Source organism: Candidatus Clostridium helianthi (assembly GCF_045310795.1).
GTDB classification, from domain to species: Bacteria; Bacillota; Clostridia; order Clostridiales; family Clostridiaceae; genus Clostridium; species Clostridium helianthi.
In genome coordinates, this window is the sequence record NZ_JBJIAB010000002.1 from 1 (window position 1) to 57,671 (window position 57,671).

General features: G+C 30.2%; 36 protein-coding genes (1 of these 36 running past the window's edge). 5 read left to right on the plus strand and 31 right to left on the minus strand.

The window, feature by feature from the left end:
* Positions 1-184: 184 nt before the first annotated feature.
* The 4 genes from ACJDTP_RS01800 to ACJDTP_RS01815 all read right to left on the minus strand — a co-directional run bounded on the left by ACJDTP_RS01800 (position 185) and on the right by ACJDTP_RS01815 (position 6,461).
* On the minus strand, positions 185-583 hold the full coding sequence (locus ACJDTP_RS01800; protein WP_103698914.1) for a hypothetical protein: 399 nt from the start codon (positions 581-583) through the stop codon (positions 185-187).
* Between the two features lie 498 nt (positions 584-1,081).
* On the minus strand, positions 1,082-3,067 hold the full coding sequence (locus ACJDTP_RS01805) for an N-acetylmuramoyl-L-alanine amidase (protein WP_406760309.1): 1,986 nt from the start codon (positions 3,065-3,067) through the stop codon (positions 1,082-1,084).
* A 465-nt stretch (positions 3,068-3,532) separates the two neighbouring features.
* Positions 3,533-5,803, minus strand: coding sequence for an N-acetylmuramoyl-L-alanine amidase (locus tag ACJDTP_RS01810; protein ID WP_406760310.1), 2,271 nt, complete (start codon positions 5,801-5,803; stop codon positions 3,533-3,535).
* A 331-nt stretch (positions 5,804-6,134) separates the two neighbouring features.
* Complete coding sequence (locus ACJDTP_RS01815) at positions 6,135-6,461, minus strand: hypothetical protein (protein WP_012060854.1); 327 nt, start codon at positions 6,459-6,461, stop codon at positions 6,135-6,137.
* Between the two features lie 179 nt (positions 6,462-6,640).
* Between ACJDTP_RS01815 and ACJDTP_RS01820 the strand changes: the two genes are divergently transcribed.
* The gene (locus ACJDTP_RS01820) at positions 6,641-7,711 is read left to right on the plus strand and encodes a diguanylate cyclase (protein ID WP_406760311.1); all 1,071 of its coding nucleotides are present in this window, start codon (positions 6,641-6,643) and stop codon (positions 7,709-7,711) included.
* 86 nt (positions 7,712-7,797) lie between these two features.
* On the opposite strand, the gene ACJDTP_RS01825 is transcribed toward ACJDTP_RS01820, so the two are convergent.
* From ACJDTP_RS01825 to ACJDTP_RS01840, 4 genes are all read right to left on the minus strand, one after another.
* On the minus strand, positions 7,798-8,544 hold the full coding sequence (locus tag ACJDTP_RS01825; protein ID WP_406760312.1) for a MurR/RpiR family transcriptional regulator: 747 nt from the start codon (positions 8,542-8,544) through the stop codon (positions 7,798-7,800).
* Positions 8,522-9,313 carry a MurR/RpiR family transcriptional regulator gene (locus tag ACJDTP_RS01830; protein ID WP_406760313.1) on the minus strand — a complete coding sequence of 264 codons (792 nt, stop codon included), beginning with the start codon at positions 9,311-9,313 and terminating at the stop codon, positions 8,522-8,524. Before ACJDTP_RS01830 ends, ACJDTP_RS01825 begins: the two co-directional genes overlap by 23 nt.
* A gap of 254 nt (positions 9,314-9,567) precedes the next feature.
* Positions 9,568-10,902, minus strand: coding sequence for a 6-phospho-alpha-glucosidase (locus tag ACJDTP_RS01835; RefSeq protein ID WP_406760314.1), 1,335 nt, complete (start codon positions 10,900-10,902; stop codon positions 9,568-9,570).
* 514 nt (positions 10,903-11,416) lie between these two features.
* Positions 11,417-12,979: an alpha-glucoside-specific PTS transporter subunit IIBC gene (locus ACJDTP_RS01840; protein ID WP_406760315.1), complete on the minus strand. Its 1,563-nt coding sequence runs from the start codon at positions 12,977-12,979 to the stop codon at positions 11,417-11,419.
* A gap of 442 nt (positions 12,980-13,421) precedes the next feature.
* Between ACJDTP_RS01840 and ACJDTP_RS01845 the strand changes: the two genes are divergently transcribed.
* A complete protein-coding gene (locus tag ACJDTP_RS01845) occupies positions 13,422-13,898 on the plus strand; it encodes a PTS sugar transporter subunit IIA (protein WP_406760316.1) in 477 nt (158 codons plus the stop codon).
* Between the two features lie 118 nt (positions 13,899-14,016).
* Here the strand turns inward: ACJDTP_RS01845 and ACJDTP_RS01850 are convergent, their stop codons facing one another.
* Complete coding sequence (locus tag ACJDTP_RS01850; protein WP_406760317.1) at positions 14,017-15,612, minus strand: peptide chain release factor 3; 1,596 nt, start codon at positions 15,610-15,612, stop codon at positions 14,017-14,019.
* 505 nt (positions 15,613-16,117) lie between these two features.
* Here ACJDTP_RS01850 and ACJDTP_RS01855 point away from each other — a divergent pair.
* The 3 genes from ACJDTP_RS01855 to ACJDTP_RS01865 all read left to right on the plus strand — a co-directional run bounded on the left by ACJDTP_RS01855 (position 16,118) and on the right by ACJDTP_RS01865 (position 22,528).
* Entirely contained in the window at positions 16,118-17,947 is a 1,830-nt protein-coding gene (locus tag ACJDTP_RS01855) for an N-acetylmuramoyl-L-alanine amidase family protein (RefSeq protein ID WP_406760318.1), read from the plus strand.
* A gap of 525 nt (positions 17,948-18,472) precedes the next feature.
* On the plus strand, positions 18,473-20,263 hold the full coding sequence (locus tag ACJDTP_RS01860; RefSeq protein ID WP_039770711.1) for an N-acetylmuramoyl-L-alanine amidase family protein: 1,791 nt from the start codon (positions 18,473-18,475) through the stop codon (positions 20,261-20,263).
* Positions 20,264-20,578: 315 nt separating this feature from the next.
* Positions 20,579-22,528 carry a PspC-like choline-binding domain-containing protein gene (locus ACJDTP_RS01865; RefSeq protein WP_039770709.1) on the plus strand — a complete coding sequence of 650 codons (1,950 nt, stop codon included), beginning with the start codon at positions 20,579-20,581 and terminating at the stop codon, positions 22,526-22,528.
* 271 nt (positions 22,529-22,799) lie between these two features.
* Here ACJDTP_RS01865 and ACJDTP_RS01870 read toward each other — a convergent pair whose 3' ends face one another.
* The 22 genes from ACJDTP_RS01870 to ACJDTP_RS01975 form a co-directional block, all read right to left on the minus strand.
* Positions 22,800-23,672, minus strand: a complete 873-nt coding sequence (locus ACJDTP_RS01870; protein ID WP_039770707.1) for a glycerophosphodiester phosphodiesterase — start codon at positions 23,670-23,672, stop codon at positions 22,800-22,802.
* A gap of 291 nt (positions 23,673-23,963) precedes the next feature.
* Entirely contained in the window at positions 23,964-25,031 is a 1,068-nt protein-coding gene (locus ACJDTP_RS01875) for an InlB B-repeat-containing protein (RefSeq protein WP_023974301.1), read from the minus strand.
* 90 nt (positions 25,032-25,121) lie between these two features.
* Complete coding sequence (locus tag ACJDTP_RS01880; RefSeq protein WP_406760319.1) at positions 25,122-28,439, minus strand: Ig-like domain-containing protein; 3,318 nt, start codon at positions 28,437-28,439, stop codon at positions 25,122-25,124.
* Between the two features lie 315 nt (positions 28,440-28,754).
* The gene (locus ACJDTP_RS01885) at positions 28,755-30,860 is read right to left on the minus strand and encodes a cell wall-binding protein (RefSeq protein ID WP_406760320.1); all 2,106 of its coding nucleotides are present in this window, start codon (positions 30,858-30,860) and stop codon (positions 28,755-28,757) included.
* A 274-nt stretch (positions 30,861-31,134) separates the two neighbouring features.
* On the minus strand, positions 31,135-32,442 hold the full coding sequence (locus ACJDTP_RS01890; RefSeq protein WP_406760321.1) for a methyl-accepting chemotaxis protein: 1,308 nt from the start codon (positions 32,440-32,442) through the stop codon (positions 31,135-31,137).
* A gap of 256 nt (positions 32,443-32,698) precedes the next feature.
* The gene (locus tag ACJDTP_RS01895; protein WP_039770697.1) at positions 32,699-34,930 is read right to left on the minus strand and encodes a cadherin-like beta sandwich domain-containing protein; all 2,232 of its coding nucleotides are present in this window, start codon (positions 34,928-34,930) and stop codon (positions 32,699-32,701) included.
* Between the two features lie 323 nt (positions 34,931-35,253).
* Positions 35,254-36,675: a cadherin-like beta sandwich domain-containing protein gene (locus ACJDTP_RS01900; protein ID WP_039770696.1), complete on the minus strand. Its 1,422-nt coding sequence runs from the start codon at positions 36,673-36,675 to the stop codon at positions 35,254-35,256.
* A 433-nt stretch (positions 36,676-37,108) separates the two neighbouring features.
* Entirely contained in the window at positions 37,109-38,923 is a 1,815-nt protein-coding gene (locus ACJDTP_RS01905; protein WP_406760322.1) for an N-acetylmuramoyl-L-alanine amidase family protein, read from the minus strand.
* Between the two features lie 1,028 nt (positions 38,924-39,951).
* Positions 39,952-41,919, minus strand: coding sequence for an ABC transporter ATP-binding protein/permease (locus tag ACJDTP_RS01910; protein ID WP_017212091.1), 1,968 nt, complete (start codon positions 41,917-41,919; stop codon positions 39,952-39,954).
* Between the two features lie 40 nt (positions 41,920-41,959).
* A complete protein-coding gene (locus tag ACJDTP_RS01915; protein WP_406760323.1) occupies positions 41,960-43,390 on the minus strand; it encodes a lipopolysaccharide biosynthesis protein in 1,431 nt (476 codons plus the stop codon).
* A gap of 37 nt (positions 43,391-43,427) precedes the next feature.
* The gene (locus ACJDTP_RS01920; RefSeq protein ID WP_017212089.1) at positions 43,428-44,606 is read right to left on the minus strand and encodes a glycosyltransferase family 4 protein; all 1,179 of its coding nucleotides are present in this window, start codon (positions 44,604-44,606) and stop codon (positions 43,428-43,430) included.
* 231 nt (positions 44,607-44,837) lie between these two features.
* On the minus strand, positions 44,838-45,806 hold the full coding sequence (locus tag ACJDTP_RS01925; RefSeq protein WP_017212088.1) for a glycosyltransferase family 2 protein: 969 nt from the start codon (positions 45,804-45,806) through the stop codon (positions 44,838-44,840).
* Between the two features lie 41 nt (positions 45,807-45,847).
* A complete protein-coding gene (locus tag ACJDTP_RS01930) occupies positions 45,848-47,008 on the minus strand; it encodes a glycosyltransferase family 1 protein (RefSeq protein WP_406760324.1) in 1,161 nt (386 codons plus the stop codon).
* Between the two features lie 134 nt (positions 47,009-47,142).
* Positions 47,143-48,144, minus strand: a complete 1,002-nt coding sequence (locus ACJDTP_RS01935; RefSeq protein WP_406760325.1) for a hypothetical protein — start codon at positions 48,142-48,144, stop codon at positions 47,143-47,145.
* Positions 48,145-48,673: 529 nt separating this feature from the next.
* Positions 48,674-49,228 carry an acyltransferase gene (locus tag ACJDTP_RS01940; protein WP_406760326.1) on the minus strand — a complete coding sequence of 185 codons (555 nt, stop codon included), beginning with the start codon at positions 49,226-49,228 and terminating at the stop codon, positions 48,674-48,676.
* A 228-nt stretch (positions 49,229-49,456) separates the two neighbouring features.
* Positions 49,457-50,545, minus strand: coding sequence for a glycosyltransferase (locus ACJDTP_RS01945; protein ID WP_406760327.1), 1,089 nt, complete (start codon positions 50,543-50,545; stop codon positions 49,457-49,459).
* A 31-nt stretch (positions 50,546-50,576) separates the two neighbouring features.
* Positions 50,577-51,065 carry a PssE/Cps14G family polysaccharide biosynthesis glycosyltransferase gene (gene pssE, locus ACJDTP_RS01950; RefSeq protein WP_077838328.1) on the minus strand — a complete coding sequence of 163 codons (489 nt, stop codon included), beginning with the start codon at positions 51,063-51,065 and terminating at the stop codon, positions 50,577-50,579.
* The gene (gene pssD / locus ACJDTP_RS01955) at positions 51,062-51,511 is read right to left on the minus strand and encodes a PssD/Cps14F family polysaccharide biosynthesis glycosyltransferase (RefSeq protein WP_023974317.1); all 450 of its coding nucleotides are present in this window, start codon (positions 51,509-51,511) and stop codon (positions 51,062-51,064) included. Before pssD ends, pssE begins: the two co-directional genes overlap by 4 nt.
* Positions 51,512-51,627: 116 nt before the next feature.
* Positions 51,628-52,980: a UDP-glucose dehydrogenase family protein gene (locus tag ACJDTP_RS01960; protein ID WP_406760328.1), complete on the minus strand. Its 1,353-nt coding sequence runs from the start codon at positions 52,978-52,980 to the stop codon at positions 51,628-51,630.
* A gap of 157 nt (positions 52,981-53,137) precedes the next feature.
* The gene (locus ACJDTP_RS01965; protein WP_406760329.1) at positions 53,138-53,800 is read right to left on the minus strand and encodes a sugar transferase; all 663 of its coding nucleotides are present in this window, start codon (positions 53,798-53,800) and stop codon (positions 53,138-53,140) included.
* Positions 53,801-54,205: 405 nt separating this feature from the next.
* Positions 54,206-55,879, minus strand: coding sequence for a glycoside hydrolase family 13 protein (locus tag ACJDTP_RS01970; protein WP_103698827.1), 1,674 nt, complete (start codon positions 55,877-55,879; stop codon positions 54,206-54,208).
* 232 nt (positions 55,880-56,111) lie between these two features.
* Positions 56,112-57,671, minus strand: the 3' portion of a protein-coding gene (locus ACJDTP_RS01975) for a glycoside hydrolase family 66 protein (protein ID WP_406760330.1). The gene runs 1,287 nt beyond the window's last position; 1,560 of the gene's 2,847 nt are visible here — the last part of the coding sequence; its start codon lies beyond the right edge, outside the window — the gene reads right to left on this strand; it ends in the stop codon at positions 56,112-56,114.

Consider the following 57,671-nt stretch of genomic DNA (forward strand, 5'->3'; position numbering starts at 1 on the left):
ACACTTGGGGTGATTTTCCTTTTTTAAATAACTTAAAACTAGAAAATTAGCTATTTAGCAAATATGAAATTTGCTCATCTAAATAAAAAATAGCCTTCCATAATATAATACAGCAGTTATATATTATGAAAGGTACTTTTATTAAACTTCTATAATCTTATTTATATTCCCTAAGTGAAACACTTTATGATTTTCCTTTAAACGAACTTTTGCATTTTGGACATGTAATAGACATTTTTCCTTTTCCTCTTGGTACTCTTAATTTTTGCTTACAATTTGAGCAAGTATAGTATTTATAGGTCTTTAATGTTTTTATTCTATTTATATTATTCTTGAACCACATTACTATTTTATTTTTAATTTTTAAATACTTATAATTCTCATTTCTCCTCTTATATATATTTCTTGAAAATATCCTAAACATACATATCATTGCAGGAGTATATGCTAATATTACTAGAAATCTTAAATTATTTGGTACGAAATTCATTACCAACAACAGTATAAAAGATAAAACAAGTAATGCTTTGGATAATTCATCTCCACCATATCTTCCAAACATAAATCTTCTTAACCTATCCATGGACTTCACCTCTCTTGAATTCTATTAATATAAAATATAGTATAATTAATAAGATCTATCAATATTTATATTATTAATAATCCATTAATTTTTTAGTATATACATTCGTAATCAAATCCCTCAAAATTTTACAACCTATTAGTTTAAATATAAACTCACTTTTTTACTGGAAAATATAATCAATTCATTAAGTTATAAATCATTTCATCTATAGCACATAAAATAAAGTAACAGTCTAAAAGCTATATTAATACTTCTTATAAAACACGAAACAAAATAATGCTATGTTAGGTATATCGCAAACATTTTACTAATGCAGGATAATGAAAAATATGCTTACGAACATTTTTTATTCTTTACTGTTAGTATTATTATAAAAAAATAATACAATATACCGATTATTATTTTCAAATAATATATCAGTATATTGTATTAAAACTTTTCTCACCATATTTTTATAGCTATTAAATTGCCCATTCTGTTCAGTAGTAAAATCATTTAAATTATTGTTGAAACTGCATTAGCAATTGCTGTTGCTTCTACATCTTGATATGATGAATCTGCACATTTTTTAGCTTCATTTGTATTTGTTATAAATCCTAATTCAACTAAAACAGCTGGCATTGTAGTATTTCTACATACAAATAAATTACCATCTTTAGCACCTCTATTTATAGCCCCTGTGCTATTTGTAAGAGATGATGCTATGGATGAAGCTATATTCATGCTTTTAGAAAGCCTATCGTAACTATATCCGCCACCAAAACTTTCATCTTGTGATCTTGAGCTGTAATAAACTTCAACTCCTCTTGCTGATTCTGCATCAGCTGAATTGTGATGCAAACTTATGAATAAATCAGCCCTTGAATTATTTGCTATATTAACTCTATTAGTAAGGCTTTGAGTAACTCCTAAGACTTCTCTATCAGATGATTTCCTAGTCATGATTATTGTATATCCATTTGCCTCAAGCTTTTCTTTCAACTTATCCGCAACCTGCATATTTAAATCTCTTTCAGAATATGTAATGCCATTATTAGTTGAATATGCGCCATCATCACCGCCAAAGTTATGCCCCGGATCTATAACTATGACTTTACCGTTTGTACTTCCAGGCATTCTATCTCCTCTTTTTCCATCTTCACCTATCTGCCATCCATTTATAACTGTATTCTTAGCCATTGCTCCTGAAACAGGCAATAAATAGTAATAGGCATTTCCAGATAAAATCCAGCCTGTTGCCATAGTGCCATTACTTCTTAAATAGTACCATGTTCCATTAAGCTGAAGCCAATTTGTCGCCATAACTCCATTGGAATACAAATAGTACCAACTTCCATCTGGTTTAATCCATCCAGTCAGCATACTTCCATCACTATTGAAATAATACCATTGTCCACTAATTGAAACCCATCCAGTCTTCATTGCTCCACTTGAATCTAAAAAATATTTCCTACCATCAATCAAGTTAAATCCAGTAATCATACTTCCATCTCCTTGAAGATAGTACCACTTATTGCTATCTTTTATCCATCCAAGCTGCATTACTCCACTTGATTTAAAGTAATACCATTTTCCTCTTAAAAGACTCCAGCCTTTTGCCATACTTCCATCACTATATAAGTAATACCAGTTACCATCAGGCTTAATCCACCCAGTAACTTTAGACCCATCTGAGTTGTAGTAGTACCAATTTCCATTTTCAAATCTCCAACCTATTGATGAAGAAATACCTTTACTACCATCCGGCGATGCTGGGATTGGCTTGGTTGCTTCCATTCCAGTTGGAACTGTTGTATTTGTTTGAGGCTTATCAGTTCCTACAGTTTTGCCTGAGTCGTTATCACTACCAGAATTTTTAGAAGTGTCATTATCTGATTTTGATACAATTCCTGCTGAGACTAATAAATCATTATATAATTGATTAACCTCTTCTCCATATGTAAGACTTGGAGCCCACTTTCCACCTAAAGCATTTACCGTTACTACTGTACCTTTTATGGTAATAAAATCCCTTGGGTCATATGAATCACTCCTTGGATATCCATCTACACCTGCATAAAGTGCTAGATGGTCTAAATGTGCTTGAACACCTTCATCCCATGTGTTGAATTTTTGATGAGCATTTGGATCATTATCCAATCCACCAGCACTTATTTTCAATCCACATGGATTATGGTAGCTTTCATTTATAACTCCTCCAAATTTGCCATAGCCTGTTTCCTTTGCAGCTTGCACATATGCTACAGCTGGATTAACATTTCCATGCTCTGGCGAATACTTCCAATATAACTTTGCCAGATTAATAAACGCATCTGTTGCACCTTTTGATTTAGCCCATTGTTCAGCCTGTTTTGCTGTTACTTTCGTCTCTGATACTATCTTAATATCAGTGATAGCAGCTTTTACGCTAGTAATAGGAATTAATATTAAAACTATCACAAAAGCAAAAAATAATGTAGTCGATCTCTTAATAGCCTTCAAAACAGCTTTCCCCCGTTCTATTTAGTTCTAAAGAACAAAAATTATATAGACAAAATTTCCCTAAAAGTAGTTTGTCCATTATATAGTACAAGCTTTTATTCTATTTTAGGTACTAATATATCCAAATATATGGCACTATCTTAAGGAAAATTATCGAATACAATCATAAACTTAGCAACAAGGCTACATAAATTTACATTTTTTATATTCTTTAAATATAAAATTCGCTAAATATTAGTCTTACTAATAATAAATGCTTTTACTAAAACCAACGACTTTGCTAATACATACTCCGATAAATAGATAAAAGCCTTGAAATGTTATTGAATAACACTTCAAAGCTTTTATTTAATACTTATCTACTGTAAATTTTGTAATTATACTATACATATTGATGGTATGAACTCAACTATATCAAACTTTAGTTTTCTCCCTGGATCTTAGTTAATTTAATATAATTACATTTTAAATATTACCAGCAATAACTTCTGCTATTGCTTGAGCTACCTTTTTTTGACTAGCTGGATCAGCGCATCTTGCTGCTTCTTCTTTATTTGTTATAAATCCAACTTCAACTAAAACTGCTGGTATATTGGTATTTCTACATACAAATAAATTTTGTTCCTGTCCACCTCTATTATTTAAGCCAAGCTTATTAGCAATATTATTATTTATAAGAGTTGCCATTTGCTTACTTCTTTCTATTCTATTGCTATCTAGTTTTCCCCCAAACTTAGAGTCTTGGGCTTCTGAACTATAAAGAGTCAGAACGCCTTTCGCTGTCTCCCCAGCTGAATTGTGATGTACGCTTATAAAGAAATCTGCATTAGCATTATTTGCAACATCAACCCTATGAGTAAGACTCGCAACTAATGAGCCATATGAAGGCTGCTCACCAAGATTTCTCGTCATTATGACATTATATCCTCTATTTTGAAGTTCTGTCTTTAACTTATCTGCAACTTGCATATTTAGAACTGTTTCACTGTAAGTAACTCCATCAATAGTACTTTCAGCACCATAATCTTTGCCATAATCATGTCCTGGATCTATTACTATAGTCTTTTTACCATTTGAAGAATTACTTCCTGCTGAAGGGCTATTTCCTGAATTATCTTCATCGTCTTGATCTGTTGGAGTATTGTTTCCTGAACTATCTTCATCATTTTGATTAGATGAAGATTGCTTTTTCCCATCAGAGCCAATCTTAAATCCATCTATTGTTGTATTAGTAACCATTCTTCCTGTTGAAGTATCTAGATAATACGAATCTCCATTAGATGTAACCCATCCTGTCGCCATTGTACCACTGTCTTTTAAATAATACCATGCTCCACCAAGATTAATCCATCCTTTCGCCATAGCTCCGGTTTCATACAAATAATAGTAAGTTCCATTATCAATAATCCATCCTGTTGCCATACTACCATCTGTATTAAAGTAATACCAGTAATTGTTTAATTTCATCCAACCACTAGTCATGGTTCCGTTATCATTAAACATATACTTCTTATTGTCTATATTTTTAAGACCAGTTACCATGCTTCCATCGCCTTGAAGATAATACCACTTAGCATTTTCCTTGAACCATCCAGTTTTTATCTTTCCACTTTTCTCAAAGTAATACCACTTATTATTTATCTTTGTCCAACCATTATAAGTAGCCATAGCTCCAGAATCATTTAGATAATATAATCCTGATCCATCAAATTGAAATCCAGTTTCCATGGCACCTGAATCCTTTAGTAAATACCAGTTATTATCTACTTGCCTCCAACCTTTTGCCATAGCACCTGATTTATCTATATAGTACCATGTTCCATTATCTTTTATCCAGCCAGTTGTCATTTTACCATCTTCATCATTTAAGTAATACCAATTTTTATCTGGTTTAATCCAACCGACTGCTTTGGTAGTATCTGATTTGTAGTAATACCAAGCTCCATTCTCATACTTCCAACCAATATTTGATGTTATACTAACACTATTGTCTACAGTATCATTTGCACTTTGAGGTTTATTCTCTGTAATAATATCAGATGCATTTGGTGCGCTAGGCTTACTTTCAGGAGTTGCTGGATTTGGTGACGCATTTGATGGTTGATTATCTGGAGTTTTACCATTATCTTTTGGATAATCTATTCCAGCATAATCCATTAAATTTTTGTATAATGCATTAACTTCTTCTCCATATGTAGCACTAGGTGCCCACTTTCCACCCAAAGAATTTACCGTAGTTGCTTTACCCTTAATTGTCACAAAATGTCTTGGATCATACGTATCTTTTCTTGGATATCCATCTGCTCCTGCATATAGAGCCAAATGATCCAAATGTGCTTGTACACCTTCATCCCAACTTTCAAATTTTTGATGTGCATTTTTATCAGTATCGCCTCCACCAGATGGATTTTTAAGTCCACATGGATTGTGATAACTTTCATCTAGAACACCACCAAAATTACCATATCCAGTCTCTTTTGCTGCTTGTACATATGCGATTGCTGGATTTACATCACCATGTTCTGATGCGTATTTGAAGTAGAGATCTGCTAAATCAGCAAAAGTATCTGTTGCTCCTTTAGATTTAGCCCAACTTTTTGCTTGCTTTGCAGTAACCTTACTTTCTGAAATTATTTTAAAATCAGTAGTTGCAGCTTGTGCACTTAATCCTGGAATTAAACTTAATACAACTGCAAATGCCAAAGCAAATGTTGTAAATTTCTTTTTAATATTCAAAACAGTGTGCCACCTCCTTACATTTGATTTTAACAAAAAACGTCATGGCATTAAAGGCAAATTTGAAAAAATGTGGACTTTTTTAGAATAAAACCACAGTTATTGTTTTTTATCAATAAATTTCATAGCTTTAATCAATTTTTAATATGTAAATGTGTTAATTAATTACAATCATATATCTGTTTTATAGTAAAACTATATCTAGAGTTCTAATAAAACACATTATCAGATATGCTTAGAATATATAAGCTGAATTATAATGTATATATATCTTCAAACAAAAATATTTTATTGCACATAATTAAAAGAGAGCCTGTTTTAGTGCTCTCTTTTAGTGACTATGGTGTCTCCTACAACCTGCAAGATCGCTCTTACAGTCATTTAGGTTGTCTATTAAATTGTCTACTAATTTATCTGTAAGACACATTTGGTTACATAACAGCTTTTCGTTAGTATTGATTAAATGACAAATAAAATTTTGGTTAGTAAATGCATATAGAAATAATAGTACCGTTACTAAACGACTTAACACGGCTTCTTGATTTCCTACAACCATTGTAGACAAAGTTAGGTCACTAATTGGTTCATTACAATTTGCTCCAAGAGTGTTTGCTCCGGGACTTTCAAAGCCAGGATCACAATAGTTACAGTTACTCATTCTCTTCCTCTCCATGTACAAAGATTTTATATAATAATAATATGAGTAATCTTGTCGTTTTGTTACTTTATAAATAAAAGTATTATTATTTAATAAATACATAATAATAATTTGAACAATATATTTTATCAGAAGTATAGATTATAACTGCTAGATATGTTAGATCGAAAGGAGAATTTATGCTTAAATTATTATTTGCGAACGCTGCAATTCTTATATCTTTTTTATATTTAGGGAGCCACATACTAAATGATGAATTTATAAAATCAAATTCTAAAGTAAAATTCAAATTATGCTTTGGCATGCTATCTGGTTTATCTGGATGTGTACTTATATTTTATGGAATTAATTTGACTCACAATACAATAATAGATTTTAGAATTATTCCTGTTATAATCACTTCAATTTATGGAGGATTTATATCAACTTTTATAAGTGTATTTATAATAATACTATTTAGACTTACTTTCTTTGGAATAAATTATTCTTCTTTAATTACTTCTGGAAATTTATTTATATTACTAATAATTTTTACTATTATATCAAGATATAAGATAAACTTTTCAAAGAAATATTTTTTGATGACTATAGTTAACATAATATCAACAATAATTTGGATTTCATTAGTTTTAAAAGATATGAATCTTATACTCCCTGCTCTAGGAAGCTTTGTTATTTCTATAATAATGGTTTCTACTGTAGTTTATTACGAATTAAACTACATTTCCAAAACTAATAAAATGTATAAAAAACTCAAAGTAGACTCGAGAAAAGATTTTCTTACAGGGCTTAATAATGTAAGAGCATTTAATGGACTATTAGATAAAACAATTAGAAACACCTTACAAAAGAAAGAAAACTTGTCAATTCTCATGATAGATATTGATTTTTTCAAACATATTAATGATACCTATGGACACCATTCTGGAGATTTAGTATTAAAACAACTTAGCAAACTTTTAATTAATTCTTGTAGAACTTTCGATATTGTCTCAAGAAATGGTGGTGAAGAATTCACTGCAGTTTTACTAGATTGCAATTACAAACATGCAGTTGATATTGCAGAAAAGATAAGAAAAAATGTAGAATGCAATACTTTTAAACTTGACAATAATGCCACAGCAAAAATAACAGTTTCCATTGGAATTAGTTCTTATCCTGATATAACAAAAAATATAAATACTCTCTTAAGCAAAGCTGATAATGCATTATATTTAGCAAAGCGCACAGGAAGAAATAAAGTATGCTAAAATGAAACTGAGATTCAGGTGTAGATTAAATTCACCTGAATCTCAGTTTTATTTAAGTAATAAATCTGCCGTTAGATTTAAAAGCATCATCTATATTCTAAGTATTTTAAAAGCAATATTTGATTTATCAGAAAAAATTGTGTAGTTGAATAAAGTTTTGTTTTATTTTCTCCTACTGAAATTGGATGTGTATAGAATTGAAGGCTAATATCGCTGATAGAAGCTAATTCATTATTTCCAACCTGAGTAATAGAAATAATTTTCACATCTTTTTCCTTTAACTTTTGCGCAAACTCATTCATAAATAAATTGTTTCCGGATAAAGATAATAAGAAAAAAATATCTTTTGAAGATAAAGCATCTAAAATAATGTTAGTTTCTTCCTTTCCCTCTATGACATAGATTAGCTTATTGCCAAAAATCATACTACGCTTTAAATCTTTTGCTGCATTTTTTTGTACTGCTCCAGATCCATAAACATAAATTTTATCTGCCTTCTCAACTAATTCAAATACATCGTAGAAATCTCTTTCTTTCATAATTTCCATGGTCTTCTCAATATCTTTATATGTTTTTTCAATTTCTTTATTATCGAATGAATTTCGCTGCTTGTCTTCCCATTTTAAATGAATTTTCATTTCACTATATCCTTGTAATCCTAATTTATGTGTAAAACGTAAAATAGTTGTATGAGAAACATTACATTTAGAAGCTAATTCTTGTATTGACATGGTTTGGCACTCTTTTTTATGGTGTAAAATATACTTCCATATATACAAATCACTTTCATTTAATTTTTCATAATTTTCATCAATCAACGTTTCCAATTTCATGCTTTTCTTCCTTCTTATTTTTTTGTGTTTTATATTCCATATATTTCAAAAATAATATTTCAATTAAAATAAAGTATGATGTTAAAGATTCAAAATCTATGTCATTATAGATACTTGGTATAAGAGCTGTAGATGTATATAGATTATAATCACTTAATTTAGCTAAAGAATTATCTTTTAACTTTGTTATTGATATAATAGGAATATTTTTAATTTTCAAATTTTTAGCAAAATCCATAATAAATTGATTCTCACCTGATACTGAAATAATTACGAAAACATCTTCATCCGTAGCCAAATCTACTATAGCATTTGCTTCAGTATAACCGCTTAAGTCATAAAATATTTTTCCAGCAGTTAAAAAAGTACGCTTAAATTCTTTCTTTATGGACGACTGTACCATTCCAATTCCATACACATAGAGTGTTCTGGATTTATCAATCAATTCAAAAATATCTGTGCAATCCTTTTCCTTTATATTTTTTATTACTTCACTATAGGCATCGCAAACAGCCTCTACATTATTAACATTCTCTTTTGACTTTTCATTATCAAGCTTTAAATAAACCTTTAATTCCCCATATCCCTTTAGTGATAATTTTTGTGCAAATCTAAGAATAGTCGTTCTAGAAACATTACATTTATGTGCTAATTGATCTATTGCAAGAGTTTCACACTCTTTTCGGTGCTTAGAAATATAATTCCAAATATATAAATCATTTTCATTTAATTGCTTATGGTACTTGTTTATAAGTTCATCTAGTTTCATAATATTCCCCACCACTATTTTCTACTTTGTTTCATGTTTCTTTAAATTCTACTCTATAATTTATCTTTTGTCTATTATTGTAAACACTTAACGAATTAATTCTCGAATTTAGTTAGAATAAAAACTAAAGGTTAATATATCTTTTCTGAAAAAAAGAGAAACAAGTCCTCTTGAACTCATTTCTCTTTTTTACATAATATAAATAAAGTTTTATAAGCTATTGTTTTTTTATTGATATCTCTAATATATTTTAATTATTTTAATTCTGGCCAATAACCTTTATTTGCCTCAATTAAATCATCCAATATTAATTTTGCAACTCTTGCACTTGGTACTGTCTTTGAAAGAGTAAGTGATTGCCATAACTTTTGATAACTTCCTTCTATCCATGCTTCTACTGCTAATTTCTCTACACTTACTTGTTGTTCCATCAATCCCTTTTGGAACTGAGGAATATTCCCTTGACATATCCTTTCATAACCATTGCTTCCAACTATACATGGTATTTCAACCATTGCAGTTCTATCGAAGTTTTCTACGGCCCCTTCATTTGGAACTATAAGTAAGAATCTTTCCCTTGTATTTTCAGCTATTGCACATGCTAAATCTACAATATATGTTGCATGGGCATCCACTTCAAAACCTCCGTCTTTGCTTGTACCACTTTCAATAATTTTCTTACATATTCCAAATACATGTTTTTCTCTTCCATCCATTACTTCATTTGCACGAGTATATTCTCGATTCGAAGTTTCAACCACATAATCTGGGAATAAATAATATTTTAAATATGTGTTTGGAATTGTTGTTGGATCTACTGCAAATATATCTCTTGCCTTTTGGAAAGTGTGTACCCAGCTTTCATCTACATGTTGATTTGTATCTGATAATGCATCTGCAAATCCATTTGCTGCCATATGTTCTTTAATTTGCGGCATTAAGTCATTTCCATCTTTATCATAAATCTTTGACCACCATCCAAAATGATTTAATCCATAATAAGATACTTGCATTTCTTTTCTTGATTTAAGGCCACACATACTTGCCATTTTTTCTTCTAAATCAATTGGCATATCGCAAATATTTAATATTTTTGAGTTTGGTCTTAATCTTCTTGTTGCTTCTGCCACTATAGCTGCTGGATTTGAATAATTTAACATCCATGCATTTGGTGAATACTTTTCCATATAATCTAGTATTTCGATAACTCCTCCAATAGAACGCATTCCATATGCAATCCCTCCTGGTCCACAAGTTTCTTGTCCTACCACTCCATATTTTAGTGGAATCTTCTCATCTTTCTCACGCATTGCATATTTTCCAACACGGATATGAGCTAATACGAAATCTATATCACTAAATGCTGTTTCTGGATCAGTTGTATATGCAAATTCAATTTCTGGAGCATGTTCTTTTAAGTGAATTTCACATGCCTTTGCCACAATTTCTTGTCTACTTGCATCATTGTCATAAAATTTAATAGATCTAATTGGAAATCTGTCCATGTGTTCTAATAGCATAAGTACAATTCCTGGTGTAAACGTACTTCCTCCACCTGCTACTGTAATTGAATACTTCTTCTTTGCCATTTTTCTTCCTCCAAAACCTGCTTATTTTTTGCTTTTTTCTCTTTTCTGAGTACATAATACACCTGAGAAAGGCGCCTTACAATATAGATGAAGCCTTTAGGGAAATAAGCATTTCAAGTGTATTTCTTAACATTTTCTGTGACTTTTCACAGGAAATTTCTGTTATAAAATTATATTTTTTAACTAGTTGAAATTTAAAACTAGATTTTACATAACGCTGAATCCTTCAATGATATATGATTTATAAAATAAAAAGCCGACCTCTGCTACGCAGAAATCAGCTTTTAATTTATTTAAAAATATTGTTTGTTGCACGTTAATTCTAAAATTAGCAGATAAGCAAATGCATACTAATTTATCACTATAATTACACTGAAATAGTGCTAAAAGCTTTATTCCGTTTAGTTTTAAGACATTCTTTAACCAAGAATTATATGCTTTCAATGTTTAATCAATAAAAATACAAGTGAAATTATATACCATACATTTTTAAGCTTAACTTCTCCACCTATCTTTACAGTAACGCTTCAAAGTCTTCTCTTACTCGTGCAACTTTCAATCCAACAATAACTTGATAGGATTTTCCATTTACAGAACATCCATGAGCTCCAATAGATTTAAAATAAAGATCATCCTTACAAAGAGCTGGATCCTTTACATTTACTCTCAAACGAGTTGCACAATTTGTAACATCAACAATGTTATCTCTTCCGCCTAATCCAACTAAGATATTTTCTGCAAATACTGCCTTACTACTATCTTTTAAATCACTTTTTTTCTCTCTATACTCTGCTTTTGAATGAAATTTTATATCTTCTTCTTCATCTTCCCTACCAGGAGTTTTAAAGTTAAATTTCAAAATTAAGGTCCTAAATACTATGAACCAAATTCCTGTAAAACAAAGTCCTATAGCAAACTGGAGTAAATATTGGACCCAATGATTTCCCATTAGAGGAATCCAATTTAAAGAAGCCATTTCAATAGCTCCACCAGAGAATATTCCTACAATCCCCACAAGATACATAGTTGTTGAAATTGTTGCTGCAAGTAGTGCATGTACTACAAATAGCACTGGTGAAATAAATAAAAATGTAAATTCAATTGGTTCTGTTACACCACACAAAATTGCAGTTAATGTAATAGGTATTAGTAACGCCAATACCTTTTTTCTCTTTTCAGGTTTTGCTGTTGCATAAAATGCTAATGCAATACCTGGACATCCAAAAATTTTAGAGTATCCTGTAGCTGTAAATCCTGCTTCTGGTAATAACGATTTCAAAGAGGCTTTGGAAGCCGCTATTTCTGGTAACTTTGTTGCCCAGTAAGAATAAAGACCTCCTGGTACTACAACATTATCATAATAAAACGGAGAATACAGTATATGATGTAATCCAAATGGAATTAAAGCACGTTCTAAGAAAATGAACACCCATACACCTAATGCCCCTGCACCTTTTACAAAACCTTGAAAACTATGCATTCCAAGTTGAATTTTAGGCCATATAAATGCTGCAAGAACTGCTACTGGAATCATAACAAAGAATCCAATCATAAATACAAATGTAGATCCGCTAAACGTTCCCAACCATTCTGGTAATTCAGTATCAAAAAAACGGTTATGTAAATAAATTACAAGTCCTGAAATGAGTAATGCACCAATCATTCCCATGTCCAATGTCTTAATATTGGCTATCATGGTAAGACCGCTAGTTCCTCCTACTTGAGCAGAGAAATCAACTCCAAAAAATTCGCCCCATTGTGAAATGATAGTACTTAGAAAATAATGAAATGTTAAATATAATACGAATGCCTCCATACAACATCTTGCATTTTGCTTTTTTGCCATTCCGATTGGAAGTCCTACTACAAATAATAATGGTAATTGATTAAATACAGTCCAGCCACCCTGTAAAACTACATTCCAGCATTTAAACCACAAGTTGCTTGGATCTGCTAATCCTCCCATAATTGTCTGTGTAGTAAATAATGTTCCTATACCAATTATAATACCTGCAAATGAAAAAAGTAGAACAGGTGTAAACATCGCTCCACCGAATTTTTGAATTTTCTGCATCATTTTTTTCTTCATCCTTTCTCTGTTTTCTACAATTTCATGTTAACATTATCATTTTTCATTATCAATATTCTGTAGTACTTTAGGAATTAAACTAATCTTTATGAAATTTTTCACTTTTTACGTGAATTTTCACACTATTATGTAATACTATTGCTTTTAAATAAAATATAAGTAAAATTAACCTATATTATACTTAATACACCTTAGTTGAATCTTGTGATTTTATTTTACGCATTCTACTTAAGAATACACATATCAATAAGAAAGTTGACTAGTATAATTCATTGTAATTATGTTAACATTATATAATTATATAATAATTAGAATACACGAAAGAGAGGTGAATGACTTTTTGAAGATTATCGTTTAGAAACATGTTCTTTCTATATATCCCAATAAAGTAGAATATATCTAAAAATATCTTTAATATAGTCATATATTTATGTTTAATTTTTTTAAGAAACCATTAACTATAATTGCTCCTATTTCAGGAAGAACTATAGATCTAAGCGAAGTTCCTGATCCAGTATTTGCAGACAAAATGGCAGGTGATGGAATCGCAATTAATTCCACTGGTGATATAGTTGTTGCACCTTGTGACGGTACTATATCATTAATAATGGATAGTGGACACGCTTTCGCAATAACAACTAGCAGTGGAATTGAATTATTAGTTCATGTAGGCTTAGAAACTGTTTCATTAAACGGTGAAGGATTTGAAATCCTAAAGTCTGTTAACACTAAAGTAACTGCTGGCACACCTATTTTAAAACTGAACAGATCGTTTATTGAGTCCAAAGGTATATCATTAATAACACCAGTTTTAGTAGCTAACCATGATAAATTAAAAGAATTAAATCCAATTCTTAATAAAGAAGTTTGTCACGGCAAAGATATAGTTATGGAATGCAAATTGTAAAAAACATCAAATTAAAACACTTTATATTATGGTTATAAATCAGCTATAAATAAAAAAATCCCTATTGGGATTTTTTTATTTATAATTTATTTTTTATTAGATTCTATTCATCTAATTATTATTCTTCACTTTTTCCTACACCAGATAAGATTAATCCCTTATTATGTTCTAGTGCCCAGCTTATACCCCAGTCATTTTGGAATATAAGAAGATTTCTATCCTTAAAATCTTTAACCTTCTTAGTATCAGAAGTTAAGTTCAATGAATCCATGTTAACATCTTTATTTTCAATCCATCTTACATATCTGTAGTCTAATCTATCCATTTTAACATCAACATTATATTCGCTATTTAATCTGTATTCTAATACTTCAAATTGAAGCACACCAACAACTCCAACTATTATTTCTTCCATACCAATGTGAATTTCCTTAAATACTTGAATTGCTCCTTCTTGGGCGATTTGAGAAACACCTTTTATAAATTGCTTTCTCTTCATAGTATCTACTGGTCTTACTCTTGCAAAATGTTCTGGTGCAAAAGTTGGAATTCCTTCAAATTTAAATTTCTTTGATGGTGCACATAGTGTATCTCCAATTGAAAATATACCTGGATCAAATACACCAATTATATCTCCTGCATAAGCTTCTTCAACAATTTCTCTATCTTGAGCCATAAATTGTTGTGGTTGAGCTAATTTAATCTTCTTTCCACCTTGCATGTGGTATACATCTTCACCTTTATTAAATTTACCTGAACAAATTCTCATAAATGCGATTCTATCTCTATGAGCCTTATTCATATTTGCTTGAATTTTAAATACAAAAGCAGAGAACTTATCATCAAATGGATCAATAGTTCCACCACTTGAATTTCTAGCAAGTGGTGATGTAGTCATTTCTAAGAAATGTTCCAAGAATGGTTCCACACCAAAGTTAGTTAATGCTGATCCAAAAAATACTGGTGTTAATTCTCCACGACGTACAACATCTAAATCTAATTCATCTCCAGCAATATCTAAAAGCTCAATATCTTCCATCAATTTATCGTGAAGAGCATCTCCCAATATTTCTCTAAACTTAGGATCATCTGGTGAACCTTCTATTGCTTCAACCTCATTTTGACCGTGATTTCCACCATTGAAAGCTATAATCCTGTTATTGTCTCTTTCGTATACTCCTTTGAATTCCTTACCAGAACCAATTGGCCAATTCATTGGATAAGTTTTAATTCCAAGTTCATTTTCAATATCATCTAATAATTGGAATGGATCTTTAGCTTCTCTATCCATCTTATTTATAAATGTAAAGATTGGCATTTCTCTTAAAGAAGCAACATGGAATAACTTTCTTGTTTGATCTTCTATACCCTTAGCAGCATCTACAACCATAACTGCTGAGTCTGCAGCCATAAGAGTTCTATATGTATCTTCTGAGAAATCTTGGTGACCTGGGGTATCTAATATGTTAATACAGTGATTATTATAGTTAAATTGCATAACTGAAGAAGTAACTGAGATACCTCTTTGCTTTTCGATTTCCATCCAGTCAGAAACTGCATGCTTAGATGCCTTTCTGGCTTTAACGGAACCTGCAAGTCTAATAGCTCCTCCATATAATAAAAACTTTTCTGTAAGTGTAGTTTTACCTGCATCAGGGTGAGATATAATTGCAAAGGTTCTTCTTTTCTCTATTTCTTTTATATAATCAGCCAACGCTAAATCCTCCTAAATTTTATATATCATTATTTTAAAATGATAAAACCTATATAGCTTTATTTAAAATTTATAACTTCATTTATATATACTTATACGACTTCATTATTAACTAAATTATTATATCATATGAAATATATTATGTACACTTTATTCAGTATATTTACTTGAGCCTATCCTTTATTAATGCCAGATAAACTAATCTATTAAATAAGATTGATTATAAAAACAAAAAGTAAATAGTAACAAAAATTTAATTATTTGTTTAGATTAAATTTATATTTTCATAACATTTTTGTCACTTTTTTACTATATAATGATTTAATGGAACATAAACTAAATCATATTATATTAGTTTCTGTTAGTTTCAAAACTTTTAGATTAAATTATAAGTTTTGTTAACAAATTTTATTTTTATATTAAATTTTTAATTATTAGGGAGGAAAAAATTATGTTTAAAAGAGCAAACAAAATTACATCTTTATTAATAGCAGCTGCTTAAGTTATGTCTTTAGTTCCTGCTTATGCCGCAGATGTAAAGAAAATTGATTCAGACGATGGTACTGTATACAATGCAGTAGCTTATAAGGACGGTAAGTTCTTTGTTGATGGAGAAATTAACGATGACGAAGAAGCTTATTATGTATCTGATGGAAAATTTAACAAATTAGAAGATATTGATTCAGGAGATGACGCTGATCTATTCGGAGAAAAATATCTTGATATAAATGATGGAGATTACACTGTAGATTTAGATAAAGGTAGTATAACTGATGATGATACTAAGGGCGATACTGCAGACGATGCTGCAGAAGATTTAAGAAAGAAAGTTAAAGATGATACTGATGACAGATATGATGAAGATTTTGCTAAAACTATAGTTGATGAAAATGAAAGTGATACTGAAGATTTGACCAAAATGAATATAGTTCCAGGCGCTAAATATAAAGCCCCATGGTACTACACACAGTATAAAGCAGCAGATAAAGCTGTGAATGATAATGTTAATGGACTAAAAGGAACAGATGCATCAAAACAATTTTTTAATGTTTATACTGATACAAAAGGTGGTTACATTGATGCTGACTATAACTTAGGAAAAGTTAAGGTTACAACCACTGCTAATGGTGCATCAACTAAAACAGAAACAATAGAAAATACTAATGATAACTACGATGCTGCTGGTAAGGATGATGCACTAACTGCAAGTGTATCCCAAGATAAAATATTAACACAAGATGATGATTATATTTATAGACTTGCAACTATAAAAGTAAATGTAACTACTGATGCTGCTGCTACAGCTAGAATAAGTGAAATAAATGGTGTTGAACTTAACCCAGAAAATGCAAACGACAAACCACAAATATTTAAAGTTGAAAATGATGGAAGAACTGTATCATTCAAGGCTATTCAAAAGATATCTAAAGCTCAAGACTCTGATGATGTTGATGGAGCTAAATATGCAAAAACTGTAACTACTTATGCACTTTCTGATGAAGACGGTAAAAACCTAGATGCTAAAGACTTATTCCTAAATACTGATGGCACTATCAATGAAGATACTAAATTTACTGTAGCTAACGGAAAACTTATAGCCTACAATACAGAAATGAATGAGTATAAAAAAGTTGTTGTCAGAGCATATTCATTAAAAACAAAAGGCGGATACTACTATGCTGACGAAGAAGATGAAAGCAAAGAAGATTGCGAAGTAAGTTCTCAAGATGATAAGACATCAGCTGTTCAAACAGACGTTGATGGAAACCTATGGAGATTAGATGGTGGATATATCTATAAATTTGATAATACAGATGATTGGGACAAGGTTTACAAAGTTGATGGATCTTTCGATGAACTTTCAGTTTATGATAAAGACAATATAGCTGCTTGGAGCGAAGATGATGATGTTTACTCATTAATAGGTGGAAAATCTTCTGATGATGATAATAACACTAATCCTCCAACTACAACTTCAGGATGGGTACAAGCTGCTGATGGAACTTGGACTTATAATAAAGAAGATGGAACTAAGGCTACTGGCTGGTTAAACTTAAATGGAGTTTGGTATTATTTAAACACTGATGGCGTTATGGCTACTGGTTGGTTAAACTTAAATGGAGTTTGGTATTACTTAAATCCATCAGGAGCTATGGCTACTAGCTGGTTAAACTTAAATGGAACTTGGTACTATTTAAATTCATCAGGAGCTATGGCTACTGGTTGGTTAAATGATAATGGAACTTGGTATTATTTAAATACATCAGGGGCTATGTTATCTAACACAACTGTTGATGGTTATGTATTAGGCTCTAATGGAGCTTGGATTAGATAGTTTTAATCTAATTATTCCTTTATAAAAGGACAAGGTTTTCTATACTGTCGTTTATATACATCCTTATCTAAACGATGGTATAGCTTACCTTGTTATTTTTTATGCTATAAACAATAACATTTCTACATCTAAATTGATCCCTAACTGCATATATTTCATACTTCTCTAATTTTCCACTCCTATATAACACTATTTTTATCTTAAATTCTTTATAGATATCAGAAATTCATAACCTATTCCTATATTTCTAATTGATTATCCTTTATAAACTCACACCAAATTTTATATAAAAATATCACGTCAAGCTGCTGTAAAAGGTACCTAATGATACTTAAATGGATGTATATTATATTAAAACACAAATCATTATCCCCCTTAATTTTCTTACAATTCTAATATTTTTCCAAAAAAGGTACCATTTTTTTCACATTCAATCTGTATAATATAGCGAAAAAGTTAAATATCACTTTTAATTTATAAAAAATATTATTTAAATAAAATATTATATAAAACGGAGGACGAATTATGCTAAAAAGATTAACTAATGCAACATCATTACTAGTAGCTGCAGCTGCTATTATTTCAATAGTACCTGCTCATGCAGCTGATTATAAAAAAATCGACTCACAAGAAGGTACTATATACAGTGCAATAGCGTACAAAGATGGTAAATTTTATATTGATGGAGAAATTAATAACAAGGATGAAGCTGCTTACTACTTAGCAAACGGTAAATACAATAATCTATCAGATATTGATAGTGGATCCTCTTCTGAAATCTATGGTTCTAAATATGTAAATGTAGAAAATGGGGATTATTTTATTAATTTGGATAACGGTTCTGTAACTGATGAATCTATAAAAGAAAATGCAGAAGATGATGCCGCTTCAACCCTAAGAAAGAATCTGAAAAAAGATAACGATGGAAGATTCAATAAAGCTGAAGCCGAAACAATCCAAAAATTAACGAATGCAGAGCTTCCAGGGAATAAATTTTCAGATCCATGGTATAAATTTGAATATTCAAAAGACAATTCAACAAATGGGGCAATTACTAAATTAAATGTATATACTGATACTCAAGGGAACTACATTGATGCTGATTATAATTTAGGATCACTAAAAGTAACTACAGTTGCATCTTCATCTACATCCAAAACAATAACTGTAGCTAACACAGACGATACTTATGATGCTGATGGCACTAATTCTATTACAGGAAAAGATAAAATATCAGCAAGCGTTGATACTTCTACAGGAAAAATCATTGGACAAGATAGTAGCTATATTTATAGAACAGCCAAAATTACTGTGAATGCTGCTAATGGAGCTAAAATAACTAAAATAAATGGAATGGATGTTACTGTTGATAACGGGCATACATTTACTGTAAACAATAGCACATTGGGTTCTGGCACTAGTACAGTAAGTTTCAATGTAATTCAAAAGATATCAAAATCACAAGCTTCAGGTAACATTGATGGAGCTAAGTACGCTAAATCAGTAACAACTTATGTTATTTCTGATAAGGACGGAAAAAATGAGTCTTTTTCCTATGATAAGTATACTATTGCTAACGGGAAATTAGTCGGATATACAGCTAATAGTTCAAATTTAAAAGTTAGAACAGCAACATTAACGTCAAAAAATGGATATTATTATGTTGATTTAGCTGATGAATCAAGTGAAGATGTTAAAGTAAATGGTTCTAAAAGTGCTGTTGATACAGATGTAAGCGGAAACCTTTGGAGATTAGACGCCGGATATATCTATAAGTGGGATAATAATGAAGACTGGACAAAAGTGTATAAGGTAGATGGTTCTTTTGATCAAATGTCAGTTTACGATGATAATAATATCGTAACTTGGAATAAGAATAATGAAGTTTATTCGGTAATAGGTGGAAAAGAGACAATTCCAACAACCCCAGCTGAACCAACAACTCCTGTAGTAAACAAAGGATGGGTTAAGACTGATGCAGGATGGACTTTCTACAACACTAATGGAACTCAATTAAAAGGACAATGGGTTAATGATTCCGGAACTTGGTACTATATTAAAGCAGATGGTATCATGGCTACTGGCTGGCTCAAAGATGGATCAACTTGGTATTTCTTAACTGGGTCAGGTGCCATGAAAACTGGCTGGTTGAATGATAATGGAACTTGGTATTACTTACAATCATCAGGTGCTATAAAGACTGGTTGGTTAAATGATAATGGAACTTGGTACTATCTAAGCGCATCAGGTTCAATGTTATCTAACACAATTGTTGATGGATATAAATTAAATGCTTCAGGCGCTTGGATTAGATAGAGGATATCTTAATAATTGGGCTATATCAAAATCTATTTGGTATAGCTCTTCTTTCATTCGATATTCAGATCTTATTTATAAAATCAACCTCCTTAAGATTTTCTTAAGACACGTTAAGAAAATCTTAAGAAAATTTACCACTTAAAAAAGTACCAAGTACTGTTTAAAGAGTTGTATATTATAGTGAATGACAAAATCTTACCTGTATATTAATAATATTACATTTAATTGATTATTCATTCATAACTATTAGCTAAATATTTTAATTAGCTTAAATACTATTAAATTTTATTTTCATAAGAGGAGGACAATATTATGATAAGAGGAATGGGAAAGGTAACATCACTATTAGTAGCAGCAGCAACAGTTGCTTCATTAGTACCTTTTAGTGGCGTTAATGCTGCTGAGATAAAAAGAATTAGCGCTGATGATGGGACTATCTATAATGCAATAGCATATAAGGATGGTAGAGCTTATATTGATGGGGAAATCAATGATGATGAAGAAGCTTACTATTTAGCTAACGGTAAATTTAATAAATTGGAAGATGTTGATTCAGGAGATGACGCAGTTCTATTTGGAGAAAAATATTTAGATATATCAGACGGAGACTACACTGTTGATTTAGATAAGGGTACTGTAACTGATGACGACATTAAAGGTGATACCGAAGATGATGCAGCTGCTGCTTTAAGAAAAAAAATAAAAGATGATACAGATGATAGATATAACGAAACTGAAGCAAATACTATTAAAGATTCAAATCATGGTGACCTATTCGATTTAATTCCAGGAGCAAAGTATAATAAAGTTTGGTATTATACACAATATAAAGCCGCTCAAAAATCTATAGATAAAAATGTTAATGGATTAAATGGATTGGATGCAGCCCATCAAATATTTAATGTATTTACTGACGAAAAAGGTAATTACATTGATGCGGACTATAACTTAGGTAAAGTTAAGGTTACAACAACTGCTTCAAGTGCTTCAGGTACTACATTAACAAAGACAGATACAATAGAGAACACAAACGACGCTTACGATGCAGCTGATGGAATTATTAATGGAACTAATATTAGTGGATCTGATAAATTAAGTGCAAGTGTTGTTCAAGATAGAGTATTGGCACAAGATAAAGATTATATATATAGACTTGCAACTGTAAAGGTAACTATTACTACTGGTGCGGCTGCCACAATTAGTGAAATAAATGGTGTTAAAATTGATCCAAATAATAGCAATGATATATTTAAAGTTGAAAACAACGGACAAGTTGTATCTTTCAAAGCTATTCAAAAAATTTCAAAAACTCAAGCTTCTGGTGATGTTGATGACGCTAAATATGCTAAAACTGTAACTACTTACGCACTTTCTGATAAAGATGGTAAAAAGTTAGATGCTGAGGAATTATTTATAAATACTTCAGGTAATATAGTTACTACAACTAACTATACTGTAGCTGGAGGAAAACTTATAGCTTACAATTCTGAAATTAATAATAATGATAAAGTTACTGTTAGAGCTTATACATTAAAATCAAGCAGCGGATTCTATTACGCTGATGAGGAAGATCAAAGCAAAGAAGATTGTGAAAACAGCAAAAACCAAGGTGCTGCTGTTCAAACAGATGTTGACGGAAATCTTTGGAGATTAGATGGTGGATATATCTACAAATTTGATAATACTGATGATTGGGACAAAGTATACAGAGTAGACGGATCATTTGATGAATTCTCAGTTTATGATAAAGATAATATCGTTGCTTGGAGCCAAGACGATGATGTATATTCAGTAATTGGTGGAAAACAGTCTAATAGTGATCCTGATGATACTCCAGTAGTAAAAACAGGATGGGTGCAAGCTACTGATGGAACTTGGACTTATAATAAAGAAGATGGAACTAAAGCTACTGGTTGGTTAAACCTAAACGGAACTTGGTACTATTTAAAAGCTGATGGTGTTATGGCTACTGGCTGGTTAAACTTAAATGGAACTTGGTATTACTTGAATTCGTCAGGTGCTATGGCTACTGGTTGGTTGAATTTAAATGGAACTTGGTACTATTTAAATCAATCGGGTGCTATGGCCACTGGCTGGGCTAACGTTAATGGTACTTGGTATTTCTTAAACGGTTCTGGTGCTATGCAAACTGGTTGGTTAAATGATAATGGAACTTGGTACTATCTATATTCAAATGGTGCTATGGCTGCTAATACAGTAATTAACGGATATAGATTATCTGCAAGCGGTGCTTGGGTATAAATTATCAGATATAAACTATACGCTTAATAATATACGTAATATATTAACCTAAATAATATGCTCTTTTAAACCTCTCCTAGGTTTACTATAACAAGGCTGTCTCAAAAGAAATAGATACTTTTGGAGACAGCCTTACATTTTAATATAACAGGATTCAAATTCTAAATCTAATATAATTTCGTTTACATAAAAGTAAATATAATCTTTAAATTATTGATCATAGTTATTTTGGAGGTTACCCTAAATTATAATTTCCTAATATTAAAAACTTTTATAATAATGTATTTAAAAGTTCAACTTCATTCGTAATTATACTATCTACTCCAACCATTATCACCTTTTTCATATCAACTAAACTATTAACCGTATATGGATTTACTTTTATTCCTGCATCTTTAATTTCTTTAATATATTCTTCGTTTAATATACTTGAAAAATGAGGATGATAACAATCAACGGAAATGGCTTTCAAATATTTAGGTACATTAACTAGTATAGTTTCTGTCAGAGCACCTAAAGTGATCTTTTTATTATTCTCAAGTTTTCTTACTTTTACTAAACTAGTATGATTAAAGCTTGATATTATAACCTTATCTCTTAAATTATATTCATCAATCATAGACAAAACTTTTTTCTCTAGTCCTTTATATTCTATGACACTATTCTTAAGTTCCAAATTTAATACTTTCAAATCAGAGTCTGCAACAAGCTCTAATAGTTCTCGCAGAGTTGGTATTTCCTCTCCACCTCTGTTTTGAAAATATTCTGCTTCTTCCATAGTATATTTCCCAACCTTATAGCTACCGACTTGTTTACCTTCCTCATAGTTTCTTTCTGTTGTCATATTTAACTTTAAATGTGCCATTTCCTGCAAAGAATCATTCTTTAAAAGTTGAATTTCCGGTACACTTTTAGTTCTAAATATCTTTAGTTCATCTAGAGTATAATCTTTAACAAAACCATGGCCATTTGTAGTTCTATCTAAAGTCTCATCATGAAGTATAATTGGAACTCCATCCTTAGAAAGCTGAACATCTGCCTCTATTCCATCAGCATTATACTCAATCGCTTTTTTAAATGCCAACATTGTATTCTCATCAAACTTTCCACTATAACCTCTATGCGCAATATTTAAAATCTTCAAGTTATTCCCCCCTTGTTAAAATATAATTTATCTTACACAATTCCCCTAATATACATATCTTACACTAAACATAACTATATTACCATAATGAATATTAGTTTCATGATTCTTAATTAAAAATAATTTATAATAACACACTCTATATTTATTATATTTTAAATATATTTATAGTTTAATTTCTGCATTTTATTCTGATTAAATACTTAGATAAGTAAAATTTTAAATATAAAAAATACCTGCCAAGAATAAGTTTGTTCCAAGCATATTCTTGTGCAGGTCTATACATACTTTTTATTGACCACTTATTTTTATTTCTTTAGTTCCTATAACTCCTGAGCCATCAGTTGCAACTGCTTTTACAATAACTTTTCCATTTGATACCGCTATTAGCTTGCCAGTATCACTTATTGTTGCTGATCCATCCTCGTTTACAACTAGCCACTTTACTTTTTGATTATCTGAATTGGTAGGATATACCTTTTTACTCATTTGTAAACTTCCACCCTTAGTGGTTATTGAACTCATCTCTGTAGTTCCAGAAACTGGTCCTAAAACTACTATATTGTCTACTTTTATAGTAGTTTCATCACTTGTGTTTTCATTTTTCTTCCACTGAGAATATAATGTAATATCTTTAGTTATTTTTATTCTATCATCATACTCGTAGCTTGTACCATCCCCATCACTTTTTGTATTCCATTCAATAAAGGTATATCCATTCTTAACTGGTTTATACAAAGTAAGCATTGTATCTTCATCAACAGTTTTTGTCCTAAGTAACTCATCATCATCGTCCTCAGCCTCAGGATCTTTAAACTTAACTTTATATTGTTTTTTTACTTCCTTTGAAGGGTCTGTAGGAATATCCTTTGACATTTTTGAGTCCTCATCAATTATTTGATTTGGTACATATGGAAGTGTATTATTTCCATAATAATCAAAACTTTTAGTCGGTGTCGGATAATCACTTCCTATACAAGCTCCACTATCATCAAGGTTATAGATCCTTCCATTTATAATAGAAGTTCCCTTCTGCATTGCACCGTTTTCTGAAAATATATAAATCTTTCCTTCTATTTGAATTACACCTGTTTGCATTACTCCACTTAGATCAGTATAATACCACTCTCCGTTGTCAAGAATCCATCCAGTTCTCATTAATCCATAAGAATCAAAGTAATACCAAATTCCGTTTATTTGCTTCCATCCTCCATTAGCATAACCATACATATCTGCATAACTCCAACTCCCATCATAGTTTTCAATCCATGCAGCTAAAGACTTTACTGGAACTACAGTAATTAATGATGAAATAGCAAGACTTACTGCAATAGATTTCCTTAAATATTCATACTTCACAATTAAGTTCTCCCCCTATCTTTCCTAATTATTTGGTCAAGTCATAAAACTACAACTTGACCATTTTTCCTTTAGTATTTTATACACTCTTTAACTATTTGGATTTATTATTATTGTTTTTGTAACTGATATTCCTGATCCATCATCAAGAGTTGCTTTTATATTAACGCTGCCTTGTTTTAAAGCTGTTAAATCTGCTGTTAAATCTCCAGTTGAATTAATAGTCGCAAGATCCGTATTTGTTCCGTCTATATTACTTATAGACCATATCACTTTTTTACCTGTTACACTAGTTGGGCTTATAACTGAAGTCAATTTCGCTGTATTTCCAACAGCTACTGTATTACTTGATTGATTTATTGTAATTCCAGATGCTGCATTTATTGTTACAACTGACTGTCCAACAATTCCAGACCCGTCTGTCGCAGCTGCGTTTACAGTAACTGTTCCATTTGATACTGCAGTTAAAATTCCATTACTATCAATTGTTGCTTTTCCTGTTACAGGCGTTACTGACCAAGTTATTGCTTTATTAACTGCATCTGTTGGCCCCACCGTTGCTAGCATTTGTAATATACCATTTGGAATAACTATTGTAGAAATATTTCCTGTTCCTGCCACAGTTATTGTCCCTACTTTACCACTTATAGTTATAGGCAGGCTTCCTACAACTTTTGATCCATCTGTTGCAGTTGCATTTACAGTAACTGTTCCATTTGATACTGAGGTTACTAGCCCATTGCTATCAATTGTTGCTTTTCCTGTTCCAGGTGTTACTGACCAAGTCACACTTTTACTAGTCGCCCCTGTTGGTTCAAAACTTGCAGTCATTTGTAATGTTCCGCCATCCGTTATTTCATCTCCACTTCCATCTGGTGCATTAACTGTAATTTTAGTGACTTTAACTTGTGGAATTACTTTTACTGTTATATATTTGCTAATTCCTTTTCCATTATCTGCAGTAGCTATCACCTTAACATCTCCAGAAGATACTCCTGTTAATAATCCTGAAGAGGTAATTGTTGCTGTTCCCGTTCCATTGGAAACAGACCAGTTCACTATTTTATATGTTGCATTATTGGGATCTACACTAGCGCTCATCTGCAATGTTCCACCAACCACTACTTCTGGAGCTTCATCAGGACTTATTATTATGTCTGTTACATTTGTAATTTGTCCAGCTATTCTTACAGTTGCACTTCCAATTGCGGTTGTGCCATCTGCATTTATTACACTTGCTTTTACTGTAACTGTTCCATTAGTCACTCCTCTTATATTTATAGAACTTCCTACTGTTCCACCTTCAATCTTAGCACTTCCGCCATCACTTCCACTAATAACTTCCCAATTTACAGCTTCTGATGTCGTTGTAGAATAACTTGGCAATAAACTAGCTATCAATCCAAGTGTTCCATCATCTTCTGTTATTGATAAAGCCGCTCCATCTTTTGTTGCTATATTAATCTTGGTTGCAGGTATATTATTGTCTATACCACTTATAGTAACTTCTATCGTATCGCTGATACCTGATCCATCCGCAGCAGTAGCTTTTACTGTTACTTTTCCATTTGACTTTGGAGTTAATTCACCGGTATTAGCATCAATTGTAGCACTTCCTGTATTATTCTCAACAGACCATATTACCGCGCCATTAGTTGCATCCTTTGGTAATACAGTTTTATCCATAGTTACCTTCCCAGTTCCTGTTACTGAATCTGGTCCATCTATAGTAATTTTAGAAACCTTAATTTTTTGACCACTTATAGTAACATCTTTAGTCGCAACTACTCCACTACCATCTAATGCCTCAGCTTGTACAGTTACTGGTGTTCCATTTGTATTTGTTACCGCCTTTAAAAGTCCAGTTGAACTATTAATTGTCGCTTTGTCTTCTCCAGACTTAATCGACCATTTTACTGATTTATTAGTTGCAGTAGTTGGAGTTATATTTAAGTTCAATTGTAATGTTCCACCATCTTCTGTAATTGCAAAATCAGTTTTAGTTGTAGTAATCTCCATATCGGTTACCAATATCTTTGTACTTTGTCCGCTTATCGTTACTGTCATACTTCCAACAACATTATTATTTGAAGTTGCTTTTACTGTAACTGTTCCATTAGATATTGCCTTTAAAAGCCCAGTTGAAGAATCAATAGATGCGCTTCCTGTATTATTTTGAACTTCCCAAGTTACAGCCTGATTAGTTGCATCTTCTGGAGACACACTTGCCTTCATTTGAAGAGTTCCTCCATCGGTTGTTATTGTTGATTCTCCTGCTTGTCCGCTTACTGTAACCTTACTTACCGGAACCACTACATCTGTGTTTGTAACTGTAACTTCTTTTGTTCCACTTACATCAGAGCCGTCCTTTGCAGTTGCCTTCACCATAACTGTACCAGCTGATACTCCAGTCAATACTCCATTGCTATCAATAGTTGCTTTTCCAGTTTCATCAGAAACAGACCATGTCACATCTGCATTAGTAACATTACTTGGTGATACTTCTGCTGTCATTGTAACTGATTTATTTACAGTAACATTTGAGTTTCCTTTTATATTAATATCTTCTACATAAACTGATGTATCTTCTTTCCATTGTGCATATAATATTATATCTTCTTCTACTTTTATACTATCATCTGCATCGTAGCTCTTTCCAGATCCATTGCTTTTAGCATTCCATCCTGCAAAAACACGTCCATCCTTAGTTGGCTTATATAAGTCAAATGACTTACTATATTTAACAGTTTTAGTTTTAAGCTCTGATCCATCTGAATCTTTAAGTAAAACTTTAAAGCTTCTTCCTTCATTTGGATTGTCATCCGATTCAGTTTTATCCTCAATAACTTCATTAAATTTCGAGTCAGTTGGAGAGGTAATTACCTTATTGTCAGTATTCTTCAATACCTGAATGCAATTTCCTGAATCATCATACTCTTTTTCTGGAGTTGGCATTTTAGTTCCAACGACTTCTCCATCAAAACCAATAGTGTAAAACTCTCCATTTATAACTGTATTATTTGTCTTTATCGCTCCGTTATCGTCAAAAATATAAACTTTTCCTGAGATATTAACAATTCCTGTTTGAATTACACCACTTGAATCTGCATAATACCATTTCTTATTATAATTAATCCACCCAGTTTTCAGTGCTCCATCATTTTGCAAGAAGTACCATGAAGAGCCTGCTTTGATCCATCCTGTTTGCATTTTCCCATTTCCATCAAAATAATATATCTGTCCGTCAATCCTCTTCCATCCTGTAACTTTTTGATTATCTTGCATATAATAAAAATTCCCTTGATAATCATTTACCCATTCGGCTGAAGCCCTTAATGGAATTAGAGTGAATAATGTCATAGAAATGGTAATTGCTGAAATTATTTTATTTATAAACTTCCATTTCATCAAATCTACCCCTATCTTATATTTTTCATAGTACCTTATATTAAAAAGTACTTTTGTCTTACCATAATTCAAACAACTATTATAATAAAATTTAACAGAGATAATATGTACTTTTGAACAATTGAATTCTTATCACACAATTATCCAAATAATATTCCTGAATTTATCTTATTACTCTATTTATTATCGAAGCTTTTTTGAATAACTATATAGATATAATACCATTTTACATTAAATATCCCATATTGAGTATAATTTAAAAATCTAAGGAGGAAGGTTGCCGTCTTCCCCCTTAGATTTAATTCATGACTTCAATTAATATAAGGTTCCATCTGAACCAAACACATATTTTGTTCCATCTATATATCTTGATCCCGTTACCATTTCTCCATTAATATTAAAATAATAGTTTTTACCATCAATAACTACCCATTCATTTTTTTTCATTACACCCGTACCTTCATCTAAATAATACCAATTATTCTTAGAATAAATCCATCCTGTTTTCATTGAGCCATCATCATTTGAATAATACCAATTTCCATTAGCTCTAAACCAACCTATCTGCATTTCTCCTGATGTATTCTTAAAATAGTACCAGTTACTACCCAAGTTAAGCCAATCACTAGCTGCCTGTCCATTATCTTTTAAATAATACCATTTTTCATTAGACGATTTCCAAATTGAAGTTGACATTGATCCATCATTATTAAAATAATACCAGTACTCATCAACTTTAAACCAGTCCTTTACCATCTTACCATCAGCTTTTAAGTAATAATATTTACCATTATAATTGACCCACTCCATCTTTTTAACGGCTCCATCTTCACCAACATAATACCAATCATCACCATCTTGTACCCATTGGTTAAACAGTTCACAGCCCTTTTTCTTATCGAAGTAGCACTTCTTACCATCTACAATCTGCCAACCTGTTTCCATGGCCCCATCAATTCTATTAAAATAATATATTTTTCCATTTATCTTTTGTACACCTTTTAAACTAACTCCATCTTTATCATAATAATATATATATCCATCATGTTTTCCCCAGCCTTTATCATTATCATACCTATCAAACACTTTATCCCAAGCATCATCAACATCATTATTCTTATCTTTAAGATCATCAGTAAGATCATCTAAGGAGTCATTTATGTCATTTATCCCATCACTTATTCCATCTATAGTTTTATCAAACTCATTTTTACCTTTATCTATCAAGCCGCCAATTTGAGTATTTATATCTGGAATCATATTGTATGTCCCACTTTTTATCATTCCCTTTATCTTATCCCCAACATTACCTAGATTAACTCCATCAATCATCTTATCTAATAAATTCTTTTCGTAATCTCCAACTACAACAGCATATTTATAACTTTTATTTGCTGTGATATCTCCGTTTTTAGTTAATGATAAGCTTAAAATAGAGAATTTAGTTCCATCTATATCCAAAGGAAAACTTAAGCTGCCACTCAAATTAGTAACACCATTAAAATCAATAATATTTAAATCTTTATTTATTTTATCTGAATCTCCCTGTTTTGCCTTTAACATATTATAAATTGGGTTATTAATTACATATACCTTGTTGTTTACGGAATCAATAACATTGATACTCATACCATCACCAATAACTTTAGAACCATTATCTAAATTAATTACTTTTGAATAAGCCGTTGTACCTACTGCTGGATTAAATGTCAATGAAGGAACTATATCAATGCTGCTGTAAGATGCATTCCTCACATTAGCACTATAAGTATTTACGCAATATGCGCCATTTCCTACCACAGTATTAACTATTGATCCCACTAACCCCTTTACCACAAAGGCCTGAGCTATAACATCACCTGAATTATTTTTCCCAGTATACTGATATATAGGGATATTCTGAAATCTGCTCTTAATAGCACTTGGTAATGCTGCTTGTAAGTTTTTCTCCACTATAGGTTCGATTACGTTTTTAAGCGTTTCCTCTGGTATAGTACCTCCTGTAGCCGATTCTGCCTTCGATACAACTGCATTTGTTATTGGATCTTTCAAAACCTCATAAACTTGTGCTGAAATTTCATCAACTAGCGAACCCGACAGATTGTACGATAACTTGCCACATTCCTCATTGTCGATTGACTTTGCTCCTTTGCTGCTAAACATCAATTTTACTCCATTTTCTAACTGAGGGTTTATAGTTGTGTTTTCAGCCATTCCTATAAGAGTATCTCCATCAGGAACCATTGATCCTATATCAATTCCAGAAAGAGCTATGTTATTAGTTTGGGGATTTAAAATTATTTTTGAAATATCATTAGTCTCCGCTTTAACTGGAGTACTGAAAACACTATTTGGTATTGTAGCTATAATACTTGTCCCAATTAATACAAGTGCCAATATTTTATTAATTCTTCTTATCATGCCAATCGCCTCCAAAATATCTATATATATTATATCATTTATACTGATGAGTTTAAATATTCTAACAATATATAGTTACTTTTAATGTGCATTATATGATGTAAAATTCATTAGCCAAATAGCTCTAATTACATAATTAATGATATAACTATGTTTACGAATTTAGTTATAAATATCCGCATAAAAATAACCATATAGTGATATAAAAATCATACCTTCGATATGGTCATTCTAAAACTCTTTAATTAATTTATTCTTTAAATATTTATTATTATTATTTTAATTTAAATTTTTGTACTAATTCAGTTAAATGCATTGCTATCTGAGCTTGCTGAGTTGCTGCATTGGCTACTTGCGATATAGCTGATGAACTAGTTTCTATTTCTGATTGTATTTTCTCGCTATTCACAGAAGATTTTTGAACATCTGCAGCTGTACTTTGAAGTGCTTCATTTATCTGCTCAACTGTAGCTTCAACCTCTTGAGCCATTGATACTAGTTCTTCTGACATTGAGCTTACAAAGTCTCCATCATTGCTATACTTTTCTCCGATCTTAGCATAATCCTGTAACTGCTTATCAACTTCACTCGACATAAAATTAAGTATATCATTACTGTTATCTGAAAGATTTTTAACTGCGTCCTGTATCTTAGATATTGTATCTTGAATTGTAAAAACAGTTTGGGAAGATTCCTCTGCAAGTTTTCTAATTTCTTCTGCTACAACTGCAAATCCTTTTCCTGATTCTCCTGCTCTAGCCGCTTCTATTGCTGCATTCAATGCCAAAAGATTAGTTTGCTCGGCAATATCAGCTATAGCCCCAGCCATAACTTTAACTTCCTCAACAACTCTTGCATCTTCAATTGCCTTTATTATATCTTTTTCTTTTTGTTCTCTTATTTGTGTTGTATTTGCAATAGCAATTTTACTATCTTCCTTGACCTTTTCAGCTCTTCTTTTAATCTTTTCAGCATTTGTACTTCCATCGGCTGCTTTATTTGCCAAACTTTCCATGCTGGAATTAACTTCTTCAATAGAAGCTGCTATTTCTTCTGCCGTTGCACTTGTTTCCGTCATTGTAACATTTATATTTTTGGATGAATTATCAACTTCATCAAGCTTGGCTGATACTTCTTCTACATTCGCAGATAGTTCCTGACTTAATCCACTCATATTACAAGCTTCATTTAAAATAGTTGAAATAAGATTTTTTACATTCTCCTGAGCTACGTTTAATTCTCTTCCAGTCGCCCCAATTTCATCATCTTTAGTTATTTCAATACCTTCTGAAAAATCATAGCTTGCCAACTTCATAGCGAATTTCTGAAGAGTATTTAGTCTTGAAATTATATTTTTATGCATATAAAACCCAGCAAAAATTGCAGCAATTATACTTATGATACATACAACTACAGTTGTCGTAATATCTCTTGCCAATGTATCTCCATTAGCAATACCATTTTTTATATCACTACGCTGCTTAAAATTCACTATTCCTGATATAAATACCAAAATAGACATAATTACATACGAAACTTGAAGTTTAACCTTTAATGATACATTTTTTTTCTCTTTATTCATTTTGTCTCCTCCTATATGTACCTTTCAATCTAATTGCATTCATTTATAAAATATTTTAATAAATGTATTCATATTTATAGATGGTGATTGACTATCCTACACAATTTTATGATATCATTATTTTTTCCTACATTCAACTAATACAAACATAACTCTACAATTATAACATTATTTGGACATATATATAAATTTTAGCTTATCCTTTGTACAAAAATAAAAGTGATATCCTATCATAAGATATCACTTCTATTCTTAATTATGCATTATTCAAATTTATCCATTGCCCGTCAAGGAAAAGCATTCCAGTCTTCATAACTCCACCCGCATCGAAGTAATAATTCTTTCCATTTATATTCTTCCATCCAGTTATCATTATTCCACTATCATCTAAATAGTACCATGACTTTCCATTATATAACCATCCTGTCCTCATACTACCATCATCATTCAAGTAGTACTTATTTCTATCATAGGTCACCCAACCTTTTTGCATTACCCCATGATCATCCATAAGGTACCATTTACCCTTATATTGTGCCCAAGCTGTTTGCATTTCTCCAAAGTTATTAAAGTAATACCATTTTCCATCGTAAGTAGCCCATGTATTAACCCTCATAGCTCCATTAGCTTCAAGGTAATACCAATATCCTTTGTCATAAAACCAACCTGTTTGCATAATACCATCTTTATTTAAATAGTACCAATTACCAGAATCCTGTATCCATCCAGTTTGCATATACCCGTTTATGTCCAGGAAATACCATTGATTGTCATACTTAACCCACTGATTTTTAATTTGCATACCAGCTGCATTATAGAATGTCCAATTTCCTCCAACAAGTACCCACTGGTTAGTTCCTTCTATATCTCCTCTAATTACACTTAACTTATAAGTAGTCGTTGTTTTTCCATCTTCAGCAGTTACTTCAACAACTACAAGATTTGCTCCTATATCAAGTTTTATGTAATCAGATTGTCCATTAGTATACTCTTTACCATTTATCTTAATCTTTGCTTTGTCATTTTGTGAAGTATACATAACTCTTACTTTTTCAATATTTCTAGCAACTTTAACACTGTATAGATAAGTCTCAGGATCAAATTTTGGTGACATTGTTCCGTCTGTTACAGAAAGACTCGCTAAATTCACATTGTCTTTTGGATATCTTCTTGTAATATTTAATACATATGTATTGCTATTTCCTTTAGAATCTGTAACTTTTACATTTATAGTATTTCCACCTTCATCCAAGCTTATATAAGGTGAAGTTGCGCCGCTAGGTACTTTCTTTCCATTAACCGTAATTGTCGCATTAACATCCTCTGCTGTTGGAGTAACCCCTATTGATGTAACACTATTATCGACGGTTCCTGAATATTCATATATTCCTTTATTAAAAGCAGGAGTTAGAGTTCCTGATGTCAGTGTCAACCCAGTAAGCTGAGAACTTCTAAATAAAGCTGTACGGGTAACTTTAATATTATATGTACTTGTATCACCATCCTTAGTTGTAAGGATAACTTCAACATCATTTTCTCCTTCATCTAGCTTTATGCTTTGGCTCTTACTTCCACTTTTTACAGTCACACCATTGACTTTAATAGTAGATGAATTATCTACAGCTATTGGTGTAAATGCAATTGTTGTTTGAGTAGTTGGTACTTGAACTGTATAGTCATACGTATTTGAATTGAATGCTGGAGATAAAGTACCTGCTGACGGCACTAATGACTGTAATTTTGCCTCTCCTTTTTTAGTTATAATCAACTTATATTGTCTAGAGATATTTTGGGTTGTCACACCTATACTTATAACATTATCTCCACCAGTTAAGTTTACAGTCGCCTCTGCAGCACTACTACCGCCATTAGTAGAAAAATTCATTGGCGTATTATTATTGTCAAACAACTGAACTTTCGCCATTTTAACATCAGAATTTATATCAGAAATATGATAGTTTCCATTTGCATCTGTTTGTGTAAAAAATAAATTATAAGTTATCTTACCATCTAATGTAACCCTTAAACTTTGAAATGAAAGAGAAGAATCCGCTTCGAATTTCATTCTTATCGGATAGGTAACTTGTTTTCCTGAGCTATCTTTCATAACCACCGTAAGTGTAAAATCGCTATAATCAGTTATTGTATTTACTACATAATCATTTCCTCCACTTGAGTTTGCTACTGGCTTAACATTCATAAAACTTGAGCTACTTTGGACACTTACAATAGAATAACCAGAATCAGCTACCAAAGTGAAATTTTGACCTATTGGAAGAAACTCACATACATATCCATCTTTCTCGTTTCCATCAATATTTTTAGTTTTTCCGTTCACATCTCCTATGTGAAATTGCAGACCTTTTATTTGAGTTTCATCAGTTGCACTAGCTTTCTGCAAATTTACTGTCTGCATAAGTGTAAAAAATACAGTAAAAATTAATAAATAAGAAGTAATCTTATTAAGATTGATTTTTTTTGCACTCATTAGTATGTCCTCCCATCTTATGTTTACGAAATTTATTATCATCCATTTCTAATGTATTTAAACACCAGAAACAGCATATTCAAGTTCATAAAGTATATAATCTATTACTATATTTATTATCGAATTTTCCTAAAGTTTCTTTAACTAAATAAACATAGATATCCTGCCTTTATTCGTACTTATTTCCTCTATAATATACAAATTTCCTTGGAAATATTGGTTCCTTTTTGACTTTTATTCTAATATGTTCTGTATTTCCTACTATAATGTTACACAAAACTTGCTTTTTTCAAATAATTAAAAGTCAGATTTAGATATGGTAATTACCCAAAATTCACGGAACCATCATTATTAAAATTATATATATATCCATCGATTTCTACAGGACTAGTCCTCATAGCACCATCCTCATTAAAATAGTAGTACTTGTCATCTTTATAAAGCCATCCACACCTCATATTACCCGCGTAATTCAAATAATACCAGTTATTTTTCCAATATACCCATTCTCCAGCTTTCATGCTGCCATCAGCATTTAGAAAATACCATTGATTATTTTCATTTACCCATCCAGTATTCATGGCGCCCGATTGATCTAGATAATACCACTGTTTTCCATAATATATCCACCCTGTTCTCATACTACCGTTACGCTCCATGAAATACCAAGTTCCATTACTGGTTATCCATCCTGTTGCCATCGTGCCATCGTCTTTCAAGAAATACCACTTATCATTATCTTTAATCCAACCAGTTTTCATTACACCATTATTATCTAAAAAGTACCATTCATTTTTATAATATAACCATCCAGTTTGCATTTCTCCATTTGCCTCCAGATAGTACCACTTATCGTCATCTTCCATCCAACCTGTTTGCATATTTCCTCTACTGTTGAAATAAAAATAACTTTTATATTTATTATCATAATACCAAGTATTCTTCAAACATTTACCCGCAGTATCATTGTACCTCCATCTTCCATTTACTATCACCCATTGATTCGGCTTTATTACTGCATTAATTGTATCCTTAACATTAGGTGTTACTGGAATACCTAAGTACATATTTAAAGTATAATTCCCAATTCTTTGAGTATCATCATCCTTAACCCCTAGATTAATAGTATATTTTCCTATACCATTAAACTTAACCTTTATAGAATCATTGCTTAATTGCTTTCCATTGGCTGTCATTGAATAGTTTCCATCATCTGGAGTTGCCTGAAGTTCCATTATATCTGTTCCTTCATCTAACTCTATATTATAAAAATTGGTGTTTTTATCAAATCCAATATTACTATCATTTATATTGATATCCTTTAGATAAACAGCATCTTTTCCTCCCTTATAAATATACACATTATAGGTAGATGTTGCATCGCTCCTATTATCTAAGACTTCTATTTCTATCTTATTTTTACCTTTTACTAAAGGTACGACTTTTCTATAACTATCATCTCTAGTTACTATCTCTCCATCAACCTTAACCGTATCTAGCAAATCATACGGTTTAGCCTTAATTAATACTTGATCAATATCATTACCAACATCTGTGACATATGAGTATTTATCTTCTGAAAAATCGAGATTTCCTCCATCACTTAAATAAATATCTTTTAAAGAAGGATTATCTTGTTCTGCATAAACCTTTGTCATAAGCAAATTCAAAGAGCTTGTCTGTAAAAATGAAACGCTATAAATAATAAAAAATGTTAAAATTATCCTTCTGACCATTTTACTCATATTCTGCCCCCCCTTTGTCACCACTTAATATTTCTAAACTAAATCTCTATATTTAATATATAAATAGAGTATAAATTCTACAGATACTCACTTCTATATGTATATTAATAAGCTGTGAATCCAATATGATTAATTCTATTTTTATATTTCTTCTAATAATAATGTTACCATTATAATACTTTACTGTAAACGCGGATGAATAATCTTAAATCTTAATTTTATATTAATTTTATTTTAACACTTTAGTAAAAATACTATTTAATGATACCACAAAAAAACTGCTCATAACGATTTAAATAAATCATTATGAACAGTCTTAATTTCCTTATATTTATGTTGAATAAAGAAATTATTCAACAATAAATTTTTATCTTTAGTATTCTGTTGTAGTAAGTCCAAATTTATAATTTGGACCTCTACTTATTTTAATTTATTACTTAATCCAAGCTCCTGATGCTCCTAATTTATATCCATCAACAGTTGTGTTAGCTAACATTGCTCCTGATGAATTTAAGAAATACCAAGTTCCATTATCATTTAACCAACCAGTAGACATTGCTCCTGATGATTGTAAGTAGTACCAAGTTCCGTTATCATTTAACCAACCAGTTTTCATTGCTCCTGATGATTGTAAATAGTACCAAGTTCCGTTATCATTTAACCAACCAGTTTTCATTGCTCCTGATGATTGTAAATAGTACCAAGTTGATCCATCTTGAATCCAACCAGTTGCCATAGTTCCATCAGCTTTGATGTAATACCAAACTCCACCATCGTTAACCCATTGTCCTTTTACTTGAGTTCCGTCAGTATTGTAGAATGTCCAACCTGCATCAGTCTTAACCCATCCTTTATTTACAACTGGAGTAGGATCTGTTGGTGTAGTTGTACCTTTTCCACCGATTACTGAGTAAACATCATCTTCTTTACTCCAAGCTACGATATTATCTTTGTTATATACTGACATTTGATCAAAAGAACCGTCTACTTTGTACACTTTTGTCCAATCTTCATCATTATTCCACTCGTAGATATATCCAGCATCTAATCTCCAAAGATTTCCATCAGCATCTGTATCAACAGCACTCTTACTACCATTTACTTGTACATCTTCACTTGCTTCATCACCTAAATCAACATAATAGTAACCATTCTTTGAACTTAATGTTCCTGTAGCAGTTTTTACATTTGTACCATTAGCAGTATAACCAACTAATTTTCCATTAGCAACAGTATAGTTGTCATAAGTGAAAGCTTCATTCTTTCCATCTTCATCAGAAACTATATAAGTTGTTACTGACTTAGCATATTTAGCTCCATCAACATTGCCAGAAGCTTGTGCTTTTGATATTTTTTGAATAACACTGAAGCTTACACTTCCAGATACTGTTGTATCAAAAGTCTTTGTATCAACAGAAACATCTATTCCATTTATTTTAGCTATTGTAGATCCGTTCTTAACTGTTACAGTAACTTTTGCTATTCTATAGATGTTATTAGCATCTTGCCCAATTACTTTAGCATTATCACTATCAACGCTTGCTGATAATTGATCTTTTACAGTTTCACCAGCAGCATCATATGTATCATCTGTATTACTTATAGTTGCTGTTTTATTAGTAGTTCCAGATGCAGCAGTTGTAGTTACTTTAATTGATCCTAAGTTATAATCAGCATCAATATAGTTTCCTTGAGCATCAGTATATACATTTAATTTAGTGTTTGTACCGTTTGTTGCATTATCTTTTGTGTATTGGAATTTATACCAAGGAGCTGAGAACTTATTTCCTGCAATTTCTGCTCCAGCTAAGTCTTGAATTGTTTCAGCTTCGGTTGAAACATATCTTTTATCGTTATCCTTTTTAAGATTTTTTCTTAAAGCTGATGCAGCATCATCTTCTGCATTTTCTTTTATAGATTCATCAGTTACTGAACCATTGTCTAAGTCGACAAAATAGTCACCATCTTGTACATCTAAATATTTAGATCCATAAATATCAGTATCTGCTCCACTATCAATATCTGATAAATTATTGTATTTACCATCTGCTAAATAATAAGCTGCTTCGTCTTTATCATTAACTTCTCCATCAACATAAAACTTACCATCTTTATATGCCACTGCATTATAGATAGTACCTTCTTGTGAATCGATTTTTGTGTAGTCAGCTGCATGTGCAGGTACTATTGAAATAATAGCAGCTGCAGCTACTAGTAACGATGTTGCTTTAGTCATTCTTTTTATCATTTGTATATTCCTCCTAGAGTTTCATTTTTTGGTTTATTAATTACTTATTAGTTTAAAAATAATATCTTGGTTAAAAAATATTATTTTGGTTTACGAATATTATTATAGCAACTTTATTTATGCTTGTCTACGTCTTTTTGTATTTATTTGGAGCTTTTTGTCGATATTTTTTTAATAAAATATTAGTACTTGCTGAATTTTATTCTTTTATTGTAAATCTACATACTTAACTGTAAAATTAAGGACCAGATTTCTATAAGATTTACTTAATAAAATACCAATATTTGAGCGCAATTATATCAATCTCCAATTAATTATCTTCATATATACGTTACCTGATTGTAATTAATATATTAACATAAGCATTATATATGAAAACAGGCTACAAAAGCTTGACTTTAAAGCTTTCCTTTAGGATGCTAAAAACTTTACCCGTATTTCTATTATAATTGAATTTCCTTAACAATTCCTGAATCATTTTAAATTATAAGCTGAAAAATCATGGAATTGATGTAGTATAAATTCATTAATTCCACTTTGCTATAATGAAATGCAAAATTCGACATATAGTTTTCTACTTTATAATATCTTATACTTGTAGGCGTCCATGAATCCTAATTCATTAAGACATTATATAAAACATCCTTTAAAGTATCTAAGAAAAATACTTTCATCAATAAAATCATGATTCTAATTTCTAAATACAATACTCAATTGATGAAGAAACCTTATTTAAAGCAGAAAAGACTATCTTTTAGGCATGCCAATAAAAAATATAGGTTATGCGCCTACCCCGTACTAAGTGCATAACCTATATTTATAATTTCTATTAAATATATGAACTTAAAGTTTTAGAAAATTTGTAAATATACTTATCTAATAAGTTAACCCTTTATTTTTGATATCTATATATGTAACTAAACTTTTCACTTTATTTCATTACCATCTATAAGAAAGTAAATGATCCAGCTACCTTCTTATTAATAAATACTGCTAATAGCTTCGAGGCTATTTTACTTTTATTTTCTTTACTCCCTCCTTAATGATTCTACTGGATCCAACCTTGCAGCTTTATTTGCTGGTAGTAAACCTGCTAATGTACTTATTACAATACTTACGGTAACTCCAAGTATTGCGTATTCTCTTTTTATTAAAACCACACTTACTGCAAATAGTTTATTTGACATGAGATTTATTCCTCTCATGATAAAATATGCACCTATTAAACCTATTGCGCCGCTAAAAAATCCTATTAAAAAAGCTTCTGAAACAAAAATTCTACGTATGTCTTTTGCTCTGGCTCCAATTGCTTTTATTATTCCTATTTCTTTAGTTCTTTCTACAACACTTATGTACATAACAACTATTATCATAATCGCTGATACAATTAAAGATATTGCTGCAATTCCTGATAGTACATATGTTAATATATCTATCATTTGATTAAACATAGATGCCATTTGTTCCTGAGATGACTGTGAATAACCAAGTTCATTAACCTTTTGTTTAATTTGAGGGGTATATTTGCTATTTGTTGTGTTAACATAAACCACATTAGGCTTCAATTTATAGCCGTTATCTGAATATAACTTTTCTAAATCAGCATAATTTAAAAAAGCAGATTTCATATTTGCAGTTAAATCTCCACTTGTTGTTGTATAAACACCACTTACAATAAAATCCCTATTTAAAATCTTTTGATTTGCAAGTATGCGTAAATTCACTTTTTGCCCGATAATATCTTTCCCCAAATTATCGCTTAATGCTTTATTAATTAATACTTCCCCATCTTTAGGTAATGTTCCAGTTTCAACATTAGATGCCGTTATATTTGAAGATATTGTTGAAACATTCATTAAATTATTAGTTTTATTATTGTATACTAACGAATTCGCCCCAAGAGAAATTATACTATAACCCCTTTCCACAGAAGATACATTTTCTATTTTTGATAATGTATCAATATCGCTTTCTTCAAATGGTTTAGTAGAATTAACATCCGGTTTCTGGACTGTTGTAACATCTAAATTTATATCCTCATTTTCTTCACTAGGCATATTAACTTCTATTACTAATGGATTTACATAATTATTCATAGTCTTATTAAAATAAGATTTCACCCCATTGCCTAATGACAGCATTAAAATTATGCTCATTATTCCTATACTGCCTCCCACAGAAACAAGTATATTACGAGGAAGTTTTTCTTTCATATTAACAAGTGCTAGTTTTGCAGATGATATTAAACTAAGATTTTGCTTTTGCTTTCTAATATTATCTTGTTTTTCTATATTAACTTCATTATCTAATTCTATGACCTTGTTATCATCAATTATTTCTCCATCTGATATTTTAATTATTCTACTTGAAGCGGATGCTACTCTTTCAGAATGAGTAACCATAATTACTAGCTTTCCCTTTTTAGCAATATCCTTCATTATTTCTAAAACTTGAATTGTAGTTTTTGAATCTAGACTACCCGTAGGCTCATCAGCAATAATTATTTTAGGATTATTTATTAAAGCTCTAGCTATTGCAACTCTTTGTTTTTGACCACCTGATAATTGACTTGGTTTCTTATTTATATGATTCTCTAAACCTAAATCTCTTAATATTTCTTTTGCACGTTTCAATCGTTCTTTTTTTCTAACATTAGATAGTGTCATTGCAATCGTAACATTATCTAAAACAGATAGATGACCAATTAAATTAAAACTTTGAAAAATAAATCCAACTTCATTTTTTCTATATTTATCAAGCTCTTTTCTTCTTAACTTTTTAATATCTTTTTCATTTACAAGTAATTCTCCTGAAAAATCAGAATCTAATCCACCAATTAAATTCATTAGTGTAGACTTACCACTACCTGACTCTCCTATAATAGAAACTAACTCTCCAGCATTAAAAGATAGATTAATATCATTCAATACATGAAATTTGTCATTATCTTTTAATCTATAATACTTATTAATATTTCTCAACTCTAATAAAGCCATTTTTCGTATACTCCTTGTTGATTTTATCAACATTTCAATTCTATTTTCTCAAAATTATCTTTTTCAATAGTCTATATTCTTTTGTTATGTATAATCCTATAGCGTAAGTTATGGTTCCAATAATAAATTTAAATATCGCACTTAATAGCATATTGTTTATTACTACTTTACTTATTAATATATATCCTCCAACCATTAATACACCGATAATGAGAATGTTCTTTAATTGCAATAAAAAAGAAATAAAGCTTTTTTCAAATACATGCGTTATAAGTACATAGAAACATTGGATAAAGTTTAATATAAATGCTATAACTAATCCTAACGATAATATAATTAAACTTCTATTCATTATTCCTGTAACTATTGCACTTACAGTGAATATTGCTGATACTACTCCTGTAGAAAATAATTTATTAACATACCCAGTAGCTTGAAATATTGATCCAATACTTGATAATACCATTTGTATCACAATTGTCACTGATAATATTCTAAATATTGGTATTGATGCATCCCAATTAGGACCATACATTATGCGTATTATTTCATTTGCAGAAAAGAAGCAATATACGGTTATAAAAATGCCTAAATAAGCAAGAACTTTTATAACTTTTATATATGTTTCATAAATTATATCCTTTTGATTTTGATATTCAGATAATACTGGATGTAATACGGGTGTTATTACATTTGTTAAATTTTGTACTGGATAAAGCATAAGTTTATAGGATTTATCATAATACCCTAAAGTTGATGCACCTAAGAACTTACCAATTAATATGTTATCTAGATTCCTGGTGAAATAATTTATAAAATTAAATAAGAATTGAAAGCTTGAATAATTTTGTATCTTTTTTATTGAACTATATGAATAACCTTTATTTATTTTCAATTTACATATTCTAAAACATAATATAAAAATAAATAAACTTTTTAATATTGAATCGAAAACCAATGAATAATAAGAGAATCCTTTAAAGGCAAGAGATATTGTAAAAATACCAACTATTACATTTACAATTATATTTATTATTCCTACTTGTTTAAATTTTTGAGCTTTATATAATATAGCATTTGGTACTATATTACATATAGAAAATAACACAGAAAAAGATAATAATCCTCCTAGTCTTATATATATCTTATCATTATAAAAATAAGCTATAAAATAAGAAAAAAAGTAAAATCCAATTGCTATAACTATAGATCCAATTACTGAAAACTTAAATATATCTGAAACTTCTTTTTCATCTAAAGACTTATTTTGTATTATAGCAGGTCCTATCCCCATATCACCAAGCATATTGAAAAATGATATAAATACAGTTATTACTGCAATTATGCCAAAATCTGCTGGCATCAATAACCTAGCTAACACTGAATTTATAATTAACTGTGCAAATATATTACTATATTTAGATATGAACGTAATCATTATTCCACTTTTTAAATTTGAATACTCTCTCATTATTCCTCCGGTTATAAATACTTACATCATGCATCTATTATTTTTCTATAATTTGAATCCACTGTTTAATAATATTATCTATCTTAAAATCTTTAGCTCTTTTTACAGATTCTAATGACATACTTGTTCTTTTCTCATCATTTTCTATTAACGATATAATCTCATCAGCGAATTTGTTAATATTATAATCCCCAACTAAAACTCCATTTATGTTAGGCTTGCTTATTATTTCTTTAGGACCAGAATTATCAAAAGCCACTACTGGCAATCCGCATTCCATTGCTTCTGTGATAGCTAATCCAAAGCCTTCCCATCTTGAAGTTGAAACAAAAATTGAAGATTCCAAATAATGATCTTTAACATTATCACATTGACCAAGCAATATTACATTATTTTTTAGATTATACTTTTCAATATGATTTATCAGACTTTCTCTATCAGGACCTTCTCCAACTATTTTTAAAATCCAATCACTTTTCTTTTTGTGAATTATATTAAAAATTTTAATAAGAAGATCTAATCCCTTTTGCTGCTCTAGCAATCTTCCAACAAAAATTATACTTTTCTTATCGCACGAAGATTTTTTATTACATTCAAAACTTAAAGGGTTATAAATCACCTTGCAATCTATTCCTAACTTTTCTTTATATTTAATCTTGTCATCATAAGTTAAAACTACATTACAATTTAATTTTGGTATATATCTTTTAAACAACTCGTCTTGCTTCCAATAATATTTGCCCTTATTATTTAAATACGCATCATAAGAATTATGCATCCATCCTATAGTCTTACCATTTAACTTATCACTTATTTTTCCAAGAACTATACTATAATAACCTTCTATACCTATGATAACATCATAATTTCTTGTATTTAGATAATTTATAAACCTATCTTGAACTTCATTAGGACAATATCCATAAAGCAATAAATCACTCATAACAGAATTGTTTAAAATTCCAGTTATAGAATTCACCTCTCTAGAAATCTTACAGATAACTTTGTTAGTAAACTTCTTATGTAACAGCCCCGAATTAAACTTTATACTTACATTAGAATTCAAATTATACATTTCTCTATTAACTTTAAAAGTTCTATCTGTACATATCACATCTACTTTATTATTTTTACTTAATTCACTAGCTAAAACAGATACTACTCTTTGAACTCCTCCCAAATTAAAAATTGTGGTAGTTATAAAACATATTTTCATAGTTTCTCCTTATAAAGGCACATGAAAGAAAATAATGAACCAAAGATGCGCTGAATATTTCGTTTCAGACAAGGAAGTAAATTCATTTCATAACAATGCCTATTAACTAAATTTGCTGACGAAGTATACTGCGAAATAAGCAAACATACTAGTCTATTATTTTTTTTATTGTGCTTGAGTACATACTAATATTTTCTTAACAAAGCCACTCTACCTTAAATCTATCATCTATCATCTATTTTTTATTTTCTTCAGAACTGGGTATAAACCACAATTCCATAAAAATAACTTTAATTTATCGTCTTTAGATATTTCCTTTAAAAATAAAAAATCTTTATTTTTCACACTTAATTCATCATACTTACTTTTCTTAAAACTTTTTAGATTATTCCCCTCATGTGCATTAGTGTAGTGAGCTATAAAATGAGATAGAACTTTGACTCTAAAAATGTTTAAGCTTTTCTTATCTACTTTTATATTTTTATCTTCTATATAATTTATAATACTACTCATAGCAAAATAGTAATCTTCTGCGAGCTTAGCATTTTTCTTATGAACTGTTGATGTTGCTCTTTGTCTATAGTAATACAATGGTTTATCTATGAAAGCTATTCCCTTGCTAGAATGTATTGCTTTAAAAACTGGAAATGCATCCTGAATATATCTATGAGGTTCAAACTTAAACTTAATCTGTTTCAATAATTCAGTTCTAAAAAACTTATTCCATAATTGACCTTGCAATTCATAATTCAGCATAAGATTCATAACCTCATAATTGTTATATATTTTTCTTGGATCTACTCTATATTTCTCAATATAGTTTCTGCTATCTTTTTCATCATAATATACGTAATATTCACTTATTACTATATCCACATTAACTTTTTCTGCTCTATTGTACATATTCTCAAGCATATCTGATTCTAAAAAATCATCTGGATCAATATATATAGTATATTCACCTTTTATACAATCAAATGCTGTGTTTCTAGCAACAGATACACCTTGATTTTTTTGATACAATATAGTGAAATCTTCAAATTTATCTTCATAATCTTTAACTATATCCATAGTTTTATCCGTTGATCCATCATCAACAATCAATATTTGCAAATCTTTATACGTCTGCATTAAAAGACTATCTAAACATTCTTTAATATACTCTTCAACATTATAAACTGGAATAATAACACTTATCATATATTTGTTCTCCTTGAACCGCTAAGATATTCTATACTAAATTATTTATTACCACTTTTTTGATTATTATCAACATTCATATATAAGTTTTCCAAGTTTCTTGATATTGCCATAGCACTAAAACCTGATTTTATAATATCTTCAGAGGTATCCTTTCTACTATATCCATCTTTATATTTCAGAATTATCTTTGCCCATTCCTCTGGTGGACTATCTAAAGAAAGAGATTTCCAATAATGAGTTATTTTTATTTCATTGCTTATAGCATCAGAAGCTACAGCCATCAAAGCTGCGGCTTGAACTTCTATTCCAACCACTGGAAGCCCCTCATAATGAGATGGAAAAACAAATATATCCGACGCTTGTAGAATGTTATGAATTTCATTACAAAGTCCATAAAATATTACTTTATCCTCTAAATTCAGTGATCTAACCTTATCCTGAATCTTTTCTTTTAATTCTCCCTCTCCAATTAGCAATAGCACTGAATTACTATATTGCTTATTCACAGAATTAAAAATATCTATTAAGAAATCATGGTTTTTTTGATAGCTAAAGCGTCCCACATGAGTTAATACAAATTTGTCTTCCAACTTTAATTTTCTTCTATATTCTTCTCTTACATTTTTATTATAAATAAACTTTTTTTCATCAATACCATTATTTATAACCTTGGCTTTTTCATCTCTTACATCTTCCTTGGAAAACATCCATTGTGCCGCATTAGTTGAGCATGCAAATTCATAATCAACTACATATTTCCAAAGACTTCTTATAATGTTCTGTATTCCTAAATGTAAATGATAAAACCTCTTATCTCTGCTTATTCTATCATTATGTGAATGCATAATAATTGTAGGTGTTTTACATATCTTAAAAACAACTGCTTCAAAAAAGCTTTTTGCACGATCCCCGTGTATATGTACTACTGAATATTTTTTATCTTTTTGCAATCTATATAAATCCATAAAAGATTTCAGCCTTTTAATCCCAGTATTTTTTTCTAGACATATTATTTGTCCACCCATTTTCTCAACACTTTCATCATAGAATTCAGTTTCTTCTTTATTCTTATATACTACATAATCAAATTTAATTTTATCTAAATGCATATTTCTATTTATATTTAATATAAAGGCTTGAATTCCTCCAGCTCCTAATGAATCCACAACTTGGAGAACTCTTAACGTTTTATTTTCCATAACAACCTTCCTTCATCTGATATCAGGCACTATAATCCTCATTCACATATATGAAATTTCGTTTTCTAAGATTCATGAGTAAATTCTTCTCATAAAATCACTCTTAACTTATAAATAGATAATTAATTTTTATCTTATTCTATACTAGCAGTAGTACATTCTTGCGAATCACTGTCTATAATGTTGTTTCCTAGATACGTAGCAATCACAGCAAAAGTAAAGCAGCCTGTTACATCCGTAAATATAGCTTCTGCAGTAGATGCTATTAAAATATATAATAGCAGCAAAAATGCCGCTGATTGAATTTCTCTGTTATACTGATATCTTTTCTGTATTGATTTAAATATATTCAATATAATCCATAAAAATACAATTAAACCCAAAAAGCCAAATTGACCATATACATAAGGCCAAAAAGTATCACCAATATACGAATGAGCGGTTTCCTCTAATCCACTAACTAAATTTATTCCATATTCATAATATATAGGTGAATAATAATCTCCGGATATTTCTGATGCAAAGGTTCCAAAACCACTTCCAAAAGGTATATATTTACAAGCTAGTTTATAACCTACTATAAATAGCGCTGGCCGAGCAGCTGTAAGATAATATGATGCGTATTCCATTATTTTGTTATATGTCGAGAAGATTCCTATGACAGCAAGTATCAATATATATCTTATTTTTATAGATTTAGCATATTTCATAACTAATTTCATAAAGAAATATCCTAATATGAATACAAATGCTTTATTTCTTAATGTAAAAAACAATATAGCTATTGATTCAAAAATAATAAAATTATCAAACTTTTTTCTATTATCACTTAATATTACACATAAAAATATTACAATAGCTGAAACCAAATATGTTGGATGCTGATATAGAAATTTATAACTTCTTATTCCATATCTTATATCTGATGACATTCCTATATCATGAATTATGTTTAAAATCAAAAAAGTAAATATTACATTTACATAAATTCTTGATCTTTTTGCTACCTTTTCTAACAATAAATCTTTATCTATATTATTTGATACAATTAGCGTAAATGTGTAACAAACTACAAATTTACTTATAGCTAAAATATCTTTATATATGGCAATCTTCTCTGGTTGAATTTTATGCATTACGTTTCCTGCTACTCCTACAAGTAGCAAACAAAAAAATAAAATTATAGATTTAACTTCACTAGAATACATGCTTATTTTATTTTTTCCATTAAATATATAAAAAACTGATAGAATTATCAGCATAAATGTGAATAGCTCATCAATATACCCCAATTGTGGAATATACGTAATTAGACAATTTTGAAAGATAAAAATATCAAATAATACATTCAGAACGAAAAGCATCTGTTACTCCCTTCTTAGGCATAATCAAAAAATAACAAATCCATCTGCTAAGCCTATTTCCCATTATGCTATGTTAACAGATTACCCTAATAGCCCGCTATGAGACCAATCTGCTTCCTTGCTTAATGAAAAATAATCATAGCATTTTGGACTTGTTATTTTTTTATATGACTGAATTTAAAGTTCTATATATAGATTACCCAAAAGTTGAAATTATATATTCATCTTTGGATAAATGTAAAGAAAATAACAGATTAAAGAGATGATATATATCATCTAATAGATAAGATTTTGATTGTGGTTACAGTTCTTTAATAAGTTTAACAGGAACCCCACCGTAAACCCCTTTATTAACAATGTTTTTAGTTACAACTGAATTGGCAGCAACAATCACTTTGTCGCATATATTTACCCCACGTGTAATAGTAGAATTGCATCCAATCCAAATATTATTACCTATATTTATTTCTTTAGTATTATATCCTTGAGATATTATTGGCTTATCACTAATATCATAGCGATGATCATGATCAAAAATCCCTATATTAGGTCCAAATAGACAATCTGATCCGATACTTATTTTTTCTAAAGATACTACTTTATTATTAGTATTAAAAAATGTATTCTCTCCAATATAAATACTTCCATTTATACATTCGAAGCTGCAATAATCTTCGATATAAACATTATTGCCAAGAGATAATACATTTCCTTTACTTATTCTTATTTTTACACCTTTACCTATATAAAGTGATTTTAAATTCTTAATTTTAAACTCGATTCTATTGCTATATCTTATTTTTAATACAACAATTCTCATTAATGATCTTAAATACTTAATGCCTTTTCCAATCATTCTTTATTTCACCTAACTTAAATAATAATCAAAAAAATAACAAATCCATCTACCAATCCTGTTTTACATTATAGAGGGAACTCGACTTGTTACGCTCCATGAGTAAGCGATTCACACCAAATCATAGATTTGGGTTCTCTTCTTACCAGCAGATTTTACTAATAGACTGGCTATAATCACAATCTGCTTCCTCGCATAATGAAAAATAATCATGACATTTTGGACTCATTATTTTCTTTCATGGCTTAAAATTTCTTTATATTCTTTAAGATGCAACTTAAAATATATCTCTTTATTGAATTTAGTGTTGAAAATTTCAAAACAATTCATCTTCATATAAGAATACTTTTCTTTATCTTCATATAATTCAAGTATTTTTTCTTTAAAACTTTCAATATCTTTAGCCTCTACTAAATACCCATTATATCCATTTTCTATTTCTTCATTTGTTCCATCTATATTGGTAGCTATAACTGGAACCCCTTGTGAAAATGCTTCTAATGGAGTTAGTGGTAATCCTTCTATATAAGAACATAATAATAATACATCTATATATTTTAGATATTCTATAATGTTATCCTTAGCTCCTAGCGGATAAATATAATCTTCTAGTTTCTCTTTCTTTACAAGTTCCTTAATATTACTCAGCTCTGGTCCATCACCTATTAATACAAACTTTATTTTTTCATTTTTTAATGCAGTACTTTTTGCGATAGAAATAAAATCATAGACTCCTTTATAATCTACTATTCTACTTACTTGAGCTGCTATAAAGTATCCTTTTTTCTTTAGCTCTAAAAGCTTATGATCAACTTCTTTACTATCATGATCAGTTTCTACAGTATTATATATAGTTTTTATATTCTTTTCTTCTAAACCAGCCTTTTCAATTAAAATTCTTTTAGCTGCTTCACTTACGGTTATTGTTTTAATCCCTTTTAAAGATACATTAGTTAACTTAAACTTATTTTCTATACATAAATGTTGAGTATGTATCACTTTAACTTTAGTAATTTTCGATATTAATTTAGCTAATAATGTTGTCATTCTATGATGACTATGAATTATATCTATATTTTCCTTTTTAACTATCTTATATATAGTCATTAAGTTATTTAATATAACATCAGGATTCTTGGAATCTGTATTTAAAATATTATAGTGTTTAACTCCCATTTTTTCTAAATCCTTAGTTAATTCACCGCCCATACTTGCAACTATAACCTTATTATCACCATTGAACAATTTGCATAGTTGAATAATACATTTCTCAACTCCTCCAAGACCCATACCTCTGTTAAGATATAATATATTCATCAATGATCTCCTTTAATTTATGAATGCTGGTCTACATTATCCGGCTGATTACATTGTCAAACTTTCTAATGAAGTCATTTTTATTAGAACTATATGTATTACATTTTACAGATAACTGTTTATAATTGCTTATTACGCTGCCTAAATCTTCTATATCATATACTCCAATAATCTTTGAATTTTTATCTAATCTTTTAGTAAAAAGTATTTGATGATCATCAACATGTTCATCAAACTCTGGATCTCTTGGCACTACAATTGGAACCTTATTATATTGGAGAGGATGAAATATACTTCCTGGTCCTCCGTGAGTTATGATTATATCACTTTTTCTCACATATTCATCCATTTCATCATATCCAATCATTTTCTTATATTCATAATTTTTAGGCTCATAATTACAGTACCCAACTTGAGCAAATACTTCTTCTTTAATATCTCCACTTTCAATTAATTTATCCAATTGAATAAATAATCTTTCCATGCCTTGTTCATGTGTTCCTACTGTTACAAATATCAAAATAATCCCTCCAATACTTGTCCTCTTGGGTAAAACTTCTTTTGTTCTTCCCATTGTAATATAAATAAATCGCTTATAGGATAAACTACCTTCCCTGTTATAGTTGGTTTTTCTATCCTATCATACACTTCAATATAAACAACTTTTGCACCAAATAATTTCCCAATATAGAAAAATGGAATTGCAGGCGCTGCACCAGTGCTAACAATTAAATCCGGTTTTTCTTTAAGTAATATTTTTATTGATAAAAATGTATTTTTAATTAAATTTTTTATATTTCTATTGGTAGGAAAATAGCACCAATATTTTTTCTCATCTTTAAGTATTGATTTAGAATCTTCCTTTTCAAATGTTACCCAGAATCTCTCCTTATCTTTCCACCACTCTTTTAATTGAATTAAATGAGTTAAGTGACCACCACTTGATGTTATAAAACATACCTTCATAATATTCTCCTCCTTAACCATTTAAAAATTTACCATACCATAGTTAGCATTCTTTAAGCTATGAATTTAAATAGAGTTACCATGTACATCTGAAAAGTTTCATTTAATTACCCTTGCTATATTACCATTGCTGTTTTTACTTTACTTAAAGCTTTTTCTTCTAAATTCAGCACAGATTTTCTTCCAATTGAATAATAATCTATTTGTCTTTCCTTAGCCTCTTTAACTTTATAACAATTTCTACCGTCAAATATAATTGGAGTGTACATTAGTCCTTCATATACAGTTAAATCTAAAGATTTAATTTCATTCCATTCTGTAAATATAAATGCCATATCTGCATCTTTTAAAGCTTCTTCTGGAGTACTTACATATGTTATTCCACTTGGATATAACTTTTTGAAATTCTCAACTCCAACTGGATCATATGCAATTATTTCAGCACCTTCATCTAATAATCTTCTTACATTTGGTATAGATGGAGCTTCTCTTAAATCATCTGTTCCAGGCTTAAATGTTAATCCAAGTACAGCCACTTTTAATCCTTTTAAACTTCCAAATTTATTCTTAGCTTGTCTAAACAGCTTATATTTTTGATTTTCATTAACTTCAATTGTTGCTTTTATTGTTTTTAATTCATATCCATTATCATTTGCAAGCCAATGAAGTGCTTTTGTATCCTTAGGAAAACATGATCCGCCATACCCGATTCCAGCATTTAAGAATTTATCACCTATTCTTGGATCAAAGCTCATCCCTTTAGCTACATCTTCAACATCTGCTCCAACCATTTCGCAGAAGTTTGCTATTTCATTCATAAATGATATCTTAAGTGCTAAAAAGTCGTTTGATGCATATTTAACCATTTCTGCACTTCTTCTATTCGTAACAACAATTGGTTGATTGTAGCCCTCATAAACCTCTTTTAAAAGTTCCTCCGCTTTTTTAGATTCAACTCCTATTACAATTCTCTTTGCATATAAAGTATCGACAACTGCGGTTCCTTGCGCTAAAAATTCTGGGTTTGACGCTACTTCTATATGAATATTATTTTTAACATTTTCCTTTAAAAACTCTTCAATTCTATCATTAGTTCCTATTGGTACCGTTGATTTAACCACTACTAAACAATCTCTTTCAACATTTTCAGCAATTTGTCTGCATACATTAAACACATAATCTAAGTTTGCTGATCCATCTTCTCTTTCTGGAGTTCCAACCCCTATGAATATCAAATCAGCATCTTTATAAGCATTTTTATAATCTATTGTAAAATCTAATCTACCTTCATCGTGATTTCTTTTTAAAAGTTCATCTAATCCTGGTTCGTATATTGGTGAAATTCCTTGTTTCATCATTTCAACTTTATTTTTATCTATATCAACACAAGTTACATTATGCCCGATTTCCGAAAGACATGCTCCGGTAACTAAACCTACGTATCCTGTTCCTGCTACTACTATTTTCATACTTACCTCCATATATTCCGTAATTCTAATTGACTAAATTTATTTGCTCCCATATTACCCATAGCTTTAGGCACAATAGATTTAAACTCATTATTTCCTCTAATGCGCCTTATTAAGGCATAATCAAAAAACAACACGTCTATATGCCTAAAGTCACTTAACTTGCATGCTTGTCTCCAAACAGTACAAAAAATGTTTTAAATATTAACTTAATATCAACTAAAGTATTTCTTTCCCTTACATACTTAATATCTAGTTTCATCCAATCTTCAAAATCAATATCATTTCTTCCAGATACCTGCCAGTAACATGTCAAACCAGGTTTTACTTCAAGCCTCGTCATCATCCAATTATCAAATTTTTCTACTTCTTTTGGAAGAGATGGTCTAGGTCCGACTAAACTCATATCACCTTTTAGAACATTAAACAATTGTGGAAGTTCATCTATGCTTGTCTTTCTTATGAATTTACCTATTTTAGTTACTCTTGGGTCATCCTTCATCTTAAACATGGGTCCGCTCATCTCATTTTTATGACATAGCTTACCTTTTAACTCCTCAGCATTACTGACCATAGATCTAAATTTATACATTTTAAATACGCTGCCATCTTTACCAATTCTTTCTTGTGAAAAAATTACAGACCCTTTTGATTCAAGCTTAATTAAAATTCCAACAATCAAGAATATTGGACTTAAAACTAATAACCCAAATAGCGAACAAAGTATGTCTGTAATTCTTTTTAAAAAACAATATTTACCTTTAGATCCTATTTCTTCTTCAAGAGTAAATTCTCTCTTATTAATTTCTACTTGCTGCATTTTATCACCATCCTATCATAATTAATTATTAGCTAAATATTTTAGCCTTTTTTAATCTGTGTTTATTTTGGTAAATAGCAACGTTTCTTATTTGCTTATTTATAAAATTAGACTTGAAACGACATTTTTTTGTTTTTTCTCTTCCCTGTATCAAATATATTACACCGAATCTATAGTAACTTTCAACGCACAATAAACGCTATATTAAGCAATATAATGGATAGCTGCTAATATAGCGTTTCATGACAAATATTTAATTTATTTTCTTTTTTATGGCAGTCATATAATTTAAGAACTTACGCATTCCCCCAAAACTCAAAATAAATTCCATACAAGCTCTGAATTTACGTAAAATTAACCAAAATTCTATCTATAATAATTTGAATTTGCATGAATATTTCTTTATTAATACAATCTATATAATCGTGCTTCATATGGTCTTAATATAAATTTTGTCATATCCTCATGTTTATCAACTTCATAATTTGAAAGAAGTAATTCTTCATATTTCAATTTTTCTTCCTCATAATAAAACTTTACATTTTCTTCTGATATATTAGTAATTATTATATATTTTTGATTATTTGAAGTTCTTGTATAAGCATATATTTTATCATTCTCTTCTAATATTATATCATACCTGCCATATACTAAAGCCTTATTTTCTTTTCTGATTTTTATCATTTTTTTGTAAAAATTCAATATAGAATCAGTATCTTTTAGCTGATCTTCTACATTAATTTCTTTATAATTCTTATTTACTTTTATCCATGAAGTTCCTGTAGTAAAACCACCATTATATGTACTATTCCACTGCATTGGTGTTCTTGAATTATCTCTCGTAGTCGCTTTCACAATTGCAAGTGCTTCTTCTTCTGATACCCCATTTTCTACTCTCTCTTCGTAACTATGCACTGTTGAAATATCATCAAAATCATCAATATTATCATAATCTGCATTTGTCATTCCAATTTCTTGTCCTTGATAAATAAATGGGGTTCCCATTTGCATGAAATACATTAAAGCTAACGCTTTGGCACTTTCTTTCCAATATCCTTTATCATTTCCAAGCTTTGATACACATCTTGTTAAATCATGGTTTTCAAGAAATAAAGCAATCCAACCATCTTTATAAACAGCGTCCTGCCATCTAGATAACGTCTTTTTAAAATCCACTAATAAAGATTTTTCAGCATTATCCATATTCCATAAATGCATATGTTCAAATTGAAATATCATAGAAAACTTCCCTTTTTCATTTCCAGACCACTCTTCCAAATCATTTACTGTTACACCGCTTGCTTCTGCTATAGTAAATATATCGTATTTATCAAACGTATGTTCTTTTAAATCCTGCAAGAGAACTTCTATACCCGGCTGCTTCATATGCTTATCAAAAGATGGAACATACTTCAAATTATCTGGATTTGGCATATCACTGTAATCACACTTTTTAATATGACTAATTGCATCTACGCGAAATCCATCTATCCCCTTATCCAGCCACCAATTAATCATTTCATAAAGTGCATTTCTTAAATCTTCATTTTCCCAATTAAGATCTGGCATTTTCTTACTAAATAAATGTAAATAATACTCATCACCATCAGAATCATATTCCCAGGCTGAACCTCCAAATATACTTGCCCAGTTATTTGGTTCTAAATTCTCTTCATTATATGTAGATTTTTTACCCTTTCGCCAAATATACCAATCTCTCTTTGTATTATCTTTTGAACTCCTTGCTTCTATAAACCATGGATGTTCATCTGAAGTATGGTTTATAACCAAATCCATAATTAAACGCATTCCTCTTTTATGAACTTCCTTTAATAAATTATCAAAATCCTCCATGGTACCAAATTCCTTAAGAATTTCTCTATAATCACTAATATCATATCCATTATCGTCATTAGGAGACTTGTATATTGGACTTATCCAAATTAAATCAATACCTAAATCTTTTAAATAATCTAATTTTTCAATTATTCCTTGTAAATCCCCTATTCCATCTCCATTAGAATCTTTAAAGCTTCTTGGATATATTTGATAAGCTACTAACTCCTTTTGCCAATTCATAAATTTCCTCCCAAATAATTAATTATTTTAATTAAAATTTCTTATAAATAACAGAAACATAGCAATATATTTTCATTATAGTGTAAAATAAATTTTTTTCGTCCTTCCTTTTACACTAAATTATTGCTATGTTTCCTTTTTTATTTTCAAAAGCTTAATCGAGGTATAATTCTAAAAACATCTTTGATAGCTTTACATTTATTATTTTTATATACCTTAATATTAATCAAATCTAGTTTGCTACTAACTCAACATTATCAATTTGTAAATTTGTCCATTCTTTGCCATCTTGTATAAATGAGATTATTAAAGTGCCATTAGTAACAGTGACTTGTTGCGAAATTTCAACATAGGAATCTCCATGTGGAATTTTAATCGAAGCTGCCTCTCCCCCAAAACCTGATAATTCTAATTGCGATGATGTAGGATTTCCAGTATTTTGTTTAACCATTGCTTTTACTGTATAAGTTCCATTAGTCAACTCAGTTACTTTTTGTTGTAACATTTGTTTTCCTTGCCCCCAAAAATAACATTTATTATTTCCAGCAAAGACATCTTGATCATTAACTCCAAATCCATCTGGATTAGCTGCTACCCAGCCTGTTGTATCACCTGTTTCAAAATCTCCATTTGTTATTTTTCCAACTGATTCAGGTATGTTAGATGAACTTGCGCCTTCGCCCTGCTTAATAACCTTAGCTTCCTTTGATACAACATTTCCGTTCTCATCTAATAACTGAATATCATCAATTTGTAAATTAGCTTCGCCATTTAAAGTAGATATAAAGTTAAAAGCTATATTTAATTTTCCATCCTTAACATCTATGGTTCCTTCTATTTTTCTATAATTATCGCTATGTTTTATATTAACTTTTTCACTCTTATCTCCAGAAGTTAATTCCATAGCTGCATAATCTGGAATCCCTGTATTTTGTTTTACCATAGCCGTTACTCTATATTTTCCATTTTTTAATCCTACAACTGTTTGATCAATCTTTTTGGTATAAGGCTTATTATCATAGAAATATAACTTATTATTTCCAGATGCTGCATCTGTGGAATCTAAGCCATAACTTCTTCCGGATATATTCCAGCCCATAAATCCATCTTCAAAACCTGGATTTGTTAATTGACCTTGAACGCCTATTATATCATTATTCTTATCAATATTCTCAGAACTTAATTTTTTTAAATAAATCATATCCCAATATTCCAAAGATGGTACTGTAAATTCTATATAATTTCCTTTTTCATCGTTTCCTTTTGAAAATTCTAAACTTTGTGATTTACAATCATTAGCATCAGGTGATGCTAATGAAACACTTTGAATATCTTGGGTTACATAATACTTAACCTTAAAATTTTCTGCTTTAGTTGGCTTAGATTTCGATCCATCAGCAGCTCTCCAAGTATTATCAAAAACACCTAAAAGATTTACCATTTGAATAACATCATAATTTGAATCTTTTTTTCCGTAAGTCCATATTTTATTAGCTTCACCTATATTACTATTCTCATAACCTTCAACTTGGATTTCATTATTACTATTTATTTGTCCATCTCTTAATAAGTTTTCATAAGCAACTATAAAGTCATAATATTTTCTTTCCCTTGCCTTTAACTCTTCATCCATAACAACATTTCTATTGGGGAAATACTCTTTAGTAAGCATTCTTGTATCATCGCCCAGCTCAAGTCTAGATCCACCTGCTGCAAAGACTGAAGCCCCTGTTAATAGCACTGAGGAAGTATTAAATTTTCCAGGCTTTTCTTCACTATGTTTATCTCCCAA

Coding starts and splice junctions, on each gene's coding strand:
- ACJDTP_RS01825 (WP_406760312.1), bottom strand. CDS start 8,544: ATGAAATTGGAAACGTTGATTGATGAAAATTATGAAAAATTAAATGAA.
- ACJDTP_RS01945 (WP_406760327.1), bottom strand. CDS start 50,545: ATGAATATATTATATCTTAACAGAGGTATGGGTCTTGGAGGAGTTGAG.
- ACJDTP_RS01920 (WP_017212089.1), bottom strand. CDS start 44,606: ATGAAAATATGTTTTATAACTACCACAATTTTTAATTTGGGAGGAGTT.
- ACJDTP_RS01800 (WP_103698914.1), bottom strand. CDS start 583: ATGGATAGGTTAAGAAGATTTATGTTTGGAAGATATGGTGGAGATGAA.
- ACJDTP_RS01925 (WP_017212088.1), bottom strand. CDS start 45,806: ATGATAAGTGTTATTATTCCAGTTTATAATGTTGAAGAGTATATTAAA.
- ACJDTP_RS01915 (WP_406760323.1), bottom strand. CDS start 43,390: ATGAGAGAGTATTCAAATTTAAAAAGTGGAATAATGATTACGTTCATA.
- ACJDTP_RS01815 (WP_012060854.1), bottom strand. CDS start 6,461: ATGAGTAACTGTAACTATTGTGATCCTGGCTTTGAAAGTCCCGGAGCA.
- ACJDTP_RS01970 (WP_103698827.1), bottom strand. CDS start 55,879: ATGAATTGGCAAAAGGAGTTAGTAGCTTATCAAATATATCCAAGAAGC.
- ACJDTP_RS01895 (WP_039770697.1), bottom strand. CDS start 34,930: ATGAGTGCAAAAAAAATCAATCTTAATAAGATTACTTCTTATTTATTA.
- ACJDTP_RS01835 (WP_406760314.1), bottom strand. CDS start 10,902: ATGGCAAAGAAGAAGTATTCAATTACAGTAGCAGGTGGAGGAAGTACG.
- ACJDTP_RS01940 (WP_406760326.1), bottom strand. CDS start 49,228: ATGATTGGAAAAGGCATTAAGTATTTAAGATCATTAATGAGAATTGTT.
- ACJDTP_RS01865 (WP_039770709.1), top strand. CDS start 20,579: ATGATAAGAGGAATGGGAAAGGTAACATCACTATTAGTAGCAGCAGCA.
- ACJDTP_RS01890 (WP_406760321.1), bottom strand. CDS start 32,442: ATGAATAAAGAGAAAAAAAATGTATCATTAAAGGTTAAACTTCAAGTT.
- ACJDTP_RS01840 (WP_406760315.1), bottom strand. CDS start 12,979: ATGATGCAGAAAATTCAAAAATTCGGTGGAGCGATGTTTACACCTGTT.
- ACJDTP_RS01900 (WP_039770696.1), bottom strand. CDS start 36,675: ATGAGTAAAATGGTCAGAAGGATAATTTTAACATTTTTTATTATTTAT.
- ACJDTP_RS01855 (WP_406760318.1), top strand. CDS start 16,118: ATGTCTTTAGTTCCTGCTTATGCCGCAGATGTAAAGAAAATTGATTCA.
- ACJDTP_RS01910 (WP_017212091.1), bottom strand. CDS start 41,919: ATGGCTTTATTAGAGTTGAGAAATATTAATAAGTATTATAGATTAAAA.
- ACJDTP_RS01860 (WP_039770711.1), top strand. CDS start 18,473: ATGCTAAAAAGATTAACTAATGCAACATCATTACTAGTAGCTGCAGCT.
- ACJDTP_RS01845 (WP_406760316.1), top strand. CDS start 13,422: ATGTTTAATTTTTTTAAGAAACCATTAACTATAATTGCTCCTATTTCA.
- ACJDTP_RS01905 (WP_406760322.1), bottom strand. CDS start 38,923: ATGATAAAAAGAATGACTAAAGCAACATCGTTACTAGTAGCTGCAGCT.
- ACJDTP_RS01960 (WP_406760328.1), bottom strand. CDS start 52,980: ATGAAAATAGTAGTAGCAGGAACAGGATACGTAGGTTTAGTTACCGGA.
- ACJDTP_RS01885 (WP_406760320.1), bottom strand. CDS start 30,860: ATGATAAGAAGAATTAATAAAATATTGGCACTTGTATTAATTGGGACA.
- ACJDTP_RS01935 (WP_406760325.1), bottom strand. CDS start 48,144: ATGCATAAAATTCAACCAGAGAAGATTGCCATATATAAAGATATTTTA.
- ACJDTP_RS01820 (WP_406760311.1), top strand. CDS start 6,641: ATGCTTAAATTATTATTTGCGAACGCTGCAATTCTTATATCTTTTTTA.
- pssD (WP_023974317.1), bottom strand. CDS start 51,511: ATGAAGGTATGTTTTATAACATCAAGTGGTGGTCACTTAACTCATTTA.
- ACJDTP_RS01965 (WP_406760329.1), bottom strand. CDS start 53,800: ATGCAGCAAGTAGAAATTAATAAGAGAGAATTTACTCTTGAAGAAGAA.
- ACJDTP_RS01830 (WP_406760313.1), bottom strand. CDS start 9,313: ATGAAACTAGATGAACTTATAAACAAGTACCATAAGCAATTAAATGAA.
- ACJDTP_RS01880 (WP_406760319.1), bottom strand. CDS start 28,439: ATGAAATGGAAGTTTATAAATAAAATAATTTCAGCAATTACCATTTCT.
- ACJDTP_RS01930 (WP_406760324.1), bottom strand. CDS start 47,008: ATGGAAAATAAAACGTTAAGAGTTCTCCAAGTTGTGGATTCATTAGGA.